This is a genomic window from Mycolicibacterium iranicum, from assembly GCF_002101705.1.
In the GTDB taxonomy this organism is placed as follows: domain Bacteria; phylum Actinomycetota; class Actinomycetes; order Mycobacteriales; family Mycobacteriaceae; genus Mycobacterium; species Mycobacterium iranicum.
Map to the genome: position 1 here is coordinate 1 of NZ_LQPC01000041.1, position 54020 is coordinate 54020.

Sequence of the window (54020 nt, forward strand, 5' to 3'; positions counted from 1 at the left end):
TAGACAGCTCGCACTCCACTCGGAGGTCTTCGTCTTGTCACCTCACCACGCCGTCACCAACGTCCGTGGTCAGTACAGCTAGCTGGAGAAGAACAGCCGCCCCATGCCTTGTTTGCGGTAGTGCTTGTTGCCGCGCTTGCCCCAGCCCGGTCCGTAGCCGTAGCCCTGGTGGGGCATCGGCGGCGGCGCGGCCTGCATGAAGCGGTTCTCCATCTGCGTCAGGGCTTCGAGCTCTCCGAAGTCGAGGAAGATGCCACGGCAGGAGTCGCACTGCTCCAGGTGGACACCATTGCGCTCGTAGGTCGTCATAACTCCTGCACACTTCGGGCACAGCAGGGTGTTACCCGGGCCCGGCGTCGGCGGCGTGGGCGGCTGATATGGCGGAATGCTCATATCTGCATAACGGTAGACGTTCCCGAGAAGTGCCATTGGACTCTAGAAGAGATTCCCGGTGGGGCCGACGATCGATTCCATGGACGCGACAACGGCATCGGGTGCACCGGTCACCGAACTCACCGAGACCGAAAGCTGGGACCTGCTGGGCTCGGTATCGCTGGGACGGCTCGTCACGACCGTCAACGGCTGGACCGAGATCTTCCCGGTGAACTTCGTCGTGCAGAACAGGACCCTGCTGTTCCGCACCGCCGAAGGCACCAAACTTCTGACGGCCGCGCTCAACGAGTACGTGGTCTTCGAAGCCGACGACCACAACGTCGCCGAGGGCTGGAGCGTGATCGTGCGCGGCAAGGCCAAGCTTCTTGCCACCGCCAACGAGATCGCCGAGGCCCGGCGCGCAGGGCTTTACCCCTGGGTCGCCACCCAGAAGGAGCGCTTCGTGCGGATCACGCCACAGTCGATGACGGGCAGACGGTTCGTCTTCGGCCCGGAGCCCGACGTCATCGGACTGAGCAGCTGACGGTCACACCCAGTACGGCACGCGCGCACGGTATTGCCGCATCGCCAGAGCCGCGAAGGTCCATCCCACGATGGTGAGCACGATGACCACCACCCAGTGCCGCAGTTCCTGATCGGCCCCCAGCAGCGGCGCCCGCACGATGTCCAGGTAGTGCAGCAGCGGGTTGAGTTCGACGATCTTCGCCCAGCCGCCCGCACCCTGGGCCTGCAGTGTGGACTCGTTCCAGATGATCGGCGTCATGAAGAACAGCAGCTGCACCAGGCTGCCGAGCAGTGGGCTGATGTCGCGGTAGCGGGTGGCCAGAATTCCGAAACACAGTGCGACCCACACGCAGTTGAGCGCTATCAGTCCCAACGCCGGGATGACGGTGAGGTCTGTCCACGTCCACGGTTTCGGATAGACGATGGCGATGATCACGAAAATGATGATGTTGTGGGCGAACAGGATCATCTGCCGCCACACCAGCCGGTAGACGTGTACCGACAACGGCGTCGGCAGCTGCTTGATCAACCCCTCGTTGGCGATGAACACCTCGGCGCCCTCGAGGATCGACGCATTGATCAGATTCCAGACGATCAGGCCGAGCGTGACATACGGAAGGTGCTCGGACAGTTCGAGTTTGAACAGCATCGAGTACAGGCCGCCCATCGCCACGGCGGTGGTGCCGGTAGCGATGGTGATCCAGAACGGACCCAGCACGGACCGCCGGTAGCGCTGCTTGATGTCCTGCCAGCCGAGGTGCAGCCAGAGCTCGCGCTTGCCGAACCCGGAAACCAGATCGCCCCATGCCCGCGAAAACGTCTTGGACTGCGCCGCGGCATCCATGATCGTCACAGTTCTTCAAACCTCACCGTCGTGAAAACCTCTCGCGTCGACCCAAGCGCCGCAGGCGAACCCACTCACGGAACCCCGCGGGGTCGCGCTTGGACACCAGAAAGTACCAGCCGAACCGCAGCCATTCCTGCGGGACGAGCTTGCGCATACCGGGTTGGGATTGCAGGTATCCGCGATTGCGGTAGGTGTAGTAACGCTTGATGTCGTTTTCGGGGTACTGGGTGTGCATACGGCCGCCCAGGATCGGCTTGAATTCGTCGCTGCCCTGCGGATGCAGGTAGATGGCCTGCAGGCAGGTGCCGAACGGCAGACCCGAACGCAAAAGCCTGCGGTGAACCTCGGTTTCGTCGCCCCGGAAGAACAGGCGCAGGTCCGGCACCCCGACCGCCTCCACCGTCGACGCGCGAAAGAGCGCACCGTTGAAAAGATGCGAGATGCCGGGCATCAGATCGGGAAGTTCGGCGTCGGTGCGTAGTTCGCTGACCCAGCGCCGCCAGACCAGCCCGCGCCGCAGCGGGAAGGCGAGCTTGTCGGGGTTGTCGAGATCGCAGATCATCGGCGAGACCTGCGCGAGGCCGTACCGCCCGGCGCACGCCAACAGGGTGCCCAGTACCTCCGAGTCCTGTGGACGTCCGTCGTCGTCGGCGCACCAGATCCAATCGGCGCCCAGGCTCAGGGCATAGAGCATGCCCAGCGCGAAACCGCCTGCCCCGCCGAGGTTTCGGCGCGAACCCAAGTAGGTCGTCGGAATAGGTTGGGCGGCAACCAGATCCCGGACGACCTCGTCGTCGTCGTTGTCGACGACGATCAGGTGGTCGGGCGGACGGGTCTGCGACGAGACCGCATCGAGTGATTTCGCAAGTTCGTCGGGCCGACGGTGCGTGACGACGACGGCGCATACGGAGTCCGTCATGCAGACCGGTTCCGCGCGTTCTCTTCGAGCACCTCGCGGACGTGCCGCGCCGCGTCCTCACCCTCGTACGCGCGCACGACCTCCTCGATGCCGCCCTCCATTTTGATGGTGCCGTGGTCGATCCACATCGCCGTGTTGCACAGGCGGGCGAGGAACTCGTTGGAGTGGCTGGCGAAGACCAGGATTCCGGAGCGGGCCACCAGGTCGGCCAGACGTGACTGCGCCTTCTTGAGGAAGTCCGCATCGACCGCGCCGATACCTTCGTCGAGCAACAGGATCTCGGGGTCGATGCTGGTGACCACACCCATGGCCAGGCGCACCCGCATACCCGTCGAATAGGTGCGTAGCGGCATCTGCAGGTAGTCGCCGAGCTCGGTGAACTCTGCGATCTCGTCGACCTTGGACAGCATCTGCTTGCGGGTCTGCCCGAGGAAGAGACCCCGGATGATGATGTTCTCGAAGCCCGAGATCTCGGGGTCCATCCCGACACCCAGGTCGAACACCGGGGCGACACGTCCGCGCACCGACGCGACCCCCCGGGTGGGCTCATAGATTCCCGAGAGCAGCCGCAGCAGCGTCGACTTGCCTGCGCCGTTGTGCCCGACCAACCCGACGCGGTCGCCCATCTTCAGCGACAGCGTGATGTCACGCAGCGCCTCGATGACGACGACGTTGGACTCGTTGCGTCCGATCGCCCCGCCGGCCTTGCCCAGGAACGCCTTCTTCAGCGACCGGGTCTTGGCGTCGAAGATGGGGAACTCGACCCACGCATCGCGGGTTTCGATGAACGGTTCGTCGTGAGGGCCGGTCACGCGGCTCTCACAGGTATTGGCCGGTGCCGGGATGCCCGGGCCCGCCGCGCTGTCCGGGGATGCTCACACCGGGAGGGAGCGCGCCCTGACGCATCTGCTCGAGCTGCTGGCGCGCGGCCATCTGCTGGGCGAACAGCGCCGTCTGGATACCGTGGAAGAGGCCTTCCAGCCAGCCGACCAGCTGGGCCTGCGCGATGCGCAGCTCGGCGTCCGACGGCACGGCGTCTTCGGTGAACGGCAGGGTGAGCCGTTCCAGCTCGTCGCGCAGTTCGGGCGCGAGGCCGTCCTCGAGCTCGCTGATGCTCGTGCGGTGGATGTCGCGGAGCCGTCCGCGGCTTGCCTCGTCGAGCGGGGCGGCGCGCACCTCCTCCAGCAGCTGCTTGATCATGGTGCCGATCCGCATCACCTTGGCGGGTTGTTCGACGAGGTCGGTCAGCGACTTGCCGTCGCCGCGACCGTCGATGTCGCTCTCGCCAGCCGTGTCGGCACTGCCGATGATCTCGATCTGGTCGTCGTCGGAATTGGTAGCCATGTCTCTAAGAGTGCCCCAGCATTTCTCGCCTATTACGTTCGGGCTCCGCGACTAGCGCGACGCAGCTTCGCCGTCGTCGTAGATCTTCTCCTACGAACGCGATTTGTCCAGCGAAGGACGGCCGGTCTCCCGGACCGCAGACGCAGCAGGTGGGCCCGAGAACCGGCATTGTCCAGCGAATTCGTCCGCCAGCCAGCCGTGCCGGGCGGGCCGGTGGCCCTTCGTGGCACAGTGTGACTCGACTAGTATTGCGGGCCGGATGACCCGTGCCCCCTCGGGTGCGGGCGGTAAACGGCAAGGTTGGGCGGCCGTCGCACTGTCCGGAAAAACGGGTGGTACGGCGAATTTCCCCGACGCACTAAGGTGGGCTGACATGGCATATGACGTCGCCCGGGTGCGTGGTCTGCACCCGTCACTGGGCGATGGCTGGGTGCACATGGACGCCCAGAACGGCATGCTGCTGCCCGATTCGGTAGGCCGCGCGGTGTCGACCGCCTTTCGCGGCTCGATGCCGACGACGGCCAGCGCCCACCCGGCCGCCAGGCGCAGCGCCGCGGTGCTCGCCGCCGCCAGGCAAGCCGTGGCCGACCTCGTCGGCGCCGACCCGTCCAGTGTCGTTCTCGGCGCCGACCGCGCCGTGTTGTTGACCTCGCTGGCCGACGCCGCGTCGGTGCGGCTGGGTCTCGGCTACGAAGTGGTGGTGACCCGTCTCGACGACGAGGCGAACATCGCACCGTGGCTGCGGGCGGCGAACCGGTTCGGCGCAAAGGTGAAGTGGGCCGAGGTCGACATCGAGACCGGCGAGCTTCCGACCTGGCAGTGGGAGGGCCTGGTGACGCGGCCCACCCGGCTGGTCGCCATCACGTCGGCATCCTCGACGCTGGGTACGGTGACCGAACTGCGCGAGGTCACCAAGCTGTCGCATGAGGTCGGCGGTCTGGTGGTCGTCGACCATTCGGCGGCCGCGCCGTATCGACTCATCGACATCAACGAAATCGACGCAGACGTCGTCGCACTGAATGCGCTCGCATGGGGCGGCCCGCCGATCGGGGCGCTGGTGTTCCGGGACCCGTCGATGATCGACGCGTTCGGCTCCGTGTCGCTCAATCCGAATGCCACCGGGGCGGAACGCCTCGAGCTCGGATCTCACCAGTTCGGCATGCTCGCCGGGGTGGTGGCCAGCATCGAATACCTTGCCGGGCTTGATGATTCGGCACAGGGGACCCGCAGGGAGCGGCTGTCGGTATCGATGCAGTCGGCGTCGGCCTACCTGGACGGACTGTTCGAGTACCTGTTGATGTCGCTGCGTTCGCTGCCGACGGTCACGGTGATCGGCGCCCCCGAGGCGCGGATCCCGGCGCTCACCTTCGTCATCAACAACGTGCCGGCCGAGCACGTCGTCCAGCGACTGGCCGACAACGGGATCCTCGCGATCGCCAATGCGAGTTCGCAGGTTCTGGACGCCATCGGGGTCAACGACATCGGCGGAGCGGTCACGATCGGTCTTGCGCACTACAACACCTCGGCCGAGGTCGACCAGCTGGTGCGTGCGCTCGCCTCGCTCGGCTAGCCGCTAATCGGCAACGCGCAGAACAACTTTCCCCGACACATCACCGGAAGCCAGCAGTTCGTGGGCTGCTTTGGCTTCGGTGACGGGGAATTCCGCGCCGATGACGGGCCGCACGAGTCCGTCGGCGACCAGCGGCCACGCCTCGGTGGTGACGGCAGCGACGATGTCGCTCTTTCCGCCGGGGCCGGTGACCGGCCGGGACCGCAGCGCGGTCGCGATCACGCTGCCGCGTTTGGCGAGCAGCTTGCCGATGTTCAGTTCGCCCTTCGCCCCGCCCTGCATGCCGATGATCACGAGCCGGCCGTCGCTGGCAAGCGCATCGACGTTGCGGTCGAGGTAGGCCGCACCCATGATGTCGAGGATGACATCCGCGCCCCCGGCGTCCCGAACGACCTTCACGAAGTCCTCATTGCGATAGTCGATGGTGATGTCGGCGCCCAATTCGGCGCACAGATCGAGCTTGTTGCGCGAGCCGGCGGTGACCGCGACCCGGCAGTTGAGCGCTTTCGCGACCTGGATCGCGTGGGTGCCGATACCGCTGGCGCCGCCGTGGACCAGGAAGAGTTCCGGAGCGGTCAGGCCCGCAGTCATCACCACGTTGGACCACACCGTGCATGCCACCTCAGGGAGTCCCGCCGCGTGGGGCAGTGGGACGCCGTCGGGAACCGGCATTACCTGGCTTGCGGGAACGGTGACGAACTCGGCGTATCCGCCGCCCGCGAGCAGGGCGCATACCGGTTGGCCCGCCGACCACTGCGACACACCGTCCCCGACGCCGACGATGGTGCCGGACACTTCGAGCCCGAGGATGTGGCTGGCGCCCGGGGGAGGCGGGTAGTTCCCGGCGGCCTGCAGAAGATCGGCGCGATTGACTCCGGCAGCGACGGTCTGGATGAGGACTTCGCCGTAGCCCGGTTCGGGGTCCGGCACAGACTGCCAGGTGAGCTCGCCAGGTGGTTCCGCCACAATCGCTTGCATTGATGCAACGCTACTACGCTGCGGAAACACCCATTAATTTCCCCAACGGCAACACCGCCTCAGATTTACTATGGGCGAATGGAGGGGATCATCGGGGGACGCACGGCGAGTGATACGCCGGGTTTGGACATTGCTGAGCAAAGGGCATGGCAGAACTTTCTGGATGCTGCGTTGCGGTTGTACGCGACCATGAACCGGTCGCTGTCGGATGAGCACGGGCTGACGTTGAACGACGTCCGGCTTCTCGATCTGCTGGCCAAATCGCCAACCGGGGCGGCCCGGATGGGCGATGTCGCGGAATCGCTGATGTCGTTGCCCAGTCGGGTGACGCGCCAGATTCACCGACTGGAGGTCCAGGGGCTCGTGGTTCGGGGCGCCAGCCCGGACGACGGGCGCGGCGTGCTCGCCAGCATCACGCCGGAGGGGAGAACGGCCCTGGCCTCGGCGATGGAGACGTATGGCGCCGCGGTGCGCGCGCACTTCCTCGACCGGTTGAGCCGCCCGCAGGTTACGGCGATGGGGGAGAACTGCCGTCGCATCAGCGCGGGGCTCAAAGCCGGCGGAACGTCAGCCAAAATCGGTCGCGTTTAGACTGTCCCGCGGTGGCGTGGCAGAGCGGCCTAATGCACTCGCCTTGAAAGCGAGAGACGGCTAACACCGTCCGGGGGTTCAAATCCCTCCGCCACCGCCAAACGCTCGTGTTGTTCCGCCACACGCAGCGGCCGTGCTGTTGTTCAGACGATGGGCACCGTGTGAGCAGCTGGCATGTCCCCCGATCGGTGGACACGGTTGGGGCCGATCGGAGGCTGAGCCCGGCGCCGTAGCTGAGCGAATACTGACGCTCATGACAGCGAACACAATGGCCGCCACGGACGCGGACCGTGGTGATCCCCGAGACCTGCGGCGGATTTCAATGGCCGGTTACGTCGGTTCGGCCATCGAGTTCTACGACTTCTTCATCTACGGCACCGCCGCGGCGCTGGTCTTCCCGACGGTGTTCTTCCCCGAGCTGAGCCACGTGATGGCGACGACGGCTTCCCTCGGAACCTTCGCCGCGGCGTTCATCGCACGGCCTGTGGGTGCTGCGGTGTTCGGCCACTTCGGAGATCGGCTGGGACGCAAGCGAACCCTCGTCGCAACCTTGATGGTGATGGGTATCGCCACGGTGGGCGTGGGCCTCATCCCGAGCGCCGCGACGATTGGAATCGCCGCCCCGCTACTGCTGATCACGTTGCGCTTGATGCAAGGTTTCGCGGTCGGCGGGGAGTGGGCCGGCTCGGTGCTGATGAGCGCCGAGAACGCGCCGGCGCAACGGCGCGGGTTCTACGGCATGTTCACCCAGTTGGGGTTGGGCACCGCACTGGTGATGTCCAACTTCGTGTTCTTGGCTGTGCACGTCGGTTTCGGTGAGGACAGCCCGGCGTTCATGCAGTGGGGCTGGCGGATCCCGTTCCTCCTCAGCGCGGTCCTGATCGTCGCGGCATTGATCATTCGGCTCAAAGTCAAAGAGACGCCCGCATTCTCGGAAACCTCCACGAAGCCGGCCCAGGGCGTTCCCCTCATCACTCTGCTGCGCACACAGGGTCGCTCGGTGCTGCTGGCCGGTGGCGTGGCGATCTGCTCGGCGATGCTGGCCTTCCAGGCCGGCACCTTTATCACGCATTACGCCGCAGACCATCTGGACTACTCGACCAACTCGGTGCTGTTCGTCAACGTCGTCGGCGGTCTGTGTGCGGTGGGGTGTGCGGCCGTCACGGCAATTCTGAGCGACTCCCACGGTCGACGCCGGATCACGCTGTGTGCCTTCGCATTTGCTGCTCCGTGGGCGTTCGCGGTCTTTCCGCTCGTCGAGATGCACAACCCTGTGGTATTCGGGCTGACCGTCATCGTCACCTATGCCTTCGTCGGCCTGTGCATGGGACCGCTGGCGGCGTTCCTGCCGGAGACGTTCGCGACGGAGCACCGCTACACGGCCGCGGCGTTGTCGCACACCATGGGCGCCATCATCGGTGGCGCACTTCCGCCGGTGCTGTCGCCGGTGCTGGCCGCCCACTTCGGTGGGTGGGGCGTCGCGGTGATGATGGGCGGGTTGGCGACGGTCAGCCTGGCGTGTGTCGCGGCAATGCCCGAGACCTTGCCGCGCCGGACTACTCCCCGGTGAAGTTCGGCGGACGCTTCTCGAACATCGCCTTGATGCCCTCGCCGAGGTCCTTCGACGGGAGAAACGCCGAGTTCCAGGCCGCGACGTACCTCAGACTCGCCGAGACCTGTGCGGTGCGCTGCTCGTCGAGCACGTCCTTGATGCCGTGGACGGTCAGTGGCGGGTTGGCCGCGATCTCGGCTGCGGTGGCGCGCGCGGCAGCAAGCGAGGCTTCGGCATCGGAGTAGACGTCGTTGACCAGACCGATCTTTTCGGCGCGCGCTGCGTCGATGTCTTTACCCGTCAGGGCGAGTTCGCGAAGATGCCCGTCCGACAGGATCAACGGCAACCGCGCCAGCGAGCCGACGTCGGCGACGATCGCGAGCTTCACCTCTCGCACCGAGAACTTCGCGTCGGCGCTCGCATAACGGATGTCGACAGCCGAGATCAGGTCGACACCGCCGCCGATGCACCAGCCGTGCACGGACGCGATCGTCGGAGTCCGGCAGTCGGCGACCGCGGTGATGGACTGCTGCATCGTCTTGAGGTGGGTGTGAAAGTCCGCGCGGGGTTTGGCGGTCGCCCCGTCGCTCATCACCGCCGACAGCGTGCCGCTCATGGCCATCAGATCGAGGCCGTAGCTGAAGTTCTTGCCGGAGCCGGTGAGGACGATCGCCCGCACCTCGGGGTCGGCGTCGAGGTCGGCGAACACCACGGGCAGCTCGGCCCAGAACGCAGGGCCCATCGCGTTGCCCTTGCCGGGGCCGATCAGCGTGACCTGCGCGATGTGGTCAGCGATGTCGACGGTCAGGGCTTCGTAAGTGCTCATGGGGACAGAGGCTAGTTCAGCCCCCGGCCCCGCCCATCAGGACCTCGCTGACGGTCGCGCTCGGCAGGAACTGGCAGGCCGCGTCGGCGAGGATCTGGCCGACGAACTCTCCGTCGGGTCCCAGCGGGTTGCCTTCCTGCGAGAGGACCTCGCGTACCACGGCCACCCGCGTCGCTTCGTCGAGCGCGTTGTACTCGTCGCAGGTCATCTCGAGCGAGTTCGCAGGTGCGGGCACCTCGGGCACGTCGGTGTTGCGCGTCGGCAGCGGCAGGTTCGGGATCTCGATGTCCGGCAGACCGGGTAGGCCGGGGATGCTCGGCTCGTCGGTGGGGGTGTCGTCCGACGATGGCAGCGGCGGGCCGGGTTCGGTCGTCTGCGCGACGACACCTTCGGTGGTCTGCGTGCAGGCCGCCGTACCCAACACGGCCGCCAGCCCGATCATTGCGGCGGTCACCCGCACGTGCGTCCTCATCCCGGCCACGATATGCGGCTATACCCGTTCGAGGTAGAAGTACAGGTGACGAGGGGTGCCGGAACTGGTGTCGAGTGCGCCCTTGCCATTCATGATGCCGATCACGGCGTTGTCGTCGACGACCTTGAAGTGGTCGTGCACGGGCTTACCGTCGTAGACCATCGATGCGACCGTCTCGCCGCGGAACTCCTCCATCCACAGGCTGGCTTCGCCGTTCATCGCCTCGGTGTTGGAGAACTTGTTCCCGTCGGCATCGAGGCAGACCAGCGGCTTGGCGTCCGACGCGGAGTGAAAGGTCTTACCGAACCAGTTCAGCCGCTTCATGAAGCCGTTGGCCTTATGCCCCGTCTGGAACTCGCCGCCCTTCCATTCACCGATCATGAACTCGATGGTGGCGGGCGCCAATGTGGCCCAGAAGTCGTCGAGCTCGCCATCGGTGATCGGTTCGGAGCGCTGGGTGAGCGCGGTAAAGGTCTCGCGGGGGCTCATGCGTTGTCTCCAATCCAACGGCGGGCGAACTCACAGAACATGTCGTTCTCTTCGGGGGAGGCGACGGTCACCCGGACGCCGTCGTCACCGTAGGGACGCACGATGATGCGATTGTTGGCGGCATCGGCGGCGAACTGCTGGGCGCGCCCTACCAGGGGCAGCCACACGAAGTTGGCCTGCGACGGTGGGATGTCGTAGCCGGCGTCGAGCAGCGCCGCAGACACCCGGGCGCGTTCGGCGACGACGGCGTCGGTGCGCTCCAGCAGCTCGTCGGCGGCATCCAGGCACGCGACCGCCGCGGCCTGCGAGACGCTGGTCGCGGTGAAGGGGACGTAGACCTTGGACAGTGCCGTGACGATGTCGGGGTCGGCGACGGCGTAACCGATACGTAGGCCCGCCAGTCCGTAGGCTTTCGAAAAAGTGCGCAGCACAACGACATTGCTGTGGGCCCGAACCAGGCCGAAACTGTCGGGTACCAGGCCGTCGCGGATGTATTCGATGTAGGCCTCGTCGAGGACAACCATGATGTGCGGCGGCACCGCTTCGACGAAGCGGGCGAGCGCGTCCGGTTCGACGACCGTGCTGGTCGGGTTGTTCGGGTTGCACACGAAGATCAGCCGGGTGCGGTCGGTGATCGCCGCGAGCATCGCGTCGAGGTCGAAGGTGTGGTCGGTCAGCGGGACCTGGACCGGCGTCGCGCCCGCGGTGCGCACCTGCAGCGGGTAGATCTCGAAGCTGCGCCAGCCGAAGAGCACCTCGTCGCCGACGGTCGACGTGATCTGGATCAACTGCTGGCACAGGCTGACCGAGCCGCAGCCGACCGAGATGTGCTCCGGGGCGAAGTTGACGTGCTTGGCGAGGCGTTCCTTGAGCTCGACGTAGCCATTGTCGGGATAGCGGTTGATCCCCTCGGCGGCCTTCGCTATTGCGGCCTTCACGCTGGGCAGCGGCCCGTGGACGGTCTCGTTGCTGGCGATCTTGATGGCCCCGGGCACCGTCTTGCCCGGTGTATAAGCGGGTAGATCGGCGAGTTCGGGGCGTAGACGGGCGGGCACCGAGACAGTTTATGGCCCGCGTCGATCTGCTTTGCTTCGCACCGCAGGGCCTGTGTACTCTCATCGGCGCGGCGGTAAACGTCGGGAGGCGTGCCAGAGCGGCCGAATGGGACTCACTGCTAATGAGTTGCCCGCCTTAAAGCGGGCCGGAGGTTCAAATCCTCTCGCCTCCGCGCAAGATGGCCGGCTCGCCGGTGTGCACGACTGCCGGCTCGCCGGCAGTCACAACTGAACAGGTACGACCAAGCGCCCGTAGCTCAACGGATAGAGCATCTGACTACGGATCAGAAGGTTAGGGGTTCGAATCCCTTCGGGCGCGCTTCAGCTGTCTTTAGCGACTTTCGGCCCTATCGACGCCTATCGGCTGTCAGTTTGACTGCCCGCGTGGCCACCCTCGACAAGATCGAATCGCTGGTTGCCAAGCGGCCTTTTCCTCCTCGGATGGGGCCCAAGGGCAATCTGATCTACAAATTGATCACGACGACCGATCACAAGCTGATCGGGATCATGTACTGCGTCGCCTGTTTCGTGTTCTTCATGGTCGGCGGCTTGATGGCGCTGTTCATCCGCATCGAGTTGGCCGCGCCGGGGCTGCAGTTCCTGTCCAACGAGCAGTACAACCAGCTGTTCACCATGCACGGCACGGCGATGTTGCTGTTCTATGCGACTCCGATCGTGTTCGGTTTCGCCAACCTGGTGCTGCCGCTGCAGATCGGCGCGCCGGACGTCGCCTTTCCGCGGTTGAACGCGCTGTCGTTCTGGCTTTTCCTGTTCGGCGCGCTCATCGCGCTCGCGGGATTCATCACTCCCGGGGGCGCCGCGGATTTCGGGTGGACGGCCTACGCGCCCCTGTCGGATGCCATTCACTCGCCAGGAGTGGGCGCGGATCTGTGGATCTTCGGACTCGGGGTGGGTGGCCTGGGCACGATCCTGGGTGCGGTCAACATGGTCACGACCGTGGTCTGCATGCGCGCACCCGGTATGACGATGTTCCGGATGCCGATCTTCACCTGGAACATTCTGGTGACCTCGATCCTGGTTCTCCTGATCTTCCCGCTGCTGACCGCGGCGCTCTTCGGCCTGGCCGCCGACCGTCATCTCGGTGCGCACGTCTATGACCCGGGCAACGGTGGCGTCATCCTCTGGCAGCACCTGTTCTGGTACTTCGGCCACCCCGAGGTGTACGTCATCGCGCTGCCGTTCTTCGGCATCATCAGCGAGGTCATCCCGGTCTTCTCCCGCAAGCCCATCTTCGGCTACACCACGCTGGTGTATGCGACGTTCAGCATCGCCGCCCTGTCGATGGCGGTGTGGGCGCATCACATGTTCGCCACCGGTGCCGTCCTCCTTCCCTTCTTCAGCTTCATGACGTTCCTGATCGCCGTCCCGACCGGCATCAAGTTCTTCAACTGGATCGGCACGATGTGGAAAGGCCAGTTGACGTTCGAAGCGCCGATGCTGTTCTCGATCGGCTTCATCGCGACGTTCCTGCTCGGTGGCCTGTCGGGCGTGCTGCTGGCCAGCCCGCCGCTGGACTTCCACGTCACCGACAGCTATTTCGTCGTGGCGCATTTCCACTACGTGCTATTCGGCACCATCGTGTTCGCCACCTATGCGGGCATCTATTTCTGGTTCCCGAAGATGACGGGCCGGCTGCTCGACGAGCGGCTCGCCAAGCTTCACTTCTGGCTGACGTTCATCGGCTTTCACAGCACGTTCCTGGTGCAGCACTGGCTCGGTGACGCGGGGATGCCGCGGCGCTATGCGGACTACCTGCCCGGCGACGGGTTCACCACGCTCAACGTGATCTCGACGTTCGGGGCGTTCATCTTGGGCGTCTCGATGCTGCCGTTCGTGTGGAACGTGTTCAAGAGCTGGCGCTACGGCGAACCGGTGACCGTCGACGACCCGTGGGGGCATGGCAACTCGCTTGAGTGGGCCACCAGTTGCCCTCCGCCGCGGCACAACTTCACCGAGCTGCCCCGAATCCGTTCGGAGCGGCCAGCATTCGAGCTGCACTATCCACACATGCGTGAACGAATGCGAGCTGAGGCGCATGCGGGTCGCGCCCACGGTCCCGAAGACGGCGACGTGACGCGACTGGACTCGGAGAACGTACGCAGCTGACGTGTTGAGTGCGGTTATGTTCGACCATATGGCCGTCAACCTCACCCCCTGGGAGCCTCCCCTCGCGGGCAGCGAGGTCGACCATCTCGTCGGGGCCCTCGACCGTCTCCGGGCCACGTTTCTGTGGAAAGCCGACGACCTCGACGCGGCCGGGCTGCAGACCACCATCGGAGCCTCGGCGCTCACCCTTGGCGGCCTGCTCAAGCACCTCGCCTTCGCTGAGGACGTCATGTTCACGGACAAGCTCGCCGGTGAGCCCGTCGGCGAGCCATGGGCGACGCTGCACGACGGCACCGATGACTGGGAGTTCACCTCGGCCGCCGCAGACAGCCCCGACCAGCTCTACGCCCACTGGCATGACGCCGTCGCCCGATCCCGAGCGCGCGTCTCGGCGGCACTGGAGCGCGGCGGGCTCGATCAGCTCGCCGCGGTCCGCGACGAGGAGGGCAACCACGCCAGCCTGCGCCGGCTGCTGTGCGATCTGATCGAGGAGTACGGCAGGCACACCGGCCACGCCGACCTGCTCCGGGAAGCCGTCGACGGCCGCGTGGGCGAAGATCCGCCGCCCGGTTGGACGCCGGTCTCACCGGGTAAGGCGCAACTATGACCGCAATCCGTGCCTTCACGTTCACTCCCGAACAGGGGGTGCCGCCGGGCGTGGCGCCGTTCTCCCATGCCACCGCCGCCGGCGAAACCCTCTATGTCACAGGGCAGATGCCCACCGACGTGACGGGTGCGGTCGTCGGGGAGGACGTGGCCACTCAAACCGACCAGGTGATGCGCAACCTCGAGCGGGTGGTGCAGCTGTGCGGCGGAGGATTGGCTGACGTCGTGTCGGTGCGTGCCTATCTGATCGACTGGGCCGACTACGACGCGTTCAACGTCGCCTACGCGAAATGGTTTCCCGACAGGTTGCCGACGCGGACGTGCGTGGGCGTCACCGGGTTGGCAGTCGGCAGCCTGGTCGAGATCGACATGGTGTGCTGGCGCGCTGAGGGTTGGCCCTCGCTGCCGCAGAGCTAGATTGGAGACGTGCGCCTACTGCTGATCGCCGATACGCACGTCCCGAAGCGAGCCAAAGACCTTCCCGCGCAGGTGTGGGAGGAGGTGGACTGTGCAGACGTCGTGATCCACGCCGGCGACTGGGTCGAACCGGATCTGCTCGACGCGCTGGAGGAACGGTCGAAGCGACTGGTCGCCTGCTGGGGCAACAACGACGGCCCCGAGCTGCGCGCGCGACTGCCCGAGCGGGCCGATGTCGTGTTGGGCGGGCTGCGTTTCACCGTGGTGCACGAGACGGGCGGGGCGGCCGGCCGCGACGAGCGGATGGCGAAGCTGTACCCCGATACCGACGTGCTGGTGTTCGGCCACAGTCACATCCCGTGGGATGCGACGTCGAATAGTGGCTTGCGGCTGCTGAATCCGGGATCGCCGACCGACCGTCGCCGTCAGCCGCACTGCAGTTACATGACCGCGACGGCGCAGGACGGTGTTCTCGCCGACGTCGCCCTGCACAAGCTGCAGCGTCATGCGTGACCGTCCCGCTACCGTCGACGACGTCCACGAGATCGCCTCGTCGATGCCGCACGTAACGCGGCTGGTGGGCCCTAAGGCGGGCAATTCGATCTATCAGGTGGGCAACAAGTCTTTCGTGTTCTTCCGCACGCCGCGCCCCGATGCGTTCGACCCCGACACCGGAGAGCGGTACGACGACGTCATCGTCATCTGGGTGGAATCCGAGGACGACAAACGCGCACTCACCCAGGATCCGGATTCACCGTTCTTCACCACCGACCACTTTAACGGCCATCCGTCGGTTCTGGTGCGCGCCAGTCGACTTGGTGAAATCGATGTCATCGAGCTGCGCGAGCTGATTCAGGACGCGTGGCTGTCACGCGCCTCGAAGCGGCGCGCGGACGCGTGGCTCGCCGAACACGAGAGCTAGCCTGCGTCGGCCGCGCAGATGATGCCGATGTACTTCTCGGCCCAATTGCCCATCGGCTCAAGGGCTTCCAGCAGCTCACGCCCAGCCGGGGTCATCGAGTACTCCACCCGGGGCGGCACCTCGTGATAACTCTCCCGGTGCACCACCCCGTAGGCCTGAAGATCTTTGAGGTGCTGGGTCAGCATCTTCTGCGAGATGCCCGCCAGGTTGCGGTGCAGCGTGTTGAATCGCACCGGGCCGTCGCTGAGCGACCACAGGATCAACGGCACCCACTTGCCCGACACGACGGCCATCGCCGCATCCAGGCCGCACGTGTATTTCCCCAGCCCTGTCATGTCAGCCTCCCAGCACGTCAGGCCCAATAGTTTCATCTGGGTAAGTACCCCACCAAATAGTGGGTACTTGTTGAAAAGTTTGCCCCTGTCGACGATGGTGCCATGACCTCAGTGACTTTCCTAGGGACGGGTTCGATGGACTACTCCGCAAGTTTCGGCGACCACGGCGTCGCCCGATGACCACCGTTTCCGTGATCGGACTGGGCCCGATGGGCCAGGCCCTGGCAGGTGCTTTCCTCGATGCCGGGCACAGCGTCACCGTGTGGAATCGCACAAAGTCCAAAGCCGCGCAACTGCTTTCCCGGGGCGCGCGATGGGCGGGCAACCCTGCTGAGGCCGTCACCGCCGGTGACATCACCCTCGTCAACGTCGTCGACCACGACGCCGTGGACGCGGCGCTCGCCGCCGCAGGCGCCGCAGTCGCTGGACGTGTGGTGGTCGGCCTCAGTTCGGACACTCCCGACCGGGCCCGTGGCACCGCCAAGCTGGTCGCCGATGCAGGCGGACGCTACCTCGACGGCGCCATCATGACCCCCACCGACGTGATGGGAACGCCGGATACCAGCGTGCTCTACGCCGGACCCGAGCGTCTCTTCGATCAGCACCGCGCGCTGTTCGAGGTCCTGGGGCGAGCCACGTGGCTCGGCGAGGACCACGGCCGCGCTGCCGCATTCGACATGGCCCTTCTCGATGTCTTCTGGACCGCCACCGGCGGCTTTCTGCACGCACTGGAAACCGCACGAGCACAGGGCATCACACCGAGCGAGCTGCTGGCCCACGCGCTCGGAATCGCAAGGATCCTCCCGCCTGTCTTCACCGAGATTGCCGAGCGCATCGAGGCGGACCGGCACGACGAGGCCAGCGCATCGGTGAGTTCAGTCGCGTCGTCGCTGGCACACCTGATCGAGACATCGGAGAGCAGCGGCGTCGACGCGGGCGCATTGAAGGCGATGAAGCGCTACGCCGACGCCGCCGTGGTCGCGGGATACGGAGACGCTGAGATCAGCCGTCTCGCCCTGGCGATGCGCGAGTGACGTTCGCGTGCCGGGTGCGAGCCGAGGGGGTGCGGCCCGCCAAAAGGTGCGAGGAGCCCCCTTCGTGCGCCGATAAAATTCTCCGGTGATGTCCGACGTTGCCATGATGACGGCCTCCGCGCAGGCGAGTCTGGGCGCCAAAGACTACGGGGCGGCGGCGTCGGCGGCATGGTCCGTGTTGACCGTCGAGCCGTCCAACGAGCATGCGATGCGGCTCTATGTGCTCGCGTTGCACGGGCAGGGCCGTCTCGCTGACGCACTGTCGATGGCGTGGCGTCTGGTCAGCGAGCATCCGCGGTCGTCGCTCGCGCTGTACACGTATGCCAGCCTGCTGCACGAATCGCAGCAGGATCAGCAGGCGTTGGCGGTCCTCGACGACGCGCTGCGGCTGGACCCCACTAACCCGGACGCTCTGGTGTTGCGCGGTGACATCTTCCGCACAATATGGGGTGCGAAAGCCGCCGAGCAGCAGTACCTGGAGGCGCTGCGAATCGCGCCCGATCACGCAGTGGCACATCACAATCTCGCGGTGAGCCGGCTGAGGTGGGGGACGCTCACCCAGGCGGTGCGGGGGTTACTGACGGCCGATCGCGCAAATCCGGCGTTGCGCCCGTTGGTGATTGACAATGTCGGGTTGGCGCTGGTGCGTGTGCTGCGGATGGCGACGGCGTCGGTGGTGTTCCCGGCGGTGGCGTTGATCGTGGTGATGGCCGCGCACGACGACGGAATGCCGACGGTGCTGCCGCGGATTGCCGCCGGCGTGCTGGGTGCGGCGCTGGTGGTGCCGCTGGTGTGGGTTTTGCGTACTGTGCCGGGTGTGGTGCTCGGTGCTGTTGTGCGGCAACGCTTTCTGTTGGTTCTGCGATTGGGATTTGTGGCGCTGGCAGTATTGCTGGGCGGGGTGACGGCGGCGGTGGGGTCGAATCCGGTGTCGGACGTGGCGGGGACGCTGCTGTTGTTCGGGGTGTTCGGCCTGACGGTGCTGGGGTTCGTGACGGGCTCGTAGCTGGCGTCACACCGCGAACAGTGGGCGGCCTTCGGGATGCTCGTAGGACGCGATGATGTCGGCCAAAGGGTGCGACACGAGGTGAGAGAGTGCCACAAGTTCGGGTACGCCGGTGGCGCTAGCTCTGGCGACTGCGATGACTTGATGCGCATGATCGGTCAGCGTGCAGAAGCCATCACCGTCCTTTTCGCTGATATCGAAACCGGCGGCCCCCTCGGTTGGATCGTTCGGTAAGCGAAGGCGGGGGAGGCGCTTCCGTGACCGAAATCCCCAAGCGAATCGTGAGACGAGGTGCCTTTCTATGGTCTCGACGGCCGGCGCAGCCAGCTCGAACTGCTCGTTAGACGCTCGCTGCGTAGACGTGAGGACGAAGCCGTCGTCGAAGCGCCTGCGGATGTAGAAGCGAGTTTCCCCGCCGGGATCGGTCCAGAAGATTGTTGCGCCCGAGTGATCGTTGCTTGTGTAGGCGTATCCCGCTGATTGCGCCCACTCGACGAGCAACTGCGATGTTCCTGGCGACGGTCTCGAGTTGAAGGCTTGCCTGGCAGTCACGGTTCCGGCCAGCACCTGGCTGTACGCAAGCCGCCCCAGGATCTGGTAGCACGCGTCCGATTCAGAAGGCAGTCGAACCAAGCCGTTCTTGTTTCCGCGCTCGTACCAGAACACCTCCCACATCCCGTCAGTGCTGGGTTCGACGCACCACGAGTATTCGGCGCGACCACCGATCGCCAGGACGCGGTCTGAGATCCCGATCGCGCGGAGTGCTCGACGCAGCTCAGTGATGTTCATGATCGTCACCATTGAGATCTGTTTCGCCTTGGATGCCGGCAACTGCGGACTCGTAGTACTCGTCTATTCGAGCGGCAAGCCACGTCAACCACGTGTCGCGGTTTTTGAAGAGGGCTTTGTCGGAACGAGTCTGCTCGACGAGCTCCTCTAGTGGAATCTCAGATACAGATTCATTGAGGTAATGCCACTGCGCCGACTTGTCGTAAAGGCCGTGCACGTACGGCGCACTGTGTGCGGCGATCATGCAGTTCAGCTCTCGCCCACGCGCGGACCAGTAGACCTGGACTTTGCAGATTGTGTTGCGGAAGAACGCGGCAAACCCGATGCGGCCACCCTCATCCATCTCGAGGACTCGATCAAATGTGAACCCTCTACGTGTCAAAGACGGGCCGATGATCGTCTTCACCTTGTCGGCGAAAGTCGTGCTAGCACTTGTCCGAAGGTCTGATTCCCCAGCTGTTGCTCCGGTGTTGGCAGAACACGTTTGGATATTGGCTCTCGGGATCTCGACGTAACTGGTGCGCGGGTACTCGCGCCGAATGCGAGCGGCGATTTCGGCTGGATCGTCAGTTCGGCAATGCTCTGGCATGGCGAAGAAGCGTTCTATGTCGACTTTGTACGGTCCCACACTGAACATCACCCCGAGAACGTTTGCCCCGTCGACGGTGGTGTACAGCACCCAATCCCACGCAATACCGGCCAGCTGTCTGACTTCGATGCGACTCTGCATTGGTTCGCTACTCCGGCATCTCAGGGAGGTCGGTCACCAGGGCCTGACCCGCATACTCGCACTTCTCAAAAGCTAAAGTTTCGTCACGGCCAACTGTGTTGTCGATGACCAGTGCAAGCTGTACCGGGAAGCTCTTCATGCCGCGGTGTATCTGCGTTCCCATTGCCAGACTGCAAACGATCACAGCGTAGATCCACAGGAATTCACCTGCGTCGTCTCGACTGCGGAACTCAGGTTGGCCTCGTGTCCAATCGAAGTCGGGCTGCGGATGGAAGCGGAGCGGCTTCTGCAGAACGACTAGGAAGTAGTCACTTCTGTCGGGTCCGGGTAGTCGGCGCGCCAACTTCCCGCTCTCAGGCAATTGGCCCTGCAACTCAGGAATCGCGTGAGGCAGACCGTCGCCCGACTGGTCCCAATCGATGCTGTCGATGGTCAGATAAGGCACGGCGGCACCTCCGCTGTAATCGGCCAATCGTCAGTTTTCAATGCTCTTCGTGCTGAATCGAAATACTCAAGTGAGAGGTCGCGAAGCCACGACATCATTTCGGTGCCGATCGCGTCGTTGTACGCCGACCAACATTGCTGAATCTTGCAGTCCCTGCCGCGGTGCACAATTAAGCAGGCTGGACAGCCGCGTTGAATCTCTTGGTCATTGACTGTTTCAAACCTGAGATCATGGTCGGCCAGCGTGTGGGCAAGGAATTGGATCAGCTCTGCTACCGGCACGATGCGCCTCCTTGTGCACTCACGTAGGTGCCCATTGATTCTCAATTCCGCGCGCATTGGTGAGTCGTCCCGTGTCGACGACGATTTCGTAGACGCCGGGTTTGATCAAGCCGGCGCCGATTCGTTGCGCGTGATCGGGATCGTCGGTAAGAAGCAGTATTTCGGCGGTTTTCCCCGATGTCCGTAGGATGCGGACCGGCACACCGTCGAATTCGGCGCTATAGATGCGCTCGAAGATTTCAGTTTCGGCAAGTGGGACGCTCGCTGACCAGACATTGGCACGGACCGGCTGAAACCCCGTCGGGCGGTCGGCGGTGATCGTTGTCAGATGGACTGTGTCGGAAACGATGTCGGCGAAGTACTCGTTGCCGCGCCACCGGGCAAGTGTGCCGACCATCGGGCTGGGCGGGCGCCATTGCTTCGCGTTGAGCCAGCCTCGGGCCACCCCTTCATAACGCGACAGGACCTTCTGCTTACCGTCGGATCGAAGTCGCCAGTATTCAGATCCGTAGGGATATCGGGTCCGACTCATGCTCCAGACCCGAGCGAGAGAGTCGCCACGCAGGAACCCGTTCGGAAGGGTCGGCCAGGGTCGCGGTGCGCCATCGGGCGGCTGTAATGACGCTAGACGCGGCTGTTCGAACCTCACGACGTCGACGAACTGCGGTGTGCCTTCGACACCGTAGGCTGCCAGAAGTCGTTGTGGTGTACGCAAATTGGCAACTCGCGTGGCATCCGCAACGTAGCCGCGGACTTGGTCGCCGCCTGTCTCTACGATCGCGGTTGCGAGGGCAGAGTTGAGGAGCTTCTGCAGAATCAGACGGTCAGGCACGTCGCGTCTCTTCCGCCTCGATGCTGTCAGAGTCTTCCGGCTCGAACAATCCACTCCATCCCATGTATTGGTCACCGTCCAGACCCAGTTCGCGAGCCACGGCGGGAGGGCCGATGAAAGTGACCCTCACGCGTCCGTCAGGCATTCTTTGAATGACTGCCACCTCATGACCACGGATCGTTCCGGTCACCCGAATCAGCAGGATGTCATCGATGCAAGATCGGGGGACCTTCACCCATGGTCCCGAATGGCCCTAGCCGACCGGTGACATCCCAGATTCGAAGCCGTCCGGGACTGCGCCGGGATCGCTGCGTAGCGCTACCCATTCTTGACCGCTGAACACGATTGGCACCCGCTGACCGCGGTACACGGCAACAGGACCGGAGACTGGCACGTCAATCACGGCTGACCTTGCGGTATCCACTTACCCCCTGGAGCACCGCCACCAGCCTCTGATTACCACTGTCGAGTACCTCCCACATCTCAGCTCCGTCACGCATCGTGACAGCGGATCCCGTCAACTGCGATTCTTGCTGCGCTTGTACTCGCAGCACCAGCGCCTAGCGTGCTCACGCGCATGGGCTGCCTTAGGTGAAAACGTTTGTTCCCCATCGCATCATCTCGCCGAGGCTGCACTTTAGCGTCGTGGGAACCCCGCTTGTCTTGCCGCGACTTCGAGTGCTTCGTTAGGAAACTGTGAAGTGAGAACACCTTCGAGTTCAGCGGTCGACAAGATTATGGCGTGTGAGAAAGGTACGGCGTCACTCTTGCCCATCCAACCCCTATCCGTAGGTTCGCAATCGACGGTCAATGAAACGCGGCCGGGGTACTTATTCATATCTGGATACGTCAATGTGACAAGTGAATTGAGCCCGAGTTGGGTCCATCGCCGCCAAAGCCGATCGGTTTGGCGAATAGATTGGGTCGCGTCGCTCAGCGTGCAGTCGATGTACTTTTGCGCGTCTGCGAGGAGCCGAAACATCCAATAGCGTTTCTGCACGCGCCGTTCTTCGACTGCGAGATAGTAGACGTCAGATTCTTCGGTCAGGTAATACATGAATTCCCCTGACGGGTGCGCGAACGAGAGCGTCGAATCGTCTGCCATTTCTGGTGGACGCGCGCCCCAGAAAACCTCGGCCTCCGTCTCCCACTTCTTTGGAGCCCGCGTTTCGCTTCCGGGCTGCCGATTGTGCGCCCACAAGTAGATGGCCTGCCAGAAGTACCAACGCGATGCGATGCCCAAATAGGGCTCGGGAACATCGCTGGTGTTTTCTCTCCCGCCCATGCTGTCTCCCTGACTCACAACCATTCTAGAAATCCAATGTCTATCAGGCGCTGCACGCTCGGTCGGTCGCCCTCTGGTGCAATCAGCTTGTATTGAACGCCACCGCCAGGCTGACCAAACCACGGCGCAACCTCGGACGCTTCGATCGACCATCCATCAGGTAGGGGTACCGAGGTGTTCACCAAATACCTGTAGTAATCCTTTTCGAGACTGCTCGGCGGCAAGGCGCGCTCCTCATAGCTGGTGCCGTCAGGCGATAGCCAGCCGCCACCAGGGTGGCCCAGACGGTCGAGTACCAAGCCGTCGAGTACGGACTTCAGTTCGTCAAGTCCCAGAACCCTGACCGTTCCCGGGATTGCATAGGGTTTCGCGGGATCAGTGTCATCCGGATAGATGAGCTGTCCGCGTTCGTCGGTGAATTGGTCGTTGAACTGGTCTTCGCTGAGATCGCCATAGGGCTTCGCATCGGGAAAGACATCGCTGGCAGGTCGAACCTCCCCGTGATGTTTGTCGTCGTGGCCATCATGGTGCTCGGGATCGTCCGTCGCCAAATGGTCAGTTCGATGTTCACCGTCACCGCTGTGATGATGGAGCGAAGAGTCGTGTTGCGTTTGGTCGAATGAATCGCTGTTGGATTCGCCCAGATGCGCACCATGACTGGCACCACTTTCATGCCCCTCGCCCGCATCGTGGGTTCCGCCATCATCGGCGAATCCGCCACTGTGCGGGCTCGCTTCCGGCCCGCCGGCGCTTGTTGCCTCGGGCGACGGCGTATGCGCTAGAGCCGAATGAGCGGGGGCTTCTGCTGTTGCCCCGCCCGACGCACCATTCGGCGATGCCGATGGCGCAGCCGCCGGACCACCGCCGCCTCGTCCCGCATCGAGCGGTGCGCGCGGTCCGGCGCCACCCTCGGCGCCGGAACCCGACGGCCGAGCCGCCGGAGGAGACGGCTCACCAGGCCGCGGGCCGCCGCCGGACGGCTCACCAGGACGGGGGCCGCTCGGTGCCGCACCCGTCCCCGGTGCACCGGGGCCTGCGCCGCCAGGAATTCCCTCGGGTCGCAGCGGCGGCACACCGCCCGCGCTTCCGGGGTTGAACTCCGGAACATGCGGCGCCTCAATGGTATTGGGTGCCCCGCGGGTCCAGCTGCCCAGCTCGCCGAGCTTGGGCAGTCGCCCCTCTTGCAGTACGTGCCTGCTGAGGTTGAGACCTTTGGCGACGCTGCCCGTCTTCGACAGCGCACCGCCGGGCACGAACAGCGAGCCGATGTTGAACGCCGCCTCACCCGCAGCCCGGCCGGGATGATCGCCGGACCATTTATCCCAGGCGACAAACTCCTTGCCCATGTTGGCCAGCACCCCGGGCAGCGTCGACGGGTCCTTGGCCACCGACAGTGCCATCTCGGCCATTCCCTTCCAGGTGTCCGCGTCGGCCATCGCCACGACCCCGGACACGGTGCCGATCAACCCCGTGACCGCGCCCACCTGAATGTCGGTGTACAGCGTCACTGCGTCGGCGAGTCGGTTGCCCACACCCTCGCCGAAGTTCTCCACCAGGATCGGGCGAACCCACTTCTGGAAGGCGGTCGCAGCGTCGCCGATCATGCCGGTGAGTTCGTCGAGCAAGCCGACGATGCCCTTCACCTGCTGCTGAAAGTTGTTCAACACCGCGCTGACGTCGTGGGCGACTTCGCGCAGGATGTCGTCGGCCTCCCCGGTGAAGACTCCCTTGACGGTGTCCCACAGGCCGTCGAGCGACAGCCGGTCGAGTATCCGTCGGATCGCGTCCTGGGTCGCCTGCACACCCGAGGCGAAGTCCGTAATCGACTGTGCGACAGAGTTCGACACCTCGGCCAGCGACGAGATCGCCGTGCCCAGGCTCTCCAGCGCGGTCTTCATCGCCGCACCCTCGGGGATCTGCTGGGCACCGACGACGCTCTTGATTCCGCTCATCTGCGGCTCGATCAGCGCGAACCCGGTGGCGAAGTTGCGCCACTGCGCCGCCGTCACACCCATGATCGAGGCGTTGCCCGACGGCCAGGTCATCGCAGCCCCGGAGAAGAAGCCGATCCCCGGCAGCACCTGCAGAAACGGTTGGATCAGATACCACTTGTCCGGCGGCGGGACGGTGACGCCGTTGGGGCCGGCGGGCACGTGCGCCGGCAATGTCTTGCCGGGCTCGGCACCGAGGCCGCCCGAGGGTCCCGCACCGCCGATCGTCGCGGCGGCATCGGCGTTGCGGTAGTTGTAGCCGGTTGCCTGCAACAGCATGCCCACCGACGCGAAGGCGTTGGCCGCGTCCGCCACCGCCGAGGTGAACTCGCCGGCTTGGTGGCCGTACTTCAGGCCGAAGTTCATCCCCGCCGGATCCATGCCCGAGGAGATGCCGCCCCCGAGCGCCGCGCCCAGCGCATCCGACAGCTGAGCCAGTTGCGCGCCGATCGCACCGGTCTGCTGACCCGCAGCGATCAGCGCCTCCGGATCAACCTCGATCCGCACCCCGTGGCCCCCCGATGGTCATCCCTGCCACATCTGACCGTTCTTGGCCACGGCGTCGGTGTAGTTCTTGTGCGCGGTGTCAACGACCTTCTGCAGTGCGGTGAGCGCTTCCTTCATCTGCTCGGCGCCGGTCTCCCACTGCTTCTGAGCCTGCGTCTGCGCATCCGACGCGGCGCCCTCCCACGAGCCACGCAGCATCGTCATCGTGTGCGAGATGTCGTCAAGGCATTCGGTGACCTCGCGACCGAACTCCTCCATGTGCGTGATCGCGGCGCGCAGTGCGTCGAAGTCGACCACCAGGCCGCTCACGGCTCATCCTTATGCTTCGCATCGCGATCGGTTTCGGATTGGGGTTCAGGGTTCGGTGCCTTCTCGCCTTGACTGTCCCCGCCGGCAGCGGCCCCCTCGACCATCGACGACACCTGCTCGACGAATCCACCGGCCATCTGGGCGCCTTGCTGCAGGAAGCCGCCGAGCTGCTGCGGAGCCGACTGCGCGGACTCCGCGACCGATCCCAGCTGCTCGAGGTCCATCATCTGGGCCAGCCCCGTCAGCGGCTCGGAAGTCGACGCAGCCGCAGCCAGAGTCCCGCCACCACCACCTCCGGCGGGCGCGCCTCCGCCGCCGGTCTGCATCGTCGCGTTGAGCGCGTCGCCGGACTGCTGGTCGGTCTTGGCGTACTCCTTGCCCGAGAGGTTCAGCAGGTCCGCCATGGTCTGCAGGCCGCGCACGACCTGGCCGGCTCCGGTGTGCCAGTGGTCCCACGCGGGCGCGTACGCCGAGGCCGCGCCGCCCTTCCAGCCCGAACCGAGCAGCTGCCGCGTCTCCAAGTCCACGCCGGACAGCCCGTCCTGCAGCCGCTGTCCGGCGTCGCGCAGTCGCTCGGCTGCCGCGTGCAGTTCCGCCACCACGACCTCGACCGAACCCTCCACGGCAAGCAGCCTATGGGCCCTCGGGAGGGGGTCCGTGCACCAATTTCGCCCCGTCGGAGGTCGCGCTCAGCAGTGGCTCAGCCGGGACGGTTGACCTTGTCGTGCTCGGCGCCGCACACGAACAGGGCGAGCCGCGCCGGGACGTCGCCGGGGTTGCGCCACCGGTGCCGAGTTCCGTTCTGCACCACGGTGTCCCCCTGGTGCAGCGTCACCTCGGCGCCGTCGTCGAGCTCCAGGATGACGGTCCCCTCCAGCACCACTTCGAAGTCGATGGTGTCGGTGGTGTGCATGCCCGGATCGTCGAGCTCCATGTACCCGAGGAGCCCCGGCAGCTTCTCCTCGCCGTCGGCGATCGCCTCCTCGGTGGTGAGGTCGTCCGTGCGCGCGGTGGCGGTGCCGGGCGGCAGGGTGAACATCGAGAACCGGAACCCGCCGACGGGCGGAAAGTAGGTGCGCCAGTTCGGCATCGACCCGTCGTCGGGGAAGTGCGGCGTCTCGTCACCGCCCCACAGCATCGTGAATTCCGAACCGGGCAGCAGCACCGGCCTCCGCGGCTCGACCATCTCGTCGCTGGCGAACACGGATTTTCCGGACGCATCGTGTCCGGTGACGACTCTGCGAGTGCCCCCTGTTGTGTTAGTTGACATCGCACCAGTCAACACCGCGCCGGTTCCGGACGTGGCAGGCTTCGAAGAATGGACAGCAAGCCCCCCACACCGACGATCGAAGACGCCCACCGCCGTCATCTCGACACCCTGCCATTCGACGACACCCGAGATTTCACCGACGCCGACCGTGGGTTCATCGCAGCGCTGAACCCCTGTGTCATCAGAGCCGCCGACGGCCGGGTGGTGTGGGACAACGACGTCTACGCCTTCCTCACCGGCGATGCGCCGACGAGCGTGCACCCGAGCCTGTGGCGGCAGTCGACGCTGGCCGCCAAGCAGGGGCTGTACGAAGTGGTCACCGCGAGCGGAGCGACGGGAGAAGATGCCCAGGGCATCTATCAGGTGCGTGGGTTCGATCTGTCCAACATCACGTTCGTCGAGGGCGACACCGGCATCATCGTGATCGACCCGCTGGTGTCCACCGAGGTTGCCGCGGCTGCGCTCGCCCTCTACCGGCAGCACCGCGGTGACCGCCCGGTCAGGGCCGTCATTTACACGCACAGCCATGTCGACCACTTCGGCGGAGTCCTCGGCGTGACCTCGCAAGCCGATGTCGACTCGGGCAAGGTCGCGGTCCTCGCGCCGGAGGGTTTCACCGCACACGCCGTGCAGGAGAACGTCTATGCGGGCACGGCCATGACCCGCCGCGCCGCGTACATGTACGGCACCGTGCTGCAACGCGGTGCGCGGGGCCAGGTCGGCTGCGGGCTGGGACAGACACCGTCGCAGGGCGAGGTCGCGATCATCGTGCCGACGGTGGACATTCGCGAAACCGGCGAGACGCACACCATCGACGGCGTCGACATCGAGTTCCAGATGGCCCCCGGCACCGAGGCCCCGGCCGAGATGCACTTCTACTTCCCGCAATTCCGCGCACTGTGCATGGCCGAGAACGCCACCCACAATCTGCATAACCTGCTGACGCTGCGCGGGGCACTGGTGCGCGACCCGCACGGTTGGGCGGGCTACCTCACCGAGGCGATCGACACGTTCGCCGACCGTGCCGACGTGGTCTTCGCCTCGCACCACTGGCCGACGTGGGGCAAGGACCGCATCGTCGAATTCCTTTCTCTGCAAAGGGATCTGTACGCGTACCTGCACGATCAGACGCTGCGCCAGCTCAACCAGGGCTTCACCGGGATCGAGATCGCCGAGACGTTCGCCATGCCGCCCGCACTGGAGCAGGCTTGGCACGCGCGGGGTTACTACGGCTCTGTCAGCCACAACGTCAAGGCGGTCTACCAGCGGTACATGGGCTGGTTCGACGGCAACCCGGCACGACTGTGGGCACACCCACCCGAAGCGATCGGACCGCGCTACGTGGCGGCCATGGGCGGGCTTGACCGCCTTGTCGAGCTGGCGCAGAACGCGTTCGATGACGGTGATTTCCGCTGGGCAGCAACTCTTCTCGACCATGCCATTTTCACCGACGAGAATCACGCGGGTGCGCGAAAGCTCTACGCCGACACCCTGGAGCAACTTGCCTATGGCGCCGAGACCGCGACATGGCGCAACTTCTACCTGGCGGGTGCCACCGAGTTGCGGGAGGGCAATTTCGGCACCCCGACCCAGACGACGTCGACCACGATGGTGTCGCAGTTGTCCCCGGAGCAGATGTTCGACGTACTGGCCATCAGTGTGAACGGGCCTCGCGCTTGGGATCTCGACCTCGCCATCGACATCACGTTCCTCGATACCGCGACCAACTACCGGCTCTCGCTGCGCAACGGCGTGCTGGTGTACCGCAAGGCGGCAGCCGACGCGGCGACCGCGCAGGCGACGATCACGCTCGCCTCGAAGCTGCGGCTGCTCTCGCTCGCAGCGGGGGACAACTCATCACCGGGTCTCGAGATCGCAGGCGATGCTGAGGTTTTGGCGTCCTTGGTCTCGGTGCTCGACAAACCGGACCCAGACTTCAACATCATCACGCCGTAGCGCAGACCGCCGAGATTTGTCGGTGCCCGGGGGCATGATGAGGTCATGTCCCCGTCGGTGCCGTCCTACCAGCCGAGCCCTCCGCGGATGGCACGGTTGGAGGCGTTGTTCGACGAGATGTCGGAGCTGACTGGGCAGCGCAATGCGATCGACGGTCGCATTGTCGAGATCGCCGCGGAGATCGATCGGGACGGGTTGTGGTCAACGACGGGGTGCCGGTCGATGGGCGAGTTGATCGCATGGAAGACCGGAGTGTCGCCGCACAACGCCAAGACGACGATGGCGATCGCGGACAGGGCGGACGAGTTGCCGCGTTGCACGGCTGCGCTACGGGAGGGTCGACTGTCGCTGGATCAGGTCGGGGTGATCGCCGAGCGGTCGGGCCCGGGTGCGGACAGTCATTACCTGGCCATGGCGGAGAACATGACGGTGGCACAACTGCGTACGGCGGTCGTGGCGGAGCCGCGGCCGGATCTGCCGCCACGACCGGAGCCGGGTCCGTCGGTCACCAAGAGTGTCAAGGGTGAGTACACGACGTATCGGATCCGTCTGCACAACCTGGAAGCGGCCAAGGTCGATGCCGCGCTCGCTTCGCATCGGGACGGGTTGATCGCGGACTGGAAGAGCGACCGCAACCCTGATGACGGCACCGACCGCGAGGGTGCGCAGACACCGCCGATGCCGACCACCACGGATGCCTTCATGAGCCTGATCGAGACGGGCTGGGACGCCGACGTCGCTCGGCGCCCGCACGGGCAACACACCACAGTCGTGGTGCATCTCGATATCGAAAAGTCATTCTCCACTCTGCATTTGGGTCCGGTGCTCGCTGACGCTGATCGCCAGTACCTGTTGTGTGATGCCACATGTGAAGTGTGGTTCGAACGGTCCGGGCAGCCTATCGGTTCAGGCCGGTCCACGCGCACGATCGGCCGCAGGCTGCGTCGGGCACTGGAGCGTCGTGATCACGGCACGTGTGTCGTGCCCGGCTGCGGGGCCACCCGCGGAATACATGCCCATCACCTCGTCCATTGGGAACACGGTGGGCAGACGGAGCTCGACAACCTCGCTCTGGTGTGCCCATATCATCACCGGGCCCATCATCGCGGCCTGATCACGATCACCGGTCCGGCCCATCGGCTGATGGTCACCGACTGCGACGGGGAGGTGATGCGCCGCGGATCGCTGGCGCGGCCACCGACTGCAGCTCCACCCAATGTTCCCGCCTACCGCGGGCCGACCGGTGAACGCGTCCAATGGAAGTGGTACCACCCCTACGAGCCGCCGCCGCCGACAGCGAACTAGCCGGCCGCTAGGACACCCCGCCGTCGGCGCGCAGAATCGAGCCCGTCGTAAAGCTCGACGCGTCGGACATCAGAAACAGTGCCGCACCGACGATTTCGCGGGGATCGCCGGCGCGCTGCAGTGGCAGATGGCGGAACGGATTGTTCTGCTCACTGAGATTCCATGCCTTGCTGATGTCGGTCAGGTACGGTCCGGCCATCAGTGTGTTGACCCGCACCGTCGGCCCGAACGCTTTCGCGAGCCCCTCGGTCAGGGCGTTCAGCCCGGCCTTGGCGGCCGCGTAGGGGAGCATGTCGGGGGCGGGCCGGATCGAACCGCTGGAGCTGACGTTGATGATCGAACCGCCGCCGTCGCCGACCATGCGTTCCCCGACGAGAGCCGACAACCGGAACGGCCCTTTGAGATTCAGGTTCACCACGGAGTCGAACAGCTTCTCGGTGACCGACGACAGCGACTCGTACAGCGGCGACATCCCGGCATTGTTGACCAGCACGTCCACCCGGCCGAACCGGTCATAGACGGCGTCGACCAGCCCGTCGAGCTCGTCCCACCGACCCACGTGCACCTGATAGGGGAATGCCGCACGACCCGTCGAGGCGGCGATCTCGTCGGCGGTCGCCACGCAGGTGTCGTACTTGCGGCTGGCGATGACGACGTCGGCACCGCACCGTGCCGCCGCGAACGCCATCTCGCGGCCCAGCCCCCGGCTGCCGCCGGTCACGAGCACCACGCGATCGGTCAGGTCGAACAGCCGATCCAAATATCCAGCCACGGGCCATATGGTGTCACGGTGCAATTGCTTCTGGTCCGACATGCGTTGCCTCTGCGGAGCGAACCCGGGCAGGGCTCCGATCCGAGCCTGTCCGAGGAGGGCATCGAGCAAGCTAAACGCCTGCCCGACGCGCTGGCGCGCTTCCCGATCACCCGGCTGGTGAGCAGCCCGCAGGTGCGCGCCGTCGAGACGGGCAGGCCCGTCGCCGACAAGCTCGGCCTGCCCATCGAGATCGACGATCGGCTGGCGGAGTACGACCGCGACCTGCCGCACTACATCCCGATCGAACAGATCGCCAAGGAGCATCCCGAGGAGTTGCAGCGGCTGATCGACGGCCATCTGCCGAGCAGCGTGGACGAGAAGGCCTTTCTCGAGCGCATTTCTGCGGGCATTGACGAGCTCGTCGCCAGTGCCGATCACGAAGACACCGTCGCGGTGTTCAGCCACGGCGGCGTCATCAACGTGCTGCTGCACAAGATCCTGGGTACCGAACGCCTGCTGTCGTTCCACGTCGACTACGCGTCGGTGACGCGGCTGCTGTGGTCGTCGAGCCGGGAGCGTCTCGCCGTCGCCAGCGTCAACGGCACCGAACACGTATGGGACCTGCTTCCGAGGAACTGGCGATGAGCGCTCGCGCGAAGAGCAGACGAGCACAGGTGGTAGGAAAGTCTGCGTGACTGAGCTCGAAGGACTGGACCTTGCCGCCCTCGACCGACACCTGCGCGAAGCCGGTGTTCCCCGCAGCGGCGACCTTCGCGCCGAACTCATTTCCGGTGGCAGATCGAACCTGACCTTCCTCGTCGGCGACGACGCGTCGGAGTGGGTGCTGCGCCGCCCGCCGCTGCACGGTCTGACTCCGTCGGCCCACGACATGGCCCGCGAATACAAGGTGGTGGCCGCGCTGGCCGGCACCGCGGTCCCCGTCGCGCGTGCGATCACGATGAGCAACGACGATTCCGTGCTCGGTGCGCCGTTCCAGATGGTCGAGCGCGTCCCCGGACGCGTCATCCGGCACACCCCGCAGCTCGCCGCCCTGGGCGACGAATCGGTCATCAGCGCCGTCGTCGACTCGCTGATCCAGGTGCTCGCCGATCTGCACGAGGTTGATCCCGACGCGGTCGGGCTCGGTGACTTCGGCAAGGCCAGCGGATACCTCGAACGCCAGGTCCGCCGCTGGGGTTCGCAGTGGGATCTGGTCAAACGCGACGACGACCCCTCCGATGCCGACGTCAAGAAGCTGCACGAGCGGCTGGCGGAGTCCGTGCCGGAGCAGACGCGGAGTTCGATCGTGCACGGCGACTACCGCATCGACAACACGATCCTCGACGACGACGACCCGAGGAAGGTGGCCGCCGTCCTGGACTGGGAGATGTCGACGCTCGGAGACCCGCTGAGCGACGCCGCGCTGATGTGTGTGTACCGCCTGCCGACGTTCAACGTCGTCCACGACGACGCGGCGTGGGCGTGCGACCTGATGCCGCCGACCGATGACCTTGCCCAACGCTATGCGCTGGCCAGCGGAAAGCCGCTCGATCACTGGGACTTCTACATGGCGCTGGGTTACTTTAAGGTCGCCATCATCGCTGCCGGCATCGCCTACCGGGCAAGGGTCGGCGGCGGGGTCGCCGAGGGCACCGACAAGGTCGACGAGGCCGTGCGGCCGTTCGTCGCGGCGGGGCTGTCCGCGCTGTCCTGACCAAAGGTTTCACCGCAGGTCACCGGTGGGTAGAGAAGCGCGTGCCTGTAACGCGCCCCAACAAATTCCTCTCCCGGACCAGAAAGAAGCGGCCAGCAGTGAAAACCATGAAACGTGACGTCGGCGCGGAACTGGATATCGAGATCTCAGACGAGACGACTCTGGAATTCCAGATCGCCGTGGCACCCCAGCCCGGGGCCGAGGTGACGGAGTCGCTGTCGTTCACCCTGAACGGCAAGGAGATACCGCTCGGCCGGATCCAAGAGATCAGTGGGGACCACGGCAACCGTATTCATAAGTTCGACGCGCCTGTCGGCAATCTCAAGGTCAGCTATTCGGCGACCGTCATCGGCAGTGCCGACCCAGCGCCGGTGCGCGACCTCGATCTGTCCACCTATCTGCGGCCGAGCCGGTACGCCGAGGCGGACAAGTTCTTCGGCTTCGCGGCCACCGAATTCGGTGACATCGCCGACTCGGTTGAGCTTCTGGAAAAGGTGCCCGCCTGGGTGGGCGCGCGGCTGAGCTACGTGCCCGGCTCCAGCGATCCGATCGACGGAGCCGCCGACACATTGCTCGCCGGCTCCGGTGTGTGCCGCGATTACGCGCATCTGGTCATCGCCCTGTTTCGCGCCGTCAACGTTCCCGCGCGGCTCGTGTCGGTGTACGCGCCGGGCTGCCAGCCGATGGATTTTCACGCTGTCGCGGAGGCGTTCGTCGACGGCCACTGGCGGGTGGTCGATGCGACGTGCCTGGCTCCGCGGCAGTCGATGGTCCGGATCGCGACCGGACGCGACGCCGCCGACACCGCCTGGCTGGACAACCACAAGGGTCAGATCACCGTGAACGACATGTGCGTCACGGCGACTGTCGACGGTGAACTGCCGCGGGATTCGATCGAGCAGCTGGTCTCGATTCGGTGAACCGCTACAGGCCGGCCTTGAGGTTCTTCTTCGCGGCACGTCGCAGCTGGAAGATCCGGACCGCGCCGACCGCGAACGTGAGCAGGCCGCCGGCGACAGCCGCGAACAGGATGCTGACCCCCAGGGGTAGCGACCACTCCCAGCCGAGGAACCGCAGCGGTGTCGACTCGGTGTTCTGCGCGATGAAGATCAGCAGCACGATCAGCACCAGGAACCCCAGGGCGAGCGAGCCCCACATGGCGGCGGCCTTGGTGAACTTGACCGCCGATTCCGGCGGTGGCGGCGGGGTACCCGACGGCGGAGTGCCGGGGGCGTCGAAAGCCGGCTGGTCGGGCGACGCGAACGGATCGCTGGTCATGGCTCCATCTTTGCCCCTCGCGGCTTTGAATGAAACCGAAACGCGCGTGACGTATGGTCGGCGAAACCGAAAGGACGTTCGCATGCAACGGTCCCGACAATCTGCGAGCTTCGCTGTGACCGCGATGTTCGCTCTGGTCGCACTGTTTCTGGCAGCGTGCGGCAGTTCGAATCCACTCGGTGGTGGTGAGATATCCGGGGACCTGAAGACGATCAAGGTGGGGTCGGCGGACTTCACCGAGTCGAAGATCATCGCCGAGATCTACGCACAGGCCCTGGAAGCCAACGGCTTCACGATCACCCGCCAGTTCGGTATCGGCAGCCGGGAGACGTACATCCCGGCGGTGCAGGATCATTCGATCGACCTGATCCCCGAGTACACCGGCAATCTTCTGCAGTACTTCGATGCCAAGAGCACCGCCACCACCCCGGACACGGTGCTGCTGGCCCTCTTCAAGGCGCTGCCCGGAGATTTGTCGATCCTCTACCCGTCACCGGCCGAGGACAAAGACACCTTGGCGGTGACCGAGGAGACCGCGCAGCGTTGGAACCTGAAGTCGATCGCCGACCTCGCGAAGCGCTCCCCGGAGGTGAAAGTCGGTGGGCCGTCTGAGTTTCAGACCAGACAGACAGGACTGGTGGGGCTGAAGGAGAAGTACGGTCTCGACATCGCCCCTGCGAACTTTATCGCGATCAGCGATGGCGGCGGTCCCGCGACCGTGCAGGCGCTGGCCGACGGAACGGTCACCGCGGCCAACATCTTCAGCACTTCGCCGGCCATCGAGCAGAGCAAGCTGGTGGTGCTGGAAGATCCGGAGAACGTCTTCCTGGCGGCGAACGTGGTGCCGCTGGTCGCCTCCCAGAAGATGTCGAACGAACTCAAGACGGTGCTGGACGCGGTCAGCGCGAAACTCACCACCGAAGCCCTGATTGAACTGAACACCTCGGTGGAGGGAAATCAGGGCATCGATCCCGACGAAGCCGCAGAGAAATGGATCGCCGACAACGGCTTCAACGAACCGATCGGGAAATAGGGGACGCAACCACGTGATCACGTTCGAGAACGTCACGAAGAAGTATCCCGACGGCACCGTCGCGGTCGACGACCTCACCCTGGAGGTACCGGAGGGCACCCTCACGGTGTTCGTGGGTCCGTCGGGCTGTGGCAAGACCACGTCGATGCGGATGATCAACCGGATGATCGAACCGACCTCGGGAACGTTGACCGTCGACGGCAAGGACGTCACGAAGGTCGATGCGGTCAAGCTGCGCCTCGGGATCGGCTACGTGATCCAGAGTGCCGGGCTGATGCCGCACCTGCGGGTCATCGACAATGTCGCCACTGTGCCGGTGCTGCGCGGTGAATCACGGCGCAGCGCACGCAGGTCCGCGCTCGGCGTGCTCGAGCGGGTGGGCCTGGACCCCAAGCTGGCCGACCGCTATCCGGCTCAGCTCTCGGGAGGGCAACAGCAGCGCGTCGGGGTGGCGCGGGCGCTGGCCGCCGACCCGCCGATCCTGCTGATGGACGAACCGTTCAGCGCGGTGGACCCGGTGGTCCGCGAGGACCTGCAAACCGAAATCCTGCGACTGCAGAGCGAATTGCGCAAGACGATCGTGTTCGTCACCCATGACATCGACGAGGCGGTCAAACTCGGCGACAAGGTCGCCGTATTCGGCCGCGGCGGAGTGCTGCAGCAGTACGCCGACCCGCAGTTCGTGTTGTCCAACCCCGCAAACGAACTCGTGTCGTCCTTCGTCGGTGCCGATCGCGGCTACCGCGGTCTCCAGTTCTTCCATGCCACCGGGTTGCCGTTGCACGACGTGCCGAACGCGCCGGAGTCCGACATCGACGCGCTCGATCTCGGCCCCGAGGACTGGGTGCTGGTCACCAAAGCCGACAAAACACCGTACGCGTGGATGAACGCCGAAGGCGTTGCGCTACACCGCAAAGGCAATTCGCTGTACGACTGCACCATCGGCGGTGGTTCGTTCTTCCACCCCGACGGAACCCTGCGGCAGGCACTCGACGCCGCGCTGTCATCCCCGACGGGGCTGGGGGTCGCTGTCGACGAGGAGGGTCACCTGATCGGCGGGGTGCGCGCACCCGACGTCCTCGAACTTCTGCAGAAGCAGCGGCATATCCCGGAGTTGGGGTAGTCAGCGAATGCGCTATCTGTTCACACACCTCGACGATCTCTGGACGTTGACGCTGATCCACCTGCGGCTGTCGCTCATCCCGATCGTCCTGGGTCTGGTGATCGCTGTTCCGCTGGGCGCGTTCGTTCAACGCACGACGGTGTTGCGGCGCCTGACGACGGTGACGGCGAGCATCATCTTCACGATCCCGTCGCTGGCCTTGTTCGTGGTGCTGCCGCTGGTCATCCCGACCCGCATCCTCGACGAGGCCAACGTTATCGTGGCGCTCACCCTGTACACGGTCGCACTGCTGGTGCGGGCGGTACCGGAGGCGCTCGACGCGGTGTCACCGGCAGTGCTCGACGCCGCTACCGCGGTCGGCTACAAACCGTTGACACGAATGCTGAAAATCGAACTGCCGCTGGCACTTCCGGTCCTGATCGCGAGCCTGCGAGTCGTCGCGGTCACGAACATCTCGATGGTCGCCGTCGGCTCGGTCATCGGCATCGGCGGCCTCGGCACCTGGTTCACCGAGGGTTATCAGGCGAACAAGAGTGACCAGATCATCGCCGGCATCATCGCGATCTTCGTGCTGGCCATCGTCATCGACACCCTGATCATGCTGGCGGGCAAGGCCCTGACGCCCTGGGAACGGGCGTCCCGGGCATCGAAGACGTCTCCGGCGAAGGCGGGGGCGAGGTCGTGAACTTTCTGCAAGATGCGCTGTCGTTCATCTTCACCGCGGCCAACTGGGGTGGCCCCGCCGGTCTGACGGCAAGGATTCTCGAACATCTCCAGTACACCGCCATTGCGGTGTTCTTCTCGGCGGTGATCGCTGTGCCGCTCGGCATGCTCATCGGCCACACCGGCCGGGGCACTTTCCTCGTCGTCACCGGCGTCAACGCCCTGCGGGCACTGCCCACGCTGGGCGTGCTGCTTCTCGGAGTGCTCCTGTGGGGGCTGGGCCTGATCCCGCCGACGGTGGCCCTCATGCTTCTGGGCATCCCACCGCTGCTGGCGGGCACCTATTCGGGCATCGCGAACGTCGACCGGTCGGTGGTCGATGCCGCCCGGTCGATGGGCATGACGGAGACGCAGATCTTGCTGCGGGTGGAGACGCCCAACGCGCTGCCGCTGATCCTCGCGGGCCTGCGCACCGCGACCCTGCAGATTGTCGCGACGGCGACGGTGGCCGCTTACGCGAGCCTGGGCGGGCTCGGCCGCTATCTCATCGACGGCATCAAGGTGCGCGAGTTCTACCTCGCGCTCGTGGGTGCGCTGATGGTCACGGTGCTGGCGTTGATCCTGGACGGCGCCCTGGCGTTCGCGGTGTGGGCGTCGGTTCCCGGCACCGGCAGACTGCGTCGTCCCGGCTCGATGCCGCAGCCGTTTCTCGACGATGAGGTTGCGCTCGAATCTCGTTCGCGCCGCGATTCCGAAGCCCGCCACGAACGGGGTGACCCGCCGACTACGGTAGAGGCATGAGTGAAGCCGAGCGCTCGGGCGGGAGTACCTGGCCTGCTGTACTGACGTGGAGGGCGCATGACGTACCGCGCATGGAGTCGGTTCGTGTCCAGCTCTCCGGCAAACGCGTCAAGGCCTACGGCCGCGTGGTTGCCGCAGCCACATCGGTGCATCCCGCGTTCAGCGCGTCCTACGATCTCGTCACCGACGAACACGGCGCCACCAAGCGACTGTCGCTGACCGTCACGCTCGCCGAGCGGGAGCGCCAGCTCTCGATCGCGCGCGACGAAGAGAACATGTGGATGGTGCAGGAACACTCTGGCCAGACCAGCCGCTCAGCGTTCGACGGCGCGCTGGACGTCGACGCGGTATTCAGCCCGTTCTTCAACGCCCTGCCCATCCGCCGCCTCGGCATCCTGCCCGGCAGCGGTGAGTCGGTGACCATGCCCGTCGTCTACGTCCGGGTGCCCGACCTGGCAGTCGACGTGGCCACGATCAGCTACGCGGCCACCGCGGACGGAATCAAGTTGAGCTCGCCGGTGGCGGACACGACCATCTCGGTCGACGCCGACGGTTTCATCCTCGACTATCCAGGGTTGGCAGAGCGGATCTGATCACGCCGCCCGCACGCCCGGCGGCAGCCAGTTCATCGCGCCAGCCGTCCTCGCCGAGCACGGTCGCGACGATCTGTGGGCGGCTGAAGCTGTCGTAGCGGATCCGCGCGGCGTGCCCGGCTTCTACGAGTTCGGCCACCGGGTGGTGCTTGGCCAGCTGGTTCCGTGCGTCGACCAACCGGCGCAGCGCTTTGTCGAGTACCGGCACCAGCTGAGAGGCGTTGGCTTCGCACATCGCCCTGACCAGGTCGGGCGCAGTGCCGGCGACGCGGGTGCCGTCGCGGAAGGATCCCGCGGCCAGGGCGAAGGCCAACGGGACCTCCCCGGCTGTTGCGGCAAGCGCCTCGGCGAGCAGGTGTGGCAGGTGCGAGATCGTCGCCGCCGCCACGTCGTGTTCGTCGGAGCGGGCGGGGACGACGAACGCGCCGCAGTCCAACGCGAGTTGCATCACCGCGGCCCAGACGGTGGGGTCGACATGGTCGTCGACGCTGACCACCCAGGGTGTGTTGTGAAACAGGCGTTCGTCCCCGGCGGTCCAGCCCGAATGGGCCGTGCCCGTCATCGGGTGGCCGCCGACGAAGCGGTCGAGCAACCCGGCTTTGTCGACCTCGGTGAGCACCGCACCCTTGACGCTGGTCACGTCGGTCAGCGGACACTCGGGGGCGGTGGCGCGGATATGACGCAACATCTGTGCAAGTGCCGGCATCGGGACGGCGAGCACGATCAATGCGCCGGATTGCGCGGCCCGCGTGAGGGCCTCGTCGAGGTTGGTGGTGGCGTCGAAACCGTCGAAGCGGGCCGCCTCCACGCCCTCGACCGATCGGTTGTAGCCGAACACCGCGCGGCCTGCGGCCTTCGCGGCCCGCATCAGCGAACCGCCGATCAACCCGAGGCCGACCACACACACCGGTGTATTCGTCACGTGCCCAGACTACGAGCGCGCTGGTAAAGCCCCAGGTAGGGGACTACCGTTAGCGCCTATGGGAGCGCACAGTGCACAGAAGCAGGAGCGGGCGACCGACGTTCCGGACGGCTTCGGCGTGGCCGTCGTCCGGGAGGACGGCAAGTGGCGATGCAGCGCGATGCGCCCTGCCGCCCTCACCAGCCTGACCGCTGCCGAGACCGAGCTACGCGAATTGCGAAGCGCAGGAGCGGTTTTCGGCATTCTCGATATCGACGACGAGTTCTTCGTGATCGTTCGGCCCGCTCCCTCCGGGGCTCGGCTGCTGTTGTCGGACGCCACTGCGGCACTTGACTACGACATCGCGGCCGAAGTCCTGGAGAAGCTCGACACCGAGATCGACGACGAGGAGCTGGAACGGTGTGACCCGTTCGAAGAAGGGGACCTCGGCGTGCTCTCCGACATCGGACTGCCCGAGGCGGTGCTCGGGGTGATCCTCGACGAGAGCGACGACCTCTACGCCGACGAGCAGGTCGGCCGGATCGCGCGTGAGATGGGTTTCGCAGACGAGCTCTCGGCGGTGCTCGAGCGTCTGGGCCGGTGAGCCGGCGATCGCGCCGCAGCCGTTGACGGACGAGGCGCTGATTCGTGCTGCTCTGGAGGCAGCACGTCACGCAGGACCACGCGATGTGCCGATCGGCGCTGTCGTCGTCGCCGCAGACGGCACGGAGCTGGCGCGGGCGGCGAATGCGCGCGAGGAGCTGGGCGATCCGACGGCGCACGCGGAAATCCTGGCGTTGCGTGCCGCGGCGCTGGCGCTCGGTGACGGATGGCGGTTGGAAGGCGCGACGCTGGCGGTGACGGTCGAACCGTGCACGATGTGCGCGGGCGCTTTGGTGATGGCCCGGATCGGGCGTGTGGTGTTCGGGGCGTGGGAGCCGAAGACGGGTGCGGTGGGCTCGCTGTGGGATGTGGTACGTGACCGGCGGCTCACCCATCGGCCCCAGGTGCGTGGCGGTGTGTTGGAAGCCGAGTGCGCAGCGCCGCTGGAGGAGTTCTTCGCCCGCCAGCGCTGAGGTCCCCTTGCACCGCGAGTGCGCGGGTCTGTACGCCGACGCGCCGCACAAGCCCGGCATTTTGCGCGCGCTCGTCAGAGGTGGGCGGCGTTTTGGTCCACGACGTGTCGATCGGTAAGCTGCCACACGGTGGCGTGTCCGAGCGGCCTAAGGAGCACGCCTCGAAAGCGTGTGACGGGTAACCCCCGTCCGAGGGTTCAAATCCCTCCGCCACCGCCACGCACAAGAAAGCCCCGCAGCCTGCGATGCAGGTGCGGGGCTTTCTCAACAGCTAGTTCTTGAAAGCGTCCTTGACCTTCTCGCCGGCGTCTTTCAGGCTGGACTTGGCCTGGTCGAACTTGCCTTCGTTCTCGGTGCTCTTGTCACCGGTGAGCTTGCCGAGACCCTCCTTGGCCTTGCCGCCGAGGTCGTCGATCTTGTTGCTTGCCTTGTCGTCGGCACCCATCGTGCGTTCCTTCCGCAGAGTTCGGCTCGAAGTCGAGCCACCCGGGGTGGATACCTGAACATCGCGCTTTTGAAACGTCACACCCTCCCCAGGTAGTCGGCTCCGCCGACGTAGACCGTGTGCCCGTCGAGACCCGGGGCCTCCACAGCGTCGACGATCGCCCCCGCGAACTCTTCGATCGTCGGCAGAGGGCCTGCGGCCCGGCGTCGTGCCACGGCGTCGGGGTTGCAGCGGTCCAGCAGACGCACCACAAAGGTGCCTTCGATCATGTCGCCCGACACCACGACCAGCTCCACCCCGTGTCGCTCAAGGACTGCCCGCATATTCTTCAGTGCGCGTTCACCCGCATGCTTGCTCGCCGCCACGGCCTCGTACTCCGCGGGCACCGGCTTGGTGTCGTGGAAGTGCGCCTGGTGGCTGGTGACGAACACGATGCGCCCGCCCGCAGGCATCGCCTCGAGCGCCCGGCGTGCCAGCGCGGCCTGAGCATCCCGGTTGATCCGCATGGCATAACCGGGGTCGGCTCCGCGTTCCATGCCGCCGGAAGCGTTGAGCACCAGGACATCCAGCCGGCCGATGGTGGAAAGCATTGCTGTGACGGCGGATTCGTCGCACAGATCCGCCCGCACGGAGACGGCTGTGCCCCCGGCGTCCCTGATGCGCTCGACGATCTCGTCGGCACGGCGGGCCTTGTCGCGATAGTTCACGACGACGTGGCGGTCGGCGCCGGCAAGCCGCACTGCGACCTCGGCACCGATACCGCGAGAGGCACCCGTGACCAGGATTGTCCGCTGACTATTCGGCATCGGCGGTGTCGGTGAGATCGTAGTCGACGGCGACACCACCCCATGCCTCGCCAGAACCATAGGCGACGAGCATCGCCCTGCCCGACAACGGGATCGAGCCCTCGGCGACACATGCCCCCAGCGCCAGGGGGATCGACGCCGACGACGTGTTGCCGAAGTTCTCGACGCGATCGACGAACACGGCGCCGCCGGTGTCGATCTCCTGCAGACGCTCCAGTATTCGGGAGTTGGCCTGGTGTCCGATCAGAATCGAGGGCTTCATGTCGTTGTCCAGCAGGCGATTCACGGTGTCGGACATCATCCGCACAGCACGGTGGTAGACCCGCATGCCGTCGAGCGCAATGCCCTTGCCCAGCTGGCCGCGCATCAGATCCGCACCCTCACCGTCACATCCCGCATGCCACTGGTGCTTTCGGAACTCCTCTCGGGGCTCGATGAGGACCGCGGCTGCGCCGTCGCCGAACAAGGGACCGGTGTTGCGGTCGCTCTTGTCAAGCATCCGCGACATCGCCTCGACGCAACACACGATCACCGCCCCGCCGTCGCCCGATTCGCACAGCGACAGCGCGTTGATCAAGCCGTAGACGAAACCGCTGCAGGCAGCGCTCATGTCGAAGGCCAAAACGTCGGTCGGTAGTCCTGACTTCGTCGCGACGCTCTGTGCGATCCCCGGCACCGCCCCACCTGCCGAACTGCTGACGACGATCAGCGCCGAGACGGTGACACGGTCACGGTGACGTTCCACCAGCGGTGCGCAGACGCGCGCCGCGACGTCGTCGAGTTCGTCGGAATCGTCCATCCACCACCGCGCACCCACGCCTGTGCGCCTGCGGATCCACTCGTCGGTCAGACCGATCGAGTCGAAGAAGGAGTTCGGGATGTGCTTTCCGGGTGTCGCTGTGGCGATGTCGACGATCCCAGCGCTCATTCGGTCCCGATCAGTGCCCGGAAGTAATCCTTGATCTGCGCGGGAGTGGTGCAGTCGTCGACCTTTTCGAGGTCGGCATTCACACTGAACTCCTGTTCGAGCATCTCGACCATCTCGGCGATGTCGAGCGAGTCGAGATCCAGATCCCAGATGGCCTTGTCGAAGTCGGCGACCTCGGCATCGGGTACGCGGCGGCGCACGAATTTCAGCACGATCGGGTTCATTCGTTCGTCTACGGACGGCATTGTTTCGCCTTTCAGATCACTCGTCGAGCCTGTACAACACGGAACCGGAAGTCGTGATCGACCGGGCGGCGACAACGATCTCGGCCACCGTGCCCGGCCTCTCGGCCAACAAGTCCACACTGCTCTTGTCGGTTTCGAGGACGGCGACGACGTCGCCGCGCTCGACTCTGTCCCCCTCTGCCACAAGCCATTCGATGACGAGCGCCTCCGTGAGCCCGTGACCGAATTCCGGAACGAGGATGTCGATGGTGTCGCTCACCTGCACGTCTCCTCGATCGCCCTCACGATGCCGGCGACATCGATGAGGTAGTCCTTCTCGAGATGGGCTGGCGGATAGGTCCTTCGCTGTGGCGCCAACCGCCGTGGCGGCGTCCGCAGCGTATCCCATGCGCGCTGGGTCACGGCGGCTACGAGTTCTGCTCCCACGCCGCAGAATTCGACCGCCTCGTGCACCACGAGGAGACGCCCCGTCCGTGCGACCGATTCGATCACCGTGCTGGTGTCCATCGGTGCGATCCACCGTAGGTCGACAACCTCCACGTCGATCGAGCCCTCGAGCGTCTGCGCGGCTTGAAGCACGTCATCCAGCATCGCTCCGTATCCGGCGACGGTGATGTCGGGATTGCTGCCGCCAGTGCGCACCACGCGCGCACCCTCGGGGGAACTCGCCCGCGGGGTCTTGCGGGGTTGGAGGCGGCGGTTCCAGTACAGACGCTTGGGTTCGAAGAACACCACGGGCGTTCCGAGATCGACTGCGTAACACAGCATGTCGGCGGCATCGTCGGGATGCGACGGATACGCGACGTGCAGTCCCGCAGAGTGTGCGAAGAGTGCCTCGTTCGACTCGCTGTGATGTTCGACGGCCCGGATCCCGCCGCCGACCGGGATTCGGATCACCAGGTGCAGGGGCATGTCATCGTTCCACCGGGCGGGGATCCTCGCGGCCTGTGTGACGATCTGATTCATGGCGGGGTAGACGAAGCCTTCGAACTGGATCTCGCAGATGGGCTTGAGTCCGCTCATCGCCATTCCGATGGCCTGTCCGACGATGGACGACTCCGCGAGCACGGCGTCGCGAACCCGGTTGCGGCCGAAGCGTTCCTGCAGACCGCGCGTGACGCGGAAGACGCCGCCCAGCGCACCGATGTCCTGCCCGATCAGCACGACAGAGCTGTCGTCGTCCATCAGCCGGTGCAGCGCGCCGTTGAGCGAATCCGCCAGGCTGGCGGTGCGGGTGCTGGTCATCGTCCGAGCGCCTCGATCAGGCGTTGTCCGGCAGCCATCGCTTCAGTGTCTGTGCGCTCCAACCAGGAATCGTCCACGACCCCCTCGCTGTGCAGCAGCTGCCGGTAGCGAGCGACCTGATCGTTGGCCGCCGCGGCGGCGATCTCGTCGCGCTCGCGATACAGCGTGTGGGCGTCGGAGCTGCTATGCCCCGCTGAGCGGATGGTGCGCAGTTCGATGAGACCGGGCGACCCGGTGGCTTGCACATGGCGCCACGCCTCGACGCAGTGCACGTAGGTGTTGTCGGGTTCGGTGGCGTCCACAGACCATGACGTGATGCCGAACCCTTTGGCACGCGTGGAAATGCCGGTCAGCATCTGATCGCGGCTCGGTTTGGAAATGGCCCAGCCGTTGTTCTGGCAGATGAAGAGCACGGGGGCGGATTCGACGGCTGCGAGGTTCATGGCCTCGGACACGTCTCCCTGGCTGGTGGCGCCGTCGCCGAAGTAGACCGCGACGGGTTCGGTCGCGCCCTGAAGTCGCTGTCCGAGGGCGTAGCCCACAGCGTGCAGAGTCTGCGCGCCCACGACGAGGGTGTACGGAAAGAACCTGTGCTCTCGCGGCTTCCATCCGCAGAATGTGCGTCCGGCCCATTGCGCGACCACATCGACCCCGTCGATGCCGCGCGCGATGGCGACGGCGTGCTCTCGATAGCTGGGGAAAATGGTGGCAGTGTCGGCCAGCGCCATCGCAGAACCGACCTGCGCGGCTTCCTGGCCGCGGCAGGAGAGCCACAGATCGACCGAGCCCTGATTCTGGAGTCGGCCGGCTTCGTCATCCACGGCACGCGTGACGACCATGTGGCGAAGCATCAGACGGCGGATGTCAGCGTCAATCTCATTTGCTGACAGCGGCACTGGGTCCTGCACGTGGTTCGCGGCGACGCTGTGCGAAAGGCCGTTCACGTGGTACCCACCATCCACGACTCGACCACGATGTCGTGATTTTTCGGACAAGGCGAAGTCACGTTTGTGCCAACCATTAACATGGTCGCCTCCGGAGTTCGGCGGTCAGCCGGCAATATTCAATTTGCCAGTCGGTAAGTCTCGCAACACAACGGCGGAGTCAGCAATTCGTTTGCAAACTCATGGACTTGTAATCTACACCACCGTCGAATTCCGGCATGGTGGATCGGATGACGAGGGACGGGGTCAACACCCTGCAGGCCGCTGGCCTCACGATCGTGAGGCAACTCGGCGCGAATTGCTCGCGGGCTCAGATGCCTACCGGGACGCGACGGCGCACGACAGCGAGGTGGCCGAAACGTCAGCCTTCACGCATGTGCGTGAAGTACCGGCTTCGCGTGCGGCGAGCGTCGCGGCGTCCATCGCGGCAGTGGCAGCGCGCAATCCGTTCAGTGTCACCACCACGGCGAAGCCGTCGTGGTCACCTGTCGTCGTGGTGTCGGTGTTGTACGCGTTGTCGAGCGAGACCATGCCGCCTGAGGTCGCGCGCCCGCTGGCGACCAGCTGAGCGGCAAGAGCGTCACGGGCTTCGTTCGACGACACGTAGCCATGCCGGGGAAGGCCCTGATAGAAGACGAACTCCTCGGTGCTGAAGGAGCCGCTCCACACGTATCCACTCGCAGTCTCGACGGGGTCGGGCCCGAAGATCCGGCCGTGATTGTTGGGCAGCAGGAAGAAGTCGTCCGAGTAACCCACCAGAAGTCCCCGCGGCTGTTGGCGATAGCGCTCGCCGTCGATGAGCCCGCGGAAACCGGTGCTGTGTATGAGACGGGGCGGGAATCCGGCACGGCGCATGGCGGCGTTGAGTCGCCAGGTGGCCTCCAGTGAGGACCGCGATGTCGGATCGACGATGACGACGTTGATCGCTTCCAGCACAGTCTTGCCCTCATACGGCAAACCGCCGTAGTCGGCGATGTCGCCGCTCGCGTCGAGCATCCACTTGCCGATGTCGCCGTACGCCGTGGGGGTTTCGTCATCGGCCGCCGGCGCCTCGGGTGCATCCTCTTCCGCGGCTTCTTCTACCGCCTCTTCGGCGGCCTCGACCTCGACCTCGACCTCGGCGTCGGCGGCGTCGCGATCGCCGCCCCGTCGGACGCCGTCGAGCGAAGACGACGGGGTCGAGCCGGGATCGTCGTCCGCCCGGGGGCTGGAGTCGGTCTTGGCTTCGGACTTGTCGTCCGCCGTGGCGTGTGACGCACGCGTGGACGAACTCTTGGTGGTGCGGGAGTGGTCCGTCGACTGCGCGGAACGTGTGTCGGTGCTCGCGGAGGGTTCTGCGCTGGCAATCGCAGTGCCGCCTGCCACGGCCGCCCCGATGCCCAGGGCGACGGCCAACAGTCCGACCCGGCCCACATATCCCGCCGAGGATCCGCCATTTGACGCGGTCGTCGAATCACCTTGCTGCGACGCAATGTACGACAGGCTGTGTCGACCCATGCAGATGCCCCCATCCCCCGAAGCCGGGTACGCGAACGTAGTGCCCGCTGTCTCCGGCGAGGGGGAGCCTATCCCGAGGCGTGCAAATTCGGCAAACGTTTACCCGAGACGTCAGACCCCTGCGGGGACGTCGGCCGGCGCCGGCTCCACGGTCACCTTGATCGCCTCGCCCTTCTTGACGATCTGGAACGCGTCGAGCACGTCGTCGAGCGGAATGTGGCGGGTGATGAGATCTTTCACCGGCACCTGGCCGGTCGAGATGTATTCCAGGGCGCGCTTGTTGTGTTCGGGCGCAGAGCCGTTGGCGCCGTGGATGTGCAGCTGGCGGTAGTGCACGACGTTCGAATCGCAGGTGATCGTCGGGTCGTTCTTGGGCAAACCGCCGAAGAAGGAGATGCGACCGTTGCGTGCGGCCATCGAGATCGCTTGCTCCTGGGCAACGTTGGCGGCCGTGGCGGTGATGACGACGTCGGCACCGCGCCCGCCCGTCAGCTCCATGACCTTCTCGACCACGTCCACTTCGGCGGCGTTGATGACGCCGTCGGGGTTGACGGCATCGGCCGACATCTTCAATCGTGCATCGTTGACGTCGACGAGGTAGATGGGTCCGCACTTGTGTACGCCACGCGCGATGCGGATGTGCATGCAGCCGATCGGGCCTGCCCCGAACACCACCACGGTGTCGCCCTCTTCGATTCCGAGCAGTTCCTGTGCGTTGATGGCGCACGCGAACGGCTCCGCGGCGGACGCCTCGTCGAAGCCGACATTGTCCGGAATGCGGTTCAGCCCATCGACTTTGAGCACCTGTCGGGGCACGATCATGAACTCGGCGAAGCCGCCGTCGTACTGGTAGCCCATCGAGGTCTGGTTCTGGCACACCGCCATCCAGCCTTTGCGGCACTCGTGGCATTCACCGCACGGCACCGCGGCGATCACCTGCACGCGATCGCCGACCTGCCAGTTGCTGCCGTAGGTCACGTTGACGTCGCTCCCTACCTCGACGATCTCGCCGGCGATCTCGTGGCCGATGGTGCGCGGTGGGGTCAGGTTCTGGTGACCGTTGTAGAAGATCTTGACGTCGGTGCCGCAGGTCGAACAGTTGCGCACCCGCAACTTCACCTCGTCGGGCGCGCAGGCCGGCTCTGGGATGTCTTCGAGCCGGACGTCTTCGGGGGCGTAGAAGCGCAAGGCCTTCATGGTGGGTGGTCCTCTCGACGGCGCCATCGGTGTGCTTTCAACCACTCTATCTGCCAATCGGGCACAAAACCACTCTAAATTCTGACCGATTTTGACCGAATGCTTGCATTCATGCCCATTTGTGGGGTGTACTGGGCTTTACAGAGGGATGTGACCGTTATCACCCGCCGCTGAGATGAGCAATCGGAGGACCTGATGTCGCAAGCAACGATCGAAGACGCGCCACCGCGGACAGGGGTGCGGGTGCGCGTGCAAAAGCTGGGCACCGCACTGTCCAACATGGTCATGCCCAACATCGGCGCATTCATCGCCTGGGGCCTGATCACCGCGCTGTTCATCGAACAGGGTTGGTTGCAGGGCATCTTCGCGAGCCTGAAGAACCCCGACGGCTGGGTCGCCCAGATCGGTGGCTGGGGCTCCTACGACGGTGCCGGAATCGTCGGCCCGATGATCACCTACCTGCTGCCGATCCTCATCGGTTACACCGGCGGACGGATGGTGCACGGTAATCGCGGCGCGGTGGTCGGCGCGATCGCCACCATCGGCGTGGTGACGGGTGCCGACGTCCCGATGTTCATGGGCGCCATGATCATGGGACCGCTCGGCGGGTGGTGCATGAAGAAACTCGACGCGCTGTGGGAAGGCAAGATCCGTCCCGGCTTCGAGATGCTCATCGACAACTTCTCCGCGGGCATCCTGGGCATGATCCTGGCGGTCTTCGGCTTCTTCGCCATCGGCCCGATCGTCTCGGCGTTCACCCGCGGCGCGGGCAACGCCGTCGACTTCCTCGTCGACAACGATCTGCTGCCGCTCACCTCGATCCTGATCGAGCCCGCCAAGGTGCTGTTCCTCAACAACGCCATCAACCACGGCGTGCTGACCCCGCTGGGCACCACGCAGGCACTCGAGACCGGCAAGTCGATCCTCTTCCTGCTGGAGACCAACCCGGGCCCGGGCCTCGGAATCCTGTTGGCGTTCATGTTCTTCGGCAAGGGTGCCGCGCGTGCGTCAGCTCCCGGCGCGGCGATCATCCAGTTCTTCGGCGGCATCCACGAGATCTACTTCCCCTATGTGCTGATGAAGCCGAAACTCATCATCGCCACCATCCTGGGCGGCATGACGGGCGTCTTCATCAACGTCTTGTTCGGTTCGGGTCTTCGCGCGCCCGCGGCCCCCGGGTCGATCATCGCCATCTACGCCCAGACCGCCAGTGGCAGCTTCCTCGGCGTGACGTTGTCGGTGCTCGGTGCGACCACGGTGTCCTTCCTCGTGGCTGCGTTCCTGCTCAAGACGGACAAGGCCACCGACGAACCGGATCTCGCCGCCGCGACCGCGTCCATGGAGTCGATGAAGGGCAAGAAGTCGAGCGTCGCGTCGGCGCTCGTCGGTGTAGGAGACGGCTCAACTGGACCCATCAAGTCGATCGTGTTCGCCTGCGACGCGGGCATGGGCTCGTCGGCGATGGGAGCTTCGGTGCTACGCAGGAAGATTCAGCAGGCCGGCTTCGGGGACGTCAAGGTCACCAACTCGGCGATCTCCAACCTCACCGACACCTACGACCTGGTGGTTTCCCACCGGGATCTGACGGCGCGAGCGAGCCAGAAGACGGGGTCGGCGATCCACGTGTCCGTCGACGACTTCATGAGCAGCCCGCGATACGACGAGATCGTCGAGCAGCTCAAGGCGTCCAACGGCGGCGGGGTCGCGACAGCGGTGATCGAGGAAGACGCGGAAACTCCGAGCGACACCGACGCCGACGTCCTGCCGTTGTCGTCAATCGTCATGAACGGTTCGGCGACGTCGACGGCCGACGCGATCAACGAAGCAGGTCAGCTGCTGGTCGTCGCCGGCGCCGTCGAGCCCGCCTATGTGGACGCGATGCACGAACGCGAGAGCTCGATCTCCACCTATATGGGCAACGGTCTGGCCATTCCGCACGGCACGAACGAAGCCAAAGACGCCATCCGGCGTACCGGTCTGTCGTTCGTCCGCTACGCCGAGCCGGTCGACTGGAACGGCAAGCCGGCAGAGTTCGTCGTCGGCATCGCGGGTGCGGGTAAGGACCACATGGCGCTGTTGACCAAGATCGCGCAGGTCTTCCTCAAGGCCGACGAGGTCACCCGCCTGCGAGAGGCCACGACGGCAGAAGAGGTCAGGTCGATCTTGATGGGTACTCAAAAGTAGCCTGTTCCGGTGGATTCCGAGAGCCGTCAGAACCGGATCGTCGAATTCGCCCGCACCCGCGGGCGCGTCGACGTCGCCTCGCTCGCGACGGAACTGAATGTCGCGAGCGAGACGATCCGGCGAGACCTCAAGGTGCTGGCCGGCCGCCGCCTACTCAAGCGGGTGCACGGGGGCGCGGTGCCAATGGAGACCGCGGCCTTCGAATCGGGGGTCGAGTACCGAAGCCAGGTGGACCTGGCGCAGAAGCACCGGATCGCGGGCGCGGCGGCCCAGCTGCTGCACGGTGCCGAAACCGTCTATCTGGACGAAGGATTCACGCCGCGGCTGATCGCCGAGCGCCTCGCCGAAGAGGAGCTCACGGTGGTGACATCGTCGCTGCTGGCAGCGGAGGCGCTGGCGCACAGCCGCACCGTGACGGTGCTCCTTCTCGGTGGACGGATGAGGGGCCGCACGTTGGCGACGGTGGATCACTGGGCGGTGGACATGCTTGCGAGCCTGGTGATCGATGTGGCTTACCTCGGCACGAACGGGATCTCGCTGGAGCACGGCTTGACGACACCCGACCCTGCTGTCGCCGCGGTGAAGAGCACGGCGGTCGCGGTGGCGCGCAGGCCCATTCTCGTTGCCGCCCACTCCAAATTCGGCGAAAGCAGCTTCTGCCGCTTCGCCAAGGTGTCCGACTTCGAATCGATCGTCACGGGTTCGGAACTGAACCCCAACGACGCGCGGCGCTATGAGGCCTTGGGCCCCGTCGTCATCCGTGCGTAGCTGCCCTAGCTCTCCCCGAGTATTCGCGTCACCTCTTCGGCGAGTGCCTGCCCCAAAGTGGCGTTGGCCTGCGCGGTGAGATGGAGCCCGTCCACCCCATCGGTCGAGATCACCGAACCTGCATCGAAGAACGGCACTTTCACGAACGACGCCATCGCCGCGTACACCTCGGCGAGTCGCGCGCTCTTCTCCTGACTGCCTTCGAAAATCAACTGGAACCACGGGTGTGGCATCGGGACCAGGGGCGGCGGCGCGACCACCAGCACGCGCGGCGCCGGATAGGCGGTGCCCACCCCTCCGGCACTCGTGAGCACCTGGGTCACCAGGACCGACATACCGATGGCGATATCAAGAGGCGTGCGCCCGAAGTACGCCTTGGTGTCGTTGGTGCCGAGCATCAGGATCACCAGGTCCAACGGTAGATGGCTGGCCAAACTCGCAGGCAAATACTTCGACCCGTTCAGACGGGGGTCGGCGGGGTCGTCGATGTTGGTGGTGCGCGCCGACAGGCCCTCCTCCAGCACCAGATAGTCAGAGCCCAGCTTGTCGGCGAGGGCTCCCGGCCAACGGTCCTGACGCGGATAGCGCTCGGTGGGCATGCCGTCGGCGACGGGAACCCAACCCCATGTCAGCGAATCACCAAAGCACAGAATCCGTTTCGCGGCCATACGGCCACGCTAGTCCTCGATGATGGTGTCCGCCTCGTCATCGCCGGGGACACGCTGCCGTTCGTCGTCGTCGACCACCGTGAAGAAGGACTCGCCGTCCTCGGGGGTGCCGTCGACCTGCCCGAGATTGCGGCGCGTCGGTCGGTCGTCCAGCGGCTCTGCATCGGGCGTGATGTCGGGGACCTCCGCCGCGAGTTGCTCGTCGAGGGTCTGGTGCTCCTCGGCCTCGATCCACCGATCGGGCGGGTCGACGACGATGTCGCCGTCGTCGTTGCGGACCTCGTCGGAGTCGAGCGATTCTGTCGGGCCCAGGGTGTCGTCGGGTCCGCCATCGCCGTAGTCGCCGTCGTAATCACCGTCCATGCCCACGAGTGTGCCCGATTGGTGGACCGATCAACCGAGCCGTGTTCGCGCCTCGTCCAGCACCGCCTGGATGTCGCCCCACGTTCGACGCACGATCTCGGCCGCGGGCTGCAGGTCGGTGATCCGGGACGACACCTGGCCGGTGTTGGCGACGCTGGCATCGAGATCGCCCTCGAAGTACAGGTCGGTGATGCGTCCCAGCAGTTGTGCGGACGGGTCGTGTTCGCCGATGCGGGCGGCCAGGCCCGTGCGCAGCACCCGCATCGTCGGGTTGCCCGGTACGTCGAGCAGTAGCGTGCCCGCATCGTCGGCAGCAACGATCGCGTTCTTGAAGTTCGCGTGCACCGCGGCCTCCACGCTGGCGAGCATGCGTGTACCCATCTGCAACCCCTCGGCACCCAGGATCACCGCCGCCGCGGCGGAGCGGGCGTCGCACATGCCGCCCGCGCAGATGAGCGGCAGGTCCACATGGTCGGCGACCAGCGGAAGCAGCACCATCGTCGACGCACCGAGTGCGGACTTGAAGCCGCCGCCCTCCACACCCTCGACCACCAGCGCGTCGACACCCGCGTCGGCCGCCTTGAGGGCACCTTTCAGTGACCCGACCACGTGCACGACCGTCATGCCGGCGTCGTGCAACCGCGACGTGAACAGCGCGGGGTCGCCGGCGGAGATGAAGACGTGCCGTACCCCGGCCGAAGCCAGGACATCGACGATCGACGGATCCCGCTTCCAGCCCTGGATCATCAGGTTCGCAGCGACGGGACGGTCGGTGAGTTCGCGCACCCGCAGCAGGTCCGCCCGGCCCTCGGGGGTCAACGTCTCGAGCATCCCGAGTCCGCCGCCCTCGGACACCGCCGCGGCCAGTTCCGCACGCGCGATGTAGGTCATCGGGGCCTGTACGACCGGGAATTCGACGCCGAGCAGTTCTTGGATGCGATTGGTCACGGCCGTGACCATATGCTGCTACCGTCCGCCTGTGTATCGGGTGATTCAGTGGGGCACAGGGGCTGTCGGATCGGAAATGATGACGGCCATTCTCGATCGCCGGCACGACCTCGAGTTGGTCGGAGCCAGGGTGTACTCCGACGACAAGCACGGCGCCGACATCGGGGTGATCCTGGGTCGCGAACCAACCGGTGTCACCGCCACCACCGACGTCGACGAGATCCTCGCGATGGACGCCGATTGCGTGCTCTACACCCCGCGCACCGCTGCCATCGACGACGTGTGCGCCATATTGGCCAGCGGCAAGAACGTCGCCACCACGGCTTTCATGTTCCACCCCCGCCGGATGGCAGCCGCCGACCGCGACAGGGTGCTCGCCGCCTGTGAGCAGGGCGCTACCTCCGTGCACGGAAGCGGTCTGAATCCCGGCAATCTGTCGGGTGTGCTGCCGCTGGCTCTTTCGGGCATGAGCCGCACCATCGAGAAGATCACCCTGCAGGAGCGTGCCGACTGGTCGGTATACGAGAGCACCGGGATCACCTTCGACAACATGGCTTTCGGCGAGCCGGTGGAGTCGATCAGCCCGACCGCCACCGAGTTCCTGGCTTTCAACAGCTCGATTTTCTCCGAGCAGGTCTGGTTCATCGGTGACACTTTGAACGCCGATCTCGACGAGGTGACCGCGACCGTCGAAGCCGTTGCCGCACAGCAGGACCACCAGATCTTCGACCACATGCTGAGGGCCGGGACGACGGCAGGGCAGCGCTGGAACTGGACAGGCCTGCGCAACGGGAAACCTCTCGTGGAGATCGAGACGTTGTGGACGGTCGGCAATGAATACCCGAGCCACTGGCCCAAGCCGCGACACGGGTGGACGTTGACCATTGAAGGTGACCCGACAATGCAGACGCACTTCTTCTCACTGGCGAGCCTACGCCGAGAGGCCAGTATGGAAGAGCATGTGCGGTCGGCCAACGTGGCGACGGCGATGCAGGTACTCAACGCCGTTCCTGCGGTGTGCGAGGCGCCACCGGGATTCGCGACGACGGCGACGCTGCCGCTCATCTACAGCGGCAGCGGCTTTCGTCGGGGATAGCGTCAGCCGTAGAACATCGTCCAGTAGTCGGCCGACCATGCTCCGCCGTCGCACTTGAGCGGAACTCCGTCGGGGCTCTGCGCGACACCGGTGGAATCGCAGGGTGAGCGCAACGTACGAACACCCACCAGCGGGGGTGACGAGATCCAGGTGCTCTTCGAGTTGCAGGCCAGAGTGTTGCCGGACGCGTCGAAACCGTAGTTGTAGCGCGTGTTCTGGGTGCAGTGCTCGCCGAGCTGCGCCTCGGTGTTGACGTACGGCACGCACCCCGCCCCGTCGCAGACACCCGGAAGCGCCGAAGCGCTGCCGGCACCGATGAGCGGAATTGCGAACAGGCCACCGGCGATCGCCGTCACTGCCACCAGCTTCATGGGCTACACCCTAAATCGCCCGACGGTGGCCGCGGGCGGGCTTTGCCCGCATTGCCACCTCATGACGCCGCAGGGCGTAGGCTCATCACCCATGAAGCCGCTGGTGGGGGTGCTGTCGGTCGGGCTGCTGTCATCGGCCGCCCTGGTCTCGGCGCCGGCATCGAACGCCGACGTCGTCGCCTATCTGGTCAACGTGCATGTCCGTCCGGGCTACAACTTCCCGAATGCCGATGCCGCGATCTCGTACGGGAACTCGATCTGCGCGCGCGTCGCGTCGAAGATGAGCTACGCCGATCTGGTGAACCAGGTGAAAGCCGACTTCCGAACCACCGACTACTACCAGGCGGGATACCTGATCAATCAGGCCGTGAACGAACTCTGTCCCCCGCAGATCTGGCAGCTGCGGCAGTCGGCCGCCGGCTATACACCCTTCTGAGCGGTTGTCCTGTTAGGGGCAGGTCACTTCGATTTCGAACGGCTTGTTGACCGGCTGCATCGGGTTGGCCATGTCGACGCCCGTCGCGGTGCCCGAGATCTTGTAGGTCTTGTCGTCCTTCTCGACCTTGGCTTCGCCTTGTCCTGAGCCGCTGGCGTAGCCGAGCGTGACGCCGTTGACATTGCCGAGGCCCACCGAGACGACGCTGGGCGAATCGCCCGTGGTGACGACTGCACCGACGCCGGTCGACGCATCG

At 65.4% G+C, this 54020-nt stretch carries 65 protein-coding genes and 4 tRNA genes (1 of these 69 running past the window's edge); 31 read left to right on the top strand and 38 right to left on the bottom strand.

The features are described from left to right. Positions 1–78: 78 nt before the first annotated feature. Complete coding sequence (locus AWC12_RS19390; protein WP_024449608.1) at positions 79–393, bottom strand: TFIIB-type zinc ribbon-containing protein; 315 nt, start codon at positions 391–393, stop codon at positions 79–81. A 79-nt stretch (positions 394–472) separates the two neighbouring features. Between AWC12_RS19390 and AWC12_RS19395 the strand changes: the two genes are divergently transcribed. Then, complete coding sequence (locus tag AWC12_RS19395; RefSeq protein WP_024449609.1) at positions 473–916, top strand: pyridoxamine 5'-phosphate oxidase family protein; 444 nt, start codon at positions 473–475, stop codon at positions 914–916. Positions 917–919: 3 nt separating this feature from the next. On the opposite strand, the gene wzm is transcribed toward AWC12_RS19395, so the two are convergent. The 4 genes from wzm to AWC12_RS19415 are packed head-to-tail and all read right to left on the bottom strand — an operon-like array spanning position 920 to position 4007. After that, on the bottom strand, positions 920–1750 hold the full coding sequence (gene wzm, locus AWC12_RS19400) for a galactan export ABC transporter permease subunit Wzm/RfbD (RefSeq protein WP_024449610.1): 831 nt from the start codon (positions 1748–1750) through the stop codon (positions 920–922). 13 nt (positions 1751–1763) lie between these two features. Beyond that, positions 1764–2663: a galactofuranosyltransferase GlfT1 gene (gene glfT1, locus AWC12_RS19405; RefSeq protein ID WP_024449611.1), complete on the bottom strand. Its 900-nt coding sequence runs from the start codon at positions 2661–2663 to the stop codon at positions 1764–1766. Beyond that, positions 2660–3475, bottom strand: coding sequence for a galactan export ABC transporter ATP-binding subunit Wzt/RfbE (gene wzt / locus AWC12_RS19410; protein ID WP_024449612.1), 816 nt, complete (start codon positions 3473–3475; stop codon positions 2660–2662). The genes glfT1 and wzt overlap by 4 nt, the downstream gene beginning before the upstream one ends. 7 nt (positions 3476–3482) lie before the next feature. Beyond that, the gene (locus AWC12_RS19415; protein WP_085176397.1) at positions 3483–4007 is read right to left on the bottom strand and encodes a bacterial proteasome activator family protein; all 525 of its coding nucleotides are present in this window, start codon (positions 4005–4007) and stop codon (positions 3483–3485) included. A 373-nt stretch (positions 4008–4380) separates the two neighbouring features. Here AWC12_RS19415 and AWC12_RS19420 point away from each other — a divergent pair, with 373 nt between their 5' ends. Next, positions 4381–5577: a cysteine desulfurase-like protein gene (locus AWC12_RS19420; protein WP_085176399.1), complete on the top strand. Its 1197-nt coding sequence runs from the start codon at positions 4381–4383 to the stop codon at positions 5575–5577. Positions 5578–5580: 3 nt separating this feature from the next. Here the strand turns inward: AWC12_RS19420 and AWC12_RS19425 are convergent, their stop codons facing one another. Continuing rightward, positions 5581–6555, bottom strand: a complete 975-nt coding sequence (locus tag AWC12_RS19425; protein ID WP_085176401.1) for an NAD(P)H-quinone oxidoreductase — start codon at positions 6553–6555, stop codon at positions 5581–5583. Between the two features lie 78 nt (positions 6556–6633). Between AWC12_RS19425 and AWC12_RS19430 the strand changes: the two genes are divergently transcribed. The 3 genes from AWC12_RS19430 (at position 6634) to AWC12_RS19440 (ending at position 8716) form a co-directional block, all read left to right on the top strand. Beyond that, on the top strand, positions 6634–7146 hold the full coding sequence (locus tag AWC12_RS19430; RefSeq protein ID WP_024447315.1) for a MarR family winged helix-turn-helix transcriptional regulator: 513 nt from the start codon (positions 6634–6636) through the stop codon (positions 7144–7146). A 10-nt stretch (positions 7147–7156) separates the two neighbouring features. After that, positions 7157–7246, top strand: a tRNA-Ser gene (locus AWC12_RS19435). 153 nt (positions 7247–7399) lie between these two features. Next, a complete protein-coding gene (locus AWC12_RS19440; protein ID WP_234814099.1) occupies positions 7400–8716 on the top strand; it encodes an MFS transporter in 1317 nt (438 codons plus the stop codon). On the opposite strand, the gene AWC12_RS19445 is transcribed toward AWC12_RS19440, so the two are convergent. The 4 genes from AWC12_RS19445 to hisC are packed head-to-tail and all read right to left on the bottom strand — an operon-like array spanning position 8703 to position 11540. Continuing rightward, positions 8703–9524, bottom strand: coding sequence for a crotonase/enoyl-CoA hydratase family protein (locus tag AWC12_RS19445; protein ID WP_085176404.1), 822 nt, complete (start codon positions 9522–9524; stop codon positions 8703–8705). The genes AWC12_RS19440 and AWC12_RS19445 overlap by 14 nt on opposite strands. Positions 9525–9540: 16 nt before the next feature. Then, entirely contained in the window at positions 9541–9996 is a 456-nt protein-coding gene (locus AWC12_RS19450; RefSeq protein WP_024447312.1) for a hypothetical protein, read from the bottom strand. 18 nt (positions 9997–10014) lie between these two features. After that, positions 10015–10485, bottom strand: coding sequence for a DUF4334 domain-containing protein (locus AWC12_RS19455; RefSeq protein WP_024447311.1), 471 nt, complete (start codon positions 10483–10485; stop codon positions 10015–10017). Further along, complete coding sequence (hisC, locus tag AWC12_RS19460; RefSeq protein ID WP_085176406.1) at positions 10482–11540, bottom strand: histidinol-phosphate transaminase; 1059 nt, start codon at positions 11538–11540, stop codon at positions 10482–10484. Before hisC ends, AWC12_RS19455 begins: the two co-directional genes overlap by 4 nt. Before the next feature lie 84 nt (positions 11541–11624). On the opposite strand from hisC, the gene AWC12_RS19465 reads away from it, so the two are divergent. The 7 genes from AWC12_RS19465 to AWC12_RS19495 all read left to right on the top strand — a co-directional run bounded on the left by AWC12_RS19465 (position 11625) and on the right by AWC12_RS19495 (position 15612). Beyond that, a tRNA-Ser gene (locus AWC12_RS19465) sits at positions 11625–11713 on the top strand. A 73-nt stretch (positions 11714–11786) separates the two neighbouring features. Next, positions 11787–11859, top strand: a tRNA-Arg gene (locus tag AWC12_RS19470). A gap of 122 nt (positions 11860–11981) precedes the next feature. Then, positions 11982–13667: an aa3-type cytochrome oxidase subunit I gene (ctaD, locus tag AWC12_RS19475; RefSeq protein ID WP_051226748.1), complete on the top strand. Its 1686-nt coding sequence runs from the start codon at positions 11982–11984 to the stop codon at positions 13665–13667. Between the two features lie 28 nt (positions 13668–13695). Beyond that, positions 13696–14274, top strand: coding sequence for a mycothiol transferase (locus AWC12_RS19480; protein WP_085176408.1), 579 nt, complete (start codon positions 13696–13698; stop codon positions 14272–14274). Continuing rightward, positions 14271–14690, top strand: a complete 420-nt coding sequence (locus tag AWC12_RS19485; RefSeq protein ID WP_085176410.1) for a RidA family protein — start codon at positions 14271–14273, stop codon at positions 14688–14690. Before AWC12_RS19480 ends, AWC12_RS19485 begins: the two co-directional genes overlap by 4 nt. Positions 14691–14699: 9 nt before the next feature. Further along, on the top strand, positions 14700–15203 hold the full coding sequence (locus AWC12_RS19490; RefSeq protein ID WP_024447306.1) for a metallophosphoesterase family protein: 504 nt from the start codon (positions 14700–14702) through the stop codon (positions 15201–15203). Next, positions 15196–15612 (top strand): MmcQ/YjbR family DNA-binding protein, encoded by a 417-nt coding sequence (locus AWC12_RS19495; protein WP_085176412.1) that lies wholly within the window; start codon positions 15196–15198, stop codon positions 15610–15612. The genes AWC12_RS19490 and AWC12_RS19495 overlap by 8 nt, the downstream gene beginning before the upstream one ends. Here the strand turns inward: AWC12_RS19495 and AWC12_RS19500 are convergent. Next, positions 15609–15947 (bottom strand): winged helix-turn-helix transcriptional regulator, encoded by a 339-nt coding sequence (locus AWC12_RS19500; RefSeq protein WP_085176533.1) that lies wholly within the window; start codon positions 15945–15947, stop codon positions 15609–15611. The two genes, AWC12_RS19495 and AWC12_RS19500, sit on opposite strands and share 4 nt — an antisense overlap. 176 nt (positions 15948–16123) lie before the next feature. Here AWC12_RS19500 and AWC12_RS19505 point away from each other — a divergent pair, with 176 nt between their 5' ends. Then, the gene (locus AWC12_RS19505; RefSeq protein ID WP_085176414.1) at positions 16124–16981 is read left to right on the top strand and encodes an NAD(P)-dependent oxidoreductase; all 858 of its coding nucleotides are present in this window, start codon (positions 16124–16126) and stop codon (positions 16979–16981) included. 88 nt (positions 16982–17069) lie between these two features. After that, positions 17070–17987 (top strand): tetratricopeptide repeat protein, encoded by a 918-nt coding sequence (locus AWC12_RS19510; protein ID WP_085176416.1) that lies wholly within the window; start codon positions 17070–17072, stop codon positions 17985–17987. A 6-nt stretch (positions 17988–17993) separates the two neighbouring features. Here the strand turns inward: AWC12_RS19510 and AWC12_RS19515 are convergent, their stop codons facing one another. The 10 genes from AWC12_RS19515 to AWC12_RS19560 all read right to left on the bottom strand — a co-directional run bounded on the left by AWC12_RS19515 (position 17994) and on the right by AWC12_RS19560 (position 26426). Then, complete coding sequence (locus AWC12_RS19515) at positions 17994–18776, bottom strand: Imm61 family immunity protein (RefSeq protein WP_133057359.1); 783 nt, start codon at positions 18774–18776, stop codon at positions 17994–17996. Then, the gene (locus AWC12_RS19520) at positions 18763–19506 is read right to left on the bottom strand and encodes a hypothetical protein (protein WP_085176420.1); all 744 of its coding nucleotides are present in this window, start codon (positions 19504–19506) and stop codon (positions 18763–18765) included. Before AWC12_RS19520 ends, AWC12_RS19515 begins: the two co-directional genes overlap by 14 nt. Positions 19507–19513: 7 nt before the next feature. Beyond that, positions 19514–19951, bottom strand: a complete 438-nt coding sequence (locus AWC12_RS19525) for a hypothetical protein (RefSeq protein WP_133057360.1) — start codon at positions 19949–19951, stop codon at positions 19514–19516. Continuing rightward, positions 19939–20232, bottom strand: a complete 294-nt coding sequence (locus AWC12_RS30855; protein ID WP_133057361.1) for a hypothetical protein — start codon at positions 20230–20232, stop codon at positions 19939–19941. Before AWC12_RS30855 ends, AWC12_RS19525 begins: the two co-directional genes overlap by 13 nt. Positions 20233–20251: 19 nt before the next feature. Next, complete coding sequence (locus tag AWC12_RS19530; RefSeq protein ID WP_085176423.1) at positions 20252–21064, bottom strand: hypothetical protein; 813 nt, start codon at positions 21062–21064, stop codon at positions 20252–20254. A 637-nt stretch (positions 21065–21701) separates the two neighbouring features. Next, positions 21702–22367 carry a hypothetical protein gene (locus tag AWC12_RS19540; RefSeq protein ID WP_024447297.1) on the bottom strand — a complete coding sequence of 222 codons (666 nt, stop codon included), beginning with the start codon at positions 22365–22367 and terminating at the stop codon, positions 21702–21704. Continuing rightward, on the bottom strand, positions 22364–24847 hold the full coding sequence (locus AWC12_RS19545) for a TNT domain-containing protein (RefSeq protein WP_085176425.1): 2484 nt from the start codon (positions 24845–24847) through the stop codon (positions 22364–22366). The genes AWC12_RS19540 and AWC12_RS19545 overlap by 4 nt, the downstream gene beginning before the upstream one ends. 18 nt (positions 24848–24865) lie before the next feature. Next, positions 24866–25156: a WXG100 family type VII secretion target gene (locus AWC12_RS19550; protein ID WP_024447295.1), complete on the bottom strand. Its 291-nt coding sequence runs from the start codon at positions 25154–25156 to the stop codon at positions 24866–24868. After that, positions 25153–25779: a WXG100 family type VII secretion target gene (locus tag AWC12_RS19555; protein ID WP_165762831.1), complete on the bottom strand. Its 627-nt coding sequence runs from the start codon at positions 25777–25779 to the stop codon at positions 25153–25155. The genes AWC12_RS19550 and AWC12_RS19555 overlap by 4 nt, the downstream gene beginning before the upstream one ends. 77 nt (positions 25780–25856) lie before the next feature. After that, positions 25857–26426, bottom strand: a complete 570-nt coding sequence (locus AWC12_RS19560) for a cupin domain-containing protein (RefSeq protein WP_085176535.1) — start codon at positions 26424–26426, stop codon at positions 25857–25859. A 48-nt stretch (positions 26427–26474) separates the two neighbouring features. Here AWC12_RS19560 and AWC12_RS19565 point away from each other — a divergent pair, with 48 nt between their 5' ends. Continuing rightward, positions 26475–28382, top strand: coding sequence for an alkyl/aryl-sulfatase (locus tag AWC12_RS19565; protein WP_085176429.1), 1908 nt, complete (start codon positions 26475–26477; stop codon positions 28380–28382). A 45-nt stretch (positions 28383–28427) separates the two neighbouring features. Continuing rightward, complete coding sequence (locus AWC12_RS19570) at positions 28428–29687, top strand: HNH endonuclease signature motif containing protein (protein WP_085176431.1); 1260 nt, start codon at positions 28428–28430, stop codon at positions 29685–29687. A gap of 7 nt (positions 29688–29694) precedes the next feature. Here the strand turns inward: AWC12_RS19570 and AWC12_RS19575 are convergent, their stop codons facing one another. Then, positions 29695–30501, bottom strand: coding sequence for an SDR family NAD(P)-dependent oxidoreductase (locus tag AWC12_RS19575; RefSeq protein ID WP_110808698.1), 807 nt, complete (start codon positions 30499–30501; stop codon positions 29695–29697). Between AWC12_RS19575 and AWC12_RS19580 the strand changes: the two genes are divergently transcribed. The 3 genes from AWC12_RS19580 (at position 30478) to AWC12_RS19590 (ending at position 33075) form a co-directional block, all read left to right on the top strand. Then, complete coding sequence (locus AWC12_RS19580; protein ID WP_085176435.1) at positions 30478–31086, top strand: histidine phosphatase family protein; 609 nt, start codon at positions 30478–30480, stop codon at positions 31084–31086. The genes AWC12_RS19575 and AWC12_RS19580 overlap by 24 nt on opposite strands. A gap of 46 nt (positions 31087–31132) precedes the next feature. After that, the gene (locus AWC12_RS19585; RefSeq protein ID WP_024447289.1) at positions 31133–32155 is read left to right on the top strand and encodes a phosphotransferase family protein; all 1023 of its coding nucleotides are present in this window, start codon (positions 31133–31135) and stop codon (positions 32153–32155) included. Positions 32156–32262: 107 nt separating this feature from the next. Continuing rightward, positions 32263–33075, top strand: a complete 813-nt coding sequence (locus tag AWC12_RS19590) for a transglutaminase-like domain-containing protein (RefSeq protein ID WP_024447288.1) — start codon at positions 32263–32265, stop codon at positions 33073–33075. Positions 33076–33079: 4 nt separating this feature from the next. Here the strand turns inward: AWC12_RS19590 and AWC12_RS19595 are convergent, their stop codons facing one another. Next, complete coding sequence (locus tag AWC12_RS19595; protein ID WP_024447287.1) at positions 33080–33433, bottom strand: LapA family protein; 354 nt, start codon at positions 33431–33433, stop codon at positions 33080–33082. Between the two features lie 82 nt (positions 33434–33515). Between AWC12_RS19595 and AWC12_RS19600 the strand changes: the two genes are divergently transcribed. Genes AWC12_RS19600 through AWC12_RS19620 form a run of 5 tightly spaced genes read left to right on the top strand, consistent with a single transcriptional unit; the run spans position 33516 to position 37646 of the window. Next, positions 33516–34466 carry an ABC transporter substrate-binding protein gene (locus AWC12_RS19600; protein ID WP_085176437.1) on the top strand — a complete coding sequence of 317 codons (951 nt, stop codon included), beginning with the start codon at positions 33516–33518 and terminating at the stop codon, positions 34464–34466. A gap of 13 nt (positions 34467–34479) precedes the next feature. Continuing rightward, entirely contained in the window at positions 34480–35589 is a 1110-nt protein-coding gene (locus AWC12_RS19605; protein ID WP_085176439.1) for an ABC transporter ATP-binding protein, read from the top strand. Between the two features lie 7 nt (positions 35590–35596). After that, a complete protein-coding gene (locus AWC12_RS19610; protein ID WP_085176441.1) occupies positions 35597–36274 on the top strand; it encodes an ABC transporter permease in 678 nt (225 codons plus the stop codon). Further along, the gene (locus AWC12_RS19615) at positions 36271–37053 is read left to right on the top strand and encodes an ABC transporter permease (protein ID WP_085176443.1); all 783 of its coding nucleotides are present in this window, start codon (positions 36271–36273) and stop codon (positions 37051–37053) included. The genes AWC12_RS19610 and AWC12_RS19615 overlap by 4 nt, the downstream gene beginning before the upstream one ends. After that, complete coding sequence (locus AWC12_RS19620; RefSeq protein WP_085176445.1) at positions 37050–37646, top strand: putative glycolipid-binding domain-containing protein; 597 nt, start codon at positions 37050–37052, stop codon at positions 37644–37646. The genes AWC12_RS19615 and AWC12_RS19620 overlap by 4 nt, the downstream gene beginning before the upstream one ends. On the opposite strand, the gene AWC12_RS19625 is transcribed toward AWC12_RS19620, so the two are convergent. Continuing rightward, on the bottom strand, positions 37609–38553 hold the full coding sequence (locus tag AWC12_RS19625; protein ID WP_085176447.1) for a prephenate dehydrogenase: 945 nt from the start codon (positions 38551–38553) through the stop codon (positions 37609–37611). The genes AWC12_RS19620 and AWC12_RS19625 overlap by 38 nt on opposite strands. A gap of 73 nt (positions 38554–38626) precedes the next feature. On the opposite strand from AWC12_RS19625, the gene AWC12_RS19630 reads away from it, so the two are divergent. The 3 genes from AWC12_RS19630 (at position 38627) to AWC12_RS19640 (ending at position 39842) form a co-directional block, all read left to right on the top strand. Beyond that, on the top strand, positions 38627–39151 hold the full coding sequence (locus AWC12_RS19630) for a tRNA adenosine deaminase-associated protein (protein WP_085176449.1): 525 nt from the start codon (positions 38627–38629) through the stop codon (positions 39149–39151). Between the two features lie 22 nt (positions 39152–39173). After that, positions 39174–39623 (top strand): nucleoside deaminase, encoded by a 450-nt coding sequence (locus tag AWC12_RS19635; protein WP_085176451.1) that lies wholly within the window; start codon positions 39174–39176, stop codon positions 39621–39623. 128 nt (positions 39624–39751) lie between these two features. Next, a tRNA-Ser gene (locus AWC12_RS19640) sits at positions 39752–39842 on the top strand. Between the two features lie 52 nt (positions 39843–39894). On the opposite strand, the gene AWC12_RS19645 is transcribed toward AWC12_RS19640, so the two are convergent. From AWC12_RS19645 to AWC12_RS19685, 9 genes are all read right to left on the bottom strand, one after another. Beyond that, the gene (locus tag AWC12_RS19645) at positions 39895–40068 is read right to left on the bottom strand and encodes a CsbD family protein (RefSeq protein ID WP_024447278.1); all 174 of its coding nucleotides are present in this window, start codon (positions 40066–40068) and stop codon (positions 39895–39897) included. A 77-nt stretch (positions 40069–40145) separates the two neighbouring features. Next, positions 40146–40874 (bottom strand): SDR family oxidoreductase, encoded by a 729-nt coding sequence (locus tag AWC12_RS19650; protein WP_085176453.1) that lies wholly within the window; start codon positions 40872–40874, stop codon positions 40146–40148. Next, entirely contained in the window at positions 40864–41802 is a 939-nt protein-coding gene (locus tag AWC12_RS19655; RefSeq protein WP_024447276.1) for a 3-oxoacyl-[acyl-carrier-protein] synthase III C-terminal domain-containing protein, read from the bottom strand. Before AWC12_RS19655 ends, AWC12_RS19650 begins: the two co-directional genes overlap by 11 nt. After that, positions 41799–42047, bottom strand: coding sequence for an acyl carrier protein (locus tag AWC12_RS19660; protein WP_081660044.1), 249 nt, complete (start codon positions 42045–42047; stop codon positions 41799–41801). Before AWC12_RS19660 ends, AWC12_RS19655 begins: the two co-directional genes overlap by 4 nt. Positions 42048–42063: 16 nt before the next feature. Beyond that, positions 42064–42306, bottom strand: coding sequence for a biotin/lipoyl-containing protein (locus AWC12_RS19665; protein WP_024447274.1), 243 nt, complete (start codon positions 42304–42306; stop codon positions 42064–42066). Continuing rightward, entirely contained in the window at positions 42303–43292 is a 990-nt protein-coding gene (locus AWC12_RS19670; RefSeq protein WP_085176455.1) for an alpha-ketoacid dehydrogenase subunit beta, read from the bottom strand. Before AWC12_RS19670 ends, AWC12_RS19665 begins: the two co-directional genes overlap by 4 nt. After that, positions 43289–44131 carry a thiamine pyrophosphate-dependent dehydrogenase E1 component subunit alpha gene (locus tag AWC12_RS19675; RefSeq protein ID WP_085176537.1) on the bottom strand — a complete coding sequence of 281 codons (843 nt, stop codon included), beginning with the start codon at positions 44129–44131 and terminating at the stop codon, positions 43289–43291. Before AWC12_RS19675 ends, AWC12_RS19670 begins: the two co-directional genes overlap by 4 nt. Positions 44132–44554: 423 nt before the next feature. Continuing rightward, the gene (locus AWC12_RS31145; protein WP_165762832.1) at positions 44555–45733 is read right to left on the bottom strand and encodes a hypothetical protein; all 1179 of its coding nucleotides are present in this window, start codon (positions 45731–45733) and stop codon (positions 44555–44557) included. Between the two features lie 111 nt (positions 45734–45844). After that, on the bottom strand, positions 45845–46930 hold the full coding sequence (locus AWC12_RS19685) for a zinc-dependent dehydrogenase (protein ID WP_024447270.1): 1086 nt from the start codon (positions 46928–46930) through the stop codon (positions 45845–45847). Between the two features lie 195 nt (positions 46931–47125). Here AWC12_RS19685 and AWC12_RS19690 point away from each other — a divergent pair, with 195 nt between their 5' ends. Together AWC12_RS19690 and AWC12_RS19695 are read left to right on the top strand one after the other, a co-directional pair. After that, positions 47126–49114, top strand: coding sequence for a PTS mannitol transporter subunit IICBA (locus AWC12_RS19690; RefSeq protein WP_024447269.1), 1989 nt, complete (start codon positions 47126–47128; stop codon positions 49112–49114). 9 nt (positions 49115–49123) lie between these two features. After that, complete coding sequence (locus AWC12_RS19695; protein WP_024447268.1) at positions 49124–49882, top strand: DeoR/GlpR family DNA-binding transcription regulator; 759 nt, start codon at positions 49124–49126, stop codon at positions 49880–49882. Between the two features lie 5 nt (positions 49883–49887). Here the strand turns inward: AWC12_RS19695 and AWC12_RS19700 are convergent, their stop codons facing one another. The 3 genes from AWC12_RS19700 to AWC12_RS19710 are packed head-to-tail and all read right to left on the bottom strand — an operon-like array spanning position 49888 to position 51861. Next, positions 49888–50550 (bottom strand): SGNH/GDSL hydrolase family protein, encoded by a 663-nt coding sequence (locus tag AWC12_RS19700; protein WP_024447267.1) that lies wholly within the window; start codon positions 50548–50550, stop codon positions 49888–49890. A gap of 9 nt (positions 50551–50559) precedes the next feature. Further along, the gene (locus AWC12_RS19705; protein ID WP_024447266.1) at positions 50560–50913 is read right to left on the bottom strand and encodes a hypothetical protein; all 354 of its coding nucleotides are present in this window, start codon (positions 50911–50913) and stop codon (positions 50560–50562) included. A 30-nt stretch (positions 50914–50943) separates the two neighbouring features. Beyond that, positions 50944–51861: an NAD(P)H-dependent flavin oxidoreductase gene (locus tag AWC12_RS19710; RefSeq protein WP_085176539.1), complete on the bottom strand. Its 918-nt coding sequence runs from the start codon at positions 51859–51861 to the stop codon at positions 50944–50946. A 76-nt stretch (positions 51862–51937) separates the two neighbouring features. On the opposite strand from AWC12_RS19710, the gene AWC12_RS19715 reads away from it, so the two are divergent. Continuing rightward, complete coding sequence (locus AWC12_RS19715) at positions 51938–52957, top strand: NAD(P)H-dependent amine dehydrogenase family protein (protein ID WP_085176541.1); 1020 nt, start codon at positions 51938–51940, stop codon at positions 52955–52957. A gap of 2 nt (positions 52958–52959) precedes the next feature. Here AWC12_RS19715 and AWC12_RS19720 read toward each other — a convergent pair whose 3' ends face one another. Then, the gene (locus AWC12_RS19720) at positions 52960–53328 is read right to left on the bottom strand and encodes a hypothetical protein (RefSeq protein WP_024447264.1); all 369 of its coding nucleotides are present in this window, start codon (positions 53326–53328) and stop codon (positions 52960–52962) included. Between the two features lie 91 nt (positions 53329–53419). Here AWC12_RS19720 and AWC12_RS19725 point away from each other — a divergent pair, with 91 nt between their 5' ends. Continuing rightward, the gene (locus AWC12_RS19725) at positions 53420–53764 is read left to right on the top strand and encodes a DUF732 domain-containing protein (RefSeq protein WP_085176459.1); all 345 of its coding nucleotides are present in this window, start codon (positions 53420–53422) and stop codon (positions 53762–53764) included. Between the two features lie 12 nt (positions 53765–53776). On the opposite strand, the gene AWC12_RS19730 is transcribed toward AWC12_RS19725, so the two are convergent. Then, positions 53777–54020, bottom strand: partial view of a lipoprotein LpqH gene (locus AWC12_RS19730; RefSeq protein ID WP_024447262.1) — the 3' portion only. It continues 215 nt past the right edge of the window; the window shows 244 of its 459 coding nt (coding positions 216–459); the start codon falls outside the window, past its right edge; its stop codon occupies positions 53777–53779.

What these genes read in the sequence shown, in the direction of transcription:
- AWC12_RS19430 (WP_024447315.1), top strand. Translation starts at nt 6,634, where the DNA reads ATGGAGGGGATCATCGGGGGACGCACGGCGAGTGATACGCCGGGTTTG.
- AWC12_RS19650 (WP_085176453.1), bottom strand. Translation starts at nt 40,874, where the DNA reads ATGCCGAATAGTCAGCGGACAATCCTGGTCACGGGTGCCTCTCGCGGT.
- AWC12_RS19420 (WP_085176399.1), top strand. Translation starts at nt 4,381, where the DNA reads ATGGCATATGACGTCGCCCGGGTGCGTGGTCTGCACCCGTCACTGGGC.
- ctaD (WP_051226748.1), top strand. Translation starts at nt 11,982, where the DNA reads ATGGGGCCCAAGGGCAATCTGATCTACAAATTGATCACGACGACCGAT.
- AWC12_RS19510 (WP_085176416.1), top strand. Translation starts at nt 17,070, where the DNA reads ATGTCCGACGTTGCCATGATGACGGCCTCCGCGCAGGCGAGTCTGGGC.
- AWC12_RS19395 (WP_024449609.1), top strand. Translation starts at nt 473, where the DNA reads ATGGACGCGACAACGGCATCGGGTGCACCGGTCACCGAACTCACCGAG.
- AWC12_RS19515 (WP_133057359.1), bottom strand. Translation starts at nt 18,776, where the DNA reads ATGAACATCACTGAGCTGCGTCGAGCACTCCGCGCGATCGGGATCTCA.
- AWC12_RS19670 (WP_085176455.1), bottom strand. Translation starts at nt 43,292, where the DNA reads ATGACCAGCACCCGCACCGCCAGCCTGGCGGATTCGCTCAACGGCGCG.
- AWC12_RS19705 (WP_024447266.1), bottom strand. Translation starts at nt 50,913, where the DNA reads ATGGACGGTGATTACGACGGCGACTACGGCGATGGCGGACCCGACGAC.
- AWC12_RS19715 (WP_085176541.1), top strand. Translation starts at nt 51,938, where the DNA reads ATGATGACGGCCATTCTCGATCGCCGGCACGACCTCGAGTTGGTCGGA.
- AWC12_RS19610 (WP_085176441.1), top strand. Translation starts at nt 35,597, where the DNA reads ATGCGCTATCTGTTCACACACCTCGACGATCTCTGGACGTTGACGCTG.
- AWC12_RS19595 (WP_024447287.1), bottom strand. Translation starts at nt 33,433, where the DNA reads ATGACCAGCGATCCGTTCGCGTCGCCCGACCAGCCGGCTTTCGACGCC.
- AWC12_RS19575 (WP_110808698.1), bottom strand. Translation starts at nt 30,501, where the DNA reads ATGTCGGACCAGAAGCAATTGCACCGTGACACCATATGGCCCGTGGCT.
- glfT1 (WP_024449611.1), bottom strand. Translation starts at nt 2,663, where the DNA reads ATGACGGACTCCGTATGCGCCGTCGTCGTCACGCACCGTCGGCCCGAC.
- AWC12_RS19600 (WP_085176437.1), top strand. Translation starts at nt 33,516, where the DNA reads ATGCAACGGTCCCGACAATCTGCGAGCTTCGCTGTGACCGCGATGTTC.
- AWC12_RS19390 (WP_024449608.1), bottom strand. Translation starts at nt 393, where the DNA reads ATGAGCATTCCGCCATATCAGCCGCCCACGCCGCCGACGCCGGGCCCG.
- AWC12_RS19450 (WP_024447312.1), bottom strand. Translation starts at nt 9,996, where the DNA reads ATGAGGACGCACGTGCGGGTGACCGCCGCAATGATCGGGCTGGCGGCC.
- AWC12_RS19570 (WP_085176431.1), top strand. Translation starts at nt 28,428, where the DNA reads ATGTCCCCGTCGGTGCCGTCCTACCAGCCGAGCCCTCCGCGGATGGCA.
- AWC12_RS19675 (WP_085176537.1), bottom strand. Translation starts at nt 44,131, where the DNA reads ATGGTCGTCACGCGTGCCGTGGATGACGAAGCCGGCCGACTCCAGAAT.
- AWC12_RS19630 (WP_085176449.1), top strand. Translation starts at nt 38,627, where the DNA reads ATGGGAGCGCACAGTGCACAGAAGCAGGAGCGGGCGACCGACGTTCCG.
- AWC12_RS19720 (WP_024447264.1), bottom strand. Translation starts at nt 53,328, where the DNA reads ATGAAGCTGGTGGCAGTGACGGCGATCGCCGGTGGCCTGTTCGCAATT.
- AWC12_RS19520 (WP_085176420.1), bottom strand. Translation starts at nt 19,506, where the DNA reads ATGCAGAGTCGCATCGAAGTCAGACAGCTGGCCGGTATTGCGTGGGAT.
- AWC12_RS19655 (WP_024447276.1), bottom strand. Translation starts at nt 41,802, where the DNA reads ATGAGCGCTGGGATCGTCGACATCGCCACAGCGACACCCGGAAAGCAC.
- AWC12_RS19645 (WP_024447278.1), bottom strand. Translation starts at nt 40,068, where the DNA reads ATGGGTGCCGACGACAAGGCAAGCAACAAGATCGACGACCTCGGCGGC.
- AWC12_RS31145 (WP_165762832.1), bottom strand. Translation starts at nt 45,733, where the DNA reads ATGGGTCGACACAGCCTGTCGTACATTGCGTCGCAGCAAGGTGATTCG.
- AWC12_RS19500 (WP_085176533.1), bottom strand. Translation starts at nt 15,947, where the DNA reads ATGACAGGGCTGGGGAAATACACGTGCGGCCTGGATGCGGCGATGGCC.
- AWC12_RS19565 (WP_085176429.1), top strand. Translation starts at nt 26,475, where the DNA reads ATGGACAGCAAGCCCCCCACACCGACGATCGAAGACGCCCACCGCCGT.
- AWC12_RS19445 (WP_085176404.1), bottom strand. Translation starts at nt 9,524, where the DNA reads ATGAGCACTTACGAAGCCCTGACCGTCGACATCGCTGACCACATCGCG.
- AWC12_RS19425 (WP_085176401.1), bottom strand. Translation starts at nt 6,555, where the DNA reads ATGCAAGCGATTGTGGCGGAACCACCTGGCGAGCTCACCTGGCAGTCT.
- AWC12_RS19485 (WP_085176410.1), top strand. Translation starts at nt 14,271, where the DNA reads ATGACCGCAATCCGTGCCTTCACGTTCACTCCCGAACAGGGGGTGCCG.
- AWC12_RS19620 (WP_085176445.1), top strand. Translation starts at nt 37,050, where the DNA reads ATGAGTGAAGCCGAGCGCTCGGGCGGGAGTACCTGGCCTGCTGTACTG.
- AWC12_RS19455 (WP_024447311.1), bottom strand. Translation starts at nt 10,485, where the DNA reads ATGAGCCCCCGCGAGACCTTTACCGCGCTCACCCAGCGCTCCGAACCG.
- AWC12_RS19685 (WP_024447270.1), bottom strand. Translation starts at nt 46,930, where the DNA reads ATGAAGGCCTTGCGCTTCTACGCCCCCGAAGACGTCCGGCTCGAAGAC.
- AWC12_RS19560 (WP_085176535.1), bottom strand. Translation starts at nt 26,426, where the DNA reads ATGTCAACTAACACAACAGGGGGCACTCGCAGAGTCGTCACCGGACAC.
- AWC12_RS19690 (WP_024447269.1), top strand. Translation starts at nt 47,126, where the DNA reads ATGTCGCAAGCAACGATCGAAGACGCGCCACCGCGGACAGGGGTGCGG.
- AWC12_RS19590 (WP_024447288.1), top strand. Translation starts at nt 32,263, where the DNA reads ATGAAACGTGACGTCGGCGCGGAACTGGATATCGAGATCTCAGACGAG.
- AWC12_RS19505 (WP_085176414.1), top strand. Translation starts at nt 16,124, where the DNA reads ATGACCACCGTTTCCGTGATCGGACTGGGCCCGATGGGCCAGGCCCTG.
- AWC12_RS19480 (WP_085176408.1), top strand. Translation starts at nt 13,696, where the DNA reads ATGGCCGTCAACCTCACCCCCTGGGAGCCTCCCCTCGCGGGCAGCGAG.
- AWC12_RS19660 (WP_081660044.1), bottom strand. Translation starts at nt 42,047, where the DNA reads ATGCCGTCCGTAGACGAACGAATGAACCCGATCGTGCTGAAATTCGTG.
- AWC12_RS19495 (WP_085176412.1), top strand. Translation starts at nt 15,196, where the DNA reads ATGCGTGACCGTCCCGCTACCGTCGACGACGTCCACGAGATCGCCTCG.
- AWC12_RS19440 (WP_234814099.1), top strand. Translation starts at nt 7,400, where the DNA reads ATGACAGCGAACACAATGGCCGCCACGGACGCGGACCGTGGTGATCCC.
- AWC12_RS19700 (WP_024447267.1), bottom strand. Translation starts at nt 50,550, where the DNA reads ATGGCCGCGAAACGGATTCTGTGCTTTGGTGATTCGCTGACATGGGGT.
- AWC12_RS19725 (WP_085176459.1), top strand. Translation starts at nt 53,420, where the DNA reads ATGAAGCCGCTGGTGGGGGTGCTGTCGGTCGGGCTGCTGTCATCGGCC.
- AWC12_RS19415 (WP_085176397.1), bottom strand. Translation starts at nt 4,007, where the DNA reads ATGGCTACCAATTCCGACGACGACCAGATCGAGATCATCGGCAGTGCC.